The sequence below is a fragment of the Phytopseudomonas seleniipraecipitans genome (assembly GCF_900102335.1).
Taxonomy (GTDB): Bacteria; Pseudomonadota; Gammaproteobacteria; order Pseudomonadales; family Pseudomonadaceae; genus Aquipseudomonas; species Aquipseudomonas seleniipraecipitans.
Map to the genome: position 1 here is coordinate 143,161 of NZ_FNBM01000008.1, position 57,671 is coordinate 200,831.

Annotated in this window: 45 protein-coding genes and 1 pseudogene (1 of these 46 running past the window's edge); 24 read left to right on the plus strand and 22 right to left on the minus strand. The window is 60.8% G+C overall.

The features are described from left to right. The 8 genes from BLS60_RS21490 to BLS60_RS16775 form a co-directional block, all read right to left on the minus strand. Window positions 1-890 (minus strand): sulfotransferase family protein (locus tag BLS60_RS21490; RefSeq protein ID WP_208597311.1); only part of this gene is annotated, 890 nt, incomplete at its 3' end. A 1-nt stretch (window position 891) separates the two neighbouring features. After that, complete coding sequence (locus tag BLS60_RS16745; protein WP_092370243.1) at window positions 892-2,250, minus strand: ABC transporter ATP-binding protein; 1,359 nt, start codon at window positions 2,248-2,250, stop codon at window positions 892-894. After that, window positions 2,250-3,062, minus strand: a complete 813-nt coding sequence (locus BLS60_RS16750; RefSeq protein ID WP_208597312.1) for an ABC transporter permease — start codon at window positions 3,060-3,062, stop codon at window positions 2,250-2,252. The genes BLS60_RS16745 and BLS60_RS16750 overlap by 1 nt, the downstream gene beginning before the upstream one ends. Window positions 3,063-3,083: 21 nt before the next feature. After that, on the minus strand, window positions 3,084-3,629 hold the full coding sequence (rfbC, locus tag BLS60_RS16755; RefSeq protein ID WP_092370246.1) for a dTDP-4-dehydrorhamnose 3,5-epimerase: 546 nt from the start codon (window positions 3,627-3,629) through the stop codon (window positions 3,084-3,086). Then, complete coding sequence (gene rfbA, locus BLS60_RS16760) at window positions 3,629-4,513, minus strand: glucose-1-phosphate thymidylyltransferase RfbA (RefSeq protein ID WP_092370249.1); 885 nt, start codon at window positions 4,511-4,513, stop codon at window positions 3,629-3,631. The genes rfbC and rfbA overlap by 1 nt, the downstream gene beginning before the upstream one ends. A gap of 2 nt (window positions 4,514-4,515) precedes the next feature. Continuing rightward, on the minus strand, window positions 4,516-5,412 hold the full coding sequence (gene rfbD / locus BLS60_RS16765; RefSeq protein ID WP_092370252.1) for a dTDP-4-dehydrorhamnose reductase: 897 nt from the start codon (window positions 5,410-5,412) through the stop codon (window positions 4,516-4,518). Next, entirely contained in the window at window positions 5,409-6,479 is a 1,071-nt protein-coding gene (gene rfbB, locus BLS60_RS16770; RefSeq protein WP_092370255.1) for a dTDP-glucose 4,6-dehydratase, read from the minus strand. The genes rfbD and rfbB overlap by 4 nt, the downstream gene beginning before the upstream one ends. A 3-nt stretch (window positions 6,480-6,482) precedes the next feature. Next, on the minus strand, window positions 6,483-7,535 hold the full coding sequence (locus BLS60_RS16775) for a glycosyltransferase family 2 protein (RefSeq protein WP_244153428.1): 1,053 nt from the start codon (window positions 7,533-7,535) through the stop codon (window positions 6,483-6,485). 608 nt (window positions 7,536-8,143) lie between these two features. Here BLS60_RS16775 and nhaA point away from each other — a divergent pair. From nhaA to BLS60_RS16800, 5 genes are all read left to right on the plus strand, one after another. Continuing rightward, window positions 8,144-9,415, plus strand: coding sequence for a Na+/H+ antiporter NhaA (nhaA, locus tag BLS60_RS16780; protein WP_070880517.1), 1,272 nt, complete (start codon window positions 8,144-8,146; stop codon window positions 9,413-9,415). Between the two features lie 794 nt (window positions 9,416-10,209). Next, the gene (locus tag BLS60_RS16785; RefSeq protein WP_092370258.1) at window positions 10,210-10,950 is read left to right on the plus strand and encodes a gluconate 2-dehydrogenase subunit 3 family protein; all 741 of its coding nucleotides are present in this window, start codon (window positions 10,210-10,212) and stop codon (window positions 10,948-10,950) included. 5 nt (window positions 10,951-10,955) lie between these two features. Beyond that, window positions 10,956-12,719 (plus strand): GMC family oxidoreductase, encoded by a 1,764-nt coding sequence (locus BLS60_RS16790; protein ID WP_092370261.1) that lies wholly within the window; start codon window positions 10,956-10,958, stop codon window positions 12,717-12,719. Further along, the gene (locus BLS60_RS16795; RefSeq protein WP_092370264.1) at window positions 12,716-13,942 is read left to right on the plus strand and encodes a c-type cytochrome; all 1,227 of its coding nucleotides are present in this window, start codon (window positions 12,716-12,718) and stop codon (window positions 13,940-13,942) included. Before BLS60_RS16790 ends, BLS60_RS16795 begins: the two co-directional genes overlap by 4 nt. 270 nt (window positions 13,943-14,212) lie before the next feature. Then, complete coding sequence (locus BLS60_RS16800) at window positions 14,213-14,698, plus strand: hypothetical protein (protein ID WP_092370266.1); 486 nt, start codon at window positions 14,213-14,215, stop codon at window positions 14,696-14,698. Between the two features lie 52 nt (window positions 14,699-14,750). On the opposite strand, the gene BLS60_RS16805 is transcribed toward BLS60_RS16800, so the two are convergent. Continuing rightward, entirely contained in the window at window positions 14,751-15,389 is a 639-nt protein-coding gene (locus BLS60_RS16805) for a DUF2238 domain-containing protein (RefSeq protein WP_476742263.1), read from the minus strand. A gap of 322 nt (window positions 15,390-15,711) precedes the next feature. Here BLS60_RS16805 and BLS60_RS16810 point away from each other — a divergent pair, with 322 nt between their 5' ends. The 3 genes from BLS60_RS16810 to BLS60_RS16820 are packed head-to-tail and all read left to right on the plus strand — an operon-like array spanning window position 15,712 to window position 17,863. Continuing rightward, complete coding sequence (locus BLS60_RS16810) at window positions 15,712-16,059, plus strand: metalloregulator ArsR/SmtB family transcription factor (protein ID WP_092370272.1); 348 nt, start codon at window positions 15,712-15,714, stop codon at window positions 16,057-16,059. 21 nt (window positions 16,060-16,080) lie between these two features. Continuing rightward, on the plus strand, window positions 16,081-17,364 hold the full coding sequence (locus tag BLS60_RS16815) for an arsenic transporter (protein WP_092370275.1): 1,284 nt from the start codon (window positions 16,081-16,083) through the stop codon (window positions 17,362-17,364). A gap of 28 nt (window positions 17,365-17,392) precedes the next feature. Beyond that, complete coding sequence (locus BLS60_RS16820) at window positions 17,393-17,863, plus strand: arsenate reductase ArsC (protein ID WP_092370278.1); 471 nt, start codon at window positions 17,393-17,395, stop codon at window positions 17,861-17,863. Between the two features lie 13 nt (window positions 17,864-17,876). Here the strand turns inward: BLS60_RS16820 and BLS60_RS21495 are convergent, their stop codons facing one another. Beyond that, on the minus strand, window positions 17,877-18,092 hold the full coding sequence (locus BLS60_RS21495; RefSeq protein ID WP_167357678.1) for a hypothetical protein: 216 nt from the start codon (window positions 18,090-18,092) through the stop codon (window positions 17,877-17,879). Between BLS60_RS21495 and BLS60_RS16825 the strand changes: the two genes are divergently transcribed. Beyond that, window positions 18,091-20,199, plus strand: a complete 2,109-nt coding sequence (locus BLS60_RS16825; protein ID WP_420848481.1) for a TonB-dependent siderophore receptor — start codon at window positions 18,091-18,093, stop codon at window positions 20,197-20,199. The two genes, BLS60_RS21495 and BLS60_RS16825, sit on opposite strands and share 2 nt — an antisense overlap. A gap of 72 nt (window positions 20,200-20,271) precedes the next feature. Here BLS60_RS16825 and BLS60_RS16830 read toward each other — a convergent pair whose 3' ends face one another. The 8 genes from BLS60_RS16830 to BLS60_RS16865 all read right to left on the minus strand — a co-directional run bounded on the left by BLS60_RS16830 (window position 20,272) and on the right by BLS60_RS16865 (window position 32,505). Next, on the minus strand, window positions 20,272-21,030 hold the full coding sequence (locus BLS60_RS16830; protein ID WP_241077606.1) for a type IV pili methyl-accepting chemotaxis transducer N-terminal domain-containing protein: 759 nt from the start codon (window positions 21,028-21,030) through the stop codon (window positions 20,272-20,274). Window positions 21,031-21,303: 273 nt separating this feature from the next. After that, window positions 21,304-23,778, minus strand: a complete 2,475-nt coding sequence (locus BLS60_RS16835; protein WP_244153429.1) for a sensor domain-containing protein — start codon at window positions 23,776-23,778, stop codon at window positions 21,304-21,306. 384 nt (window positions 23,779-24,162) lie between these two features. Further along, window positions 24,163-24,921 (minus strand): TerC family protein, encoded by a 759-nt coding sequence (locus BLS60_RS16840; protein WP_070880785.1) that lies wholly within the window; start codon window positions 24,919-24,921, stop codon window positions 24,163-24,165. A gap of 180 nt (window positions 24,922-25,101) precedes the next feature. After that, on the minus strand, window positions 25,102-26,853 hold the full coding sequence (locus BLS60_RS16845) for a bifunctional protein-serine/threonine kinase/phosphatase (protein ID WP_092370284.1): 1,752 nt from the start codon (window positions 26,851-26,853) through the stop codon (window positions 25,102-25,104). A 9-nt stretch (window positions 26,854-26,862) separates the two neighbouring features. Beyond that, on the minus strand, window positions 26,863-27,675 hold the full coding sequence (locus tag BLS60_RS16850; RefSeq protein WP_092370287.1) for a formate/nitrite transporter family protein: 813 nt from the start codon (window positions 27,673-27,675) through the stop codon (window positions 26,863-26,865). A gap of 103 nt (window positions 27,676-27,778) precedes the next feature. Beyond that, window positions 27,779-28,159: a nitrite reductase small subunit NirD gene (nirD, locus tag BLS60_RS16855; protein ID WP_070880504.1), complete on the minus strand. Its 381-nt coding sequence runs from the start codon at window positions 28,157-28,159 to the stop codon at window positions 27,779-27,781. Further along, entirely contained in the window at window positions 28,159-30,717 is a 2,559-nt protein-coding gene (gene nirB, locus BLS60_RS16860) for a nitrite reductase large subunit NirB (protein ID WP_092370290.1), read from the minus strand. Before nirB ends, nirD begins: the two co-directional genes overlap by 1 nt. Before the next feature lie 900 nt (window positions 30,718-31,617). Then, window positions 31,618-32,505: a PA4780 family RIO1-like protein kinase gene (locus tag BLS60_RS16865; RefSeq protein WP_070880502.1), complete on the minus strand. Its 888-nt coding sequence runs from the start codon at window positions 32,503-32,505 to the stop codon at window positions 31,618-31,620. Between the two features lie 172 nt (window positions 32,506-32,677). Between BLS60_RS16865 and ada the strand changes: the two genes are divergently transcribed. Continuing rightward, the gene (gene ada / locus BLS60_RS16870) at window positions 32,678-33,739 is read left to right on the plus strand and encodes a bifunctional DNA-binding transcriptional regulator/O6-methylguanine-DNA methyltransferase Ada (protein WP_092370293.1); all 1,062 of its coding nucleotides are present in this window, start codon (window positions 32,678-32,680) and stop codon (window positions 33,737-33,739) included. A gap of 192 nt (window positions 33,740-33,931) precedes the next feature. Here the strand turns inward: ada and BLS60_RS16875 are convergent, their stop codons facing one another. Beyond that, window positions 33,932-35,209: an acetyl-CoA C-acetyltransferase gene (locus BLS60_RS16875; RefSeq protein WP_092370296.1), complete on the minus strand. Its 1,278-nt coding sequence runs from the start codon at window positions 35,207-35,209 to the stop codon at window positions 33,932-33,934. Window positions 35,210-35,357: 148 nt separating this feature from the next. Between BLS60_RS16875 and BLS60_RS16880 the strand changes: the two genes are divergently transcribed. Further along, window positions 35,358-36,713, plus strand: coding sequence for a 3-oxoacyl-ACP reductase (locus BLS60_RS16880; RefSeq protein WP_092370300.1), 1,356 nt, complete (start codon window positions 35,358-35,360; stop codon window positions 36,711-36,713). Between the two features lies 1 nt (window position 36,714). Here BLS60_RS16880 and BLS60_RS16885 read toward each other — a convergent pair. After that, window positions 36,715-37,116 (minus strand): annotated as a pseudogene (locus BLS60_RS16885) (helix-turn-helix transcriptional regulator); the annotation flags it as partial. A gap of 213 nt (window positions 37,117-37,329) precedes the next feature. On the opposite strand from BLS60_RS16885, the gene BLS60_RS16890 reads away from it, so the two are divergent. The 5 genes from BLS60_RS16890 (at window position 37,330) to BLS60_RS16910 (ending at window position 40,668) form a co-directional block, all read left to right on the plus strand. Beyond that, window positions 37,330-38,181, plus strand: coding sequence for a MaoC family dehydratase (locus tag BLS60_RS16890; RefSeq protein WP_092370306.1), 852 nt, complete (start codon window positions 37,330-37,332; stop codon window positions 38,179-38,181). Between the two features lie 198 nt (window positions 38,182-38,379). Continuing rightward, the gene (locus BLS60_RS16895; RefSeq protein ID WP_070880497.1) at window positions 38,380-38,682 is read left to right on the plus strand and encodes a MazG-like family protein; all 303 of its coding nucleotides are present in this window, start codon (window positions 38,380-38,382) and stop codon (window positions 38,680-38,682) included. Beyond that, complete coding sequence (locus BLS60_RS16900; protein WP_092370309.1) at window positions 38,682-39,431, plus strand: methyltransferase domain-containing protein; 750 nt, start codon at window positions 38,682-38,684, stop codon at window positions 39,429-39,431. The genes BLS60_RS16895 and BLS60_RS16900 overlap by 1 nt, the downstream gene beginning before the upstream one ends. A 26-nt stretch (window positions 39,432-39,457) precedes the next feature. After that, window positions 39,458-40,075, plus strand: a complete 618-nt coding sequence (locus tag BLS60_RS16905) for a DUF4136 domain-containing protein (protein WP_092370312.1) — start codon at window positions 39,458-39,460, stop codon at window positions 40,073-40,075. A 29-nt stretch (window positions 40,076-40,104) separates the two neighbouring features. Further along, window positions 40,105-40,668, plus strand: coding sequence for a DUF4136 domain-containing protein (locus tag BLS60_RS16910; protein WP_092370315.1), 564 nt, complete (start codon window positions 40,105-40,107; stop codon window positions 40,666-40,668). Between the two features lie 149 nt (window positions 40,669-40,817). Here BLS60_RS16910 and BLS60_RS16915 read toward each other — a convergent pair whose 3' ends face one another. Next, on the minus strand, window positions 40,818-41,753 hold the full coding sequence (locus BLS60_RS16915) for an SdiA-regulated domain-containing protein (RefSeq protein WP_092370318.1): 936 nt from the start codon (window positions 41,751-41,753) through the stop codon (window positions 40,818-40,820). A gap of 287 nt (window positions 41,754-42,040) precedes the next feature. On the opposite strand from BLS60_RS16915, the gene BLS60_RS16920 reads away from it, so the two are divergent. From BLS60_RS16920 to trmA, 8 genes are all read left to right on the plus strand, one after another. Further along, on the plus strand, window positions 42,041-44,350 hold the full coding sequence (locus tag BLS60_RS16920) for an ATP-binding protein (RefSeq protein ID WP_092370321.1): 2,310 nt from the start codon (window positions 42,041-42,043) through the stop codon (window positions 44,348-44,350). Then, window positions 44,351-44,842, plus strand: coding sequence for a response regulator (locus BLS60_RS16925; RefSeq protein ID WP_070880492.1), 492 nt, complete (start codon window positions 44,351-44,353; stop codon window positions 44,840-44,842). A 54-nt stretch (window positions 44,843-44,896) separates the two neighbouring features. Continuing rightward, window positions 44,897-47,287 (plus strand): hybrid sensor histidine kinase/response regulator, encoded by a 2,391-nt coding sequence (locus BLS60_RS16930; protein WP_092370324.1) that lies wholly within the window; start codon window positions 44,897-44,899, stop codon window positions 47,285-47,287. 112 nt (window positions 47,288-47,399) lie between these two features. Then, a complete protein-coding gene (locus BLS60_RS16935; RefSeq protein ID WP_092370327.1) occupies window positions 47,400-49,514 on the plus strand; it encodes a hybrid sensor histidine kinase/response regulator in 2,115 nt (704 codons plus the stop codon). 105 nt (window positions 49,515-49,619) lie between these two features. After that, window positions 49,620-49,913 (plus strand): hypothetical protein, encoded by a 294-nt coding sequence (locus tag BLS60_RS16940; protein ID WP_092370330.1) that lies wholly within the window; start codon window positions 49,620-49,622, stop codon window positions 49,911-49,913. A 119-nt stretch (window positions 49,914-50,032) separates the two neighbouring features. Continuing rightward, entirely contained in the window at window positions 50,033-51,271 is a 1,239-nt protein-coding gene (locus BLS60_RS16945) for an MFS transporter (RefSeq protein WP_092370333.1), read from the plus strand. 222 nt (window positions 51,272-51,493) lie between these two features. After that, entirely contained in the window at window positions 51,494-52,783 is a 1,290-nt protein-coding gene (locus BLS60_RS16950) for an NCS2 family permease (protein WP_092370336.1), read from the plus strand. Window positions 52,784-54,003: 1,220 nt separating this feature from the next. After that, window positions 54,004-55,101 carry a tRNA (uridine(54)-C5)-methyltransferase TrmA gene (trmA, locus tag BLS60_RS16955; RefSeq protein WP_070880487.1) on the plus strand — a complete coding sequence of 366 codons (1,098 nt, stop codon included), beginning with the start codon at window positions 54,004-54,006 and terminating at the stop codon, window positions 55,099-55,101. Between the two features lie 199 nt (window positions 55,102-55,300). On the opposite strand, the gene BLS60_RS16960 is transcribed toward trmA, so the two are convergent. Further along, window positions 55,301-57,671, minus strand: the 3' portion of a protein-coding gene (locus BLS60_RS16960; RefSeq protein WP_092370339.1) for a hypothetical protein. 1,019 nt of this gene lie beyond the right edge of the window; only the last 2,371 of its 3,390 coding nucleotides appear in the window; its start codon lies beyond the right edge, outside the window — the gene reads right to left on this strand; its stop codon occupies window positions 55,301-55,303.

Consider the following 57,671-nt stretch of genomic DNA (forward strand, 5'->3'; position numbering starts at 1 on the left):
GCAAGGCTCAATTCAGCGTCTTTATCCTGCAAGAGCTTCTTTGTGTGCTCCAAGTCATCTAAATGCACAGTAATGTTTTTATTATAAAAAAGCCTCTGATAATTAAAAAGCTCACTCCTCAAACGATCAAAATCTTCTGACAAATCAGAGGTATTGAACTTGTTCTCCAAGCACAAAATATCACTAATTATTTTCGGTAGCTTAGATGAAAAATTGTCCATCGATATATTGTGGTGCTTGAGATTTGGCTCCAAAAAATCTGCAATTTTCTTGGAGTTTGCTGCATATTTTTTTTCAATATCCAAGGTTAATTTTTTAGAAATATCACTCACAACATTTGAAGTGTTTTTTACAAGCTCGTCAAAGCTTACAAATATCCTTTCGCGGCCTCTACTGAATTTTTCCGCAAGCAAGAAATGGTATGCCCAAAGCAACATACCCTTCTCAAGGGATATTTGATCTCTAGCATGCAGTGAGCAGGCAACTTCTAACGGATTTCTGTATGGTATTATCACCTTGATATCAATATCTAACTCATTTAATGACTTTTCATAAAACGGATATAATAAGCAGGCGCGCGGATCTTTAATCGCAAACAATCTAGAGTATTTAAACTCTGACACGATTATATTTTTTAATTCGGCACTGCTATTTTCTAACGCCTCAAGTTTTTCTAAATTAAAAAATGCATCATCCCAAGAGCTATCAATGGAGGTAAGAAGCTTGTCGCTTAGCTGCTGTATCTTCCAGTTTTCGAAATATCCTTTTTCGTTATTTTTGTCCCCGCCTATTATACTTGCCAAATAAATATCGAGAAAACTGAGTACACCAGTCAAAGCAGATGTACCGCTCCGATGCATTCCAAGGACCAGAACACAAGTTTGCTTCATGTTAGTTAATCGCCTCAATATTAATATTATCGATAAAATTTACACTTGAGGTTATTTGACCATTTGCCTCTATGACCTTCACCATATAAGCATCAACTATTCTATGCGCATAATCTTTTTTGGAACCAAAATCTGCTAGCACGCCACAGTTAAGGAAGTACTCCCCTGCATTCAGTTCGCATCTGAAATAGATGTTTACTTTATGGGTTCCTGATAGCCAGGGTAAAAACTCATGCTTCCCAGGAAAGGCCCCGCCACCTAAGGGCGCCCCGTTTTTTTGCTTGATTAGAAAACCAACCTGAACATTTTGAAGCGAGGCCTTTATCTCTACTTGGTAGCTATAGATATATACATTACCTTGCTTCAATATATTGACTTTTCTGCCATCAGTCGTGGTCACTTTTACATCAAAAATTCTTGCGCCTTTCTCAGCATAAGTAATGATCGAACGAGATCTAATCGCCGGATTAAAAAACTCTTCTATGGCAGTTTTATGCTTTGCTGACGGCAGATTTACCAGCCCACCGCTCCCGCTTTCTGATTGCGTTGAGTTGGCGCAGGATTCTGGTCCAGCAGATACCAGCGCTCGGAATTCGCTTTGCACTCCTGCTATATCAACCATATTTTCGTTGACATACTTCATATACAGCCCAGTTATCAATTTCGGGGCGCCTTGTATCACTTGCTCGCCGCGACTTATCCATATTGCCCGACTGCAAAGATTTACTATGCTCGCTTCACTGTGGCTAACAAAAAGAATAGTTGCCCCTTTGGCACGAATCTGTTCCATTTTGGCAAAACATTTACGGCCAAATGACGCATCACCTACACTCAAGGCCTCATCGACGATGAGGATATCCGGCTCTACATTAATAGACACTGCAAAGGCTAGCCTTGCCTTCATTCCGCTACTGTAGGTTTTGATGGGTTGGTGGATGAAATCCCCAAGATCGGCAAACTCTATTATTTCCTTGATCTTTTTATCGGTCTGAACCTTGTTCATACCATTCAAGGCGTTATTCAAATAGATATTCTCAACCCCTGTCATTTCGGGGTTGAAGCCAGCACCCAGCTCCAGTATTGCAGACACCTTACCCTGTACAGTCACACTGCCGCTGGTGGGGGTGAGCACACCGGTGATGACTTTAAGCAGTGTGGACTTACCGCTGCCGTTTTTGCCAATGATGCCAACACACTCACCTTTCTTGATTTCCAGGCTCAGATTTTGTAGTGCGTGGAAGTCTCGATGGTACTTTTTCTTGAACGGATGCAGGGCTTCCTTGAACCGGCTCATAGGGCTCTCGTAAAGCTTGTAGACTTTAGTAAGGCCCTGAATTCTTATAGCGACGTCGTTACTCATCAGAGCACATCCCCAAAGTGAGGCCTGAGCCGCTTAAAGACCAATGCCCCCAACGCCATGAAAAACAATGTCATACCAAAATAATAAAGGGTCAGATTCTGTCTTTCCCAGAACCAGACGCCGGTGATAAAGGTATCTCTATAGCCACTCACGATATAAAAGGCAGGGTTTGCCTGGATAACCGTCTGCAGACGTGGCGAGAGCATCTCTACTGACCAGAAGATGGGGGTAGCCCAAAACCCGATCTGCATCAATACCGCGACAAAATTGCTAATATCCTTAATGAACACGCGTATTGCTGAGGTTAGCCAAGTTATCCCCAATAAAAATGAAATAGAACATGCCATATAAAATGGCAACTGCAACCAATACAGCGTTGGCCTGTAGCCATAAAACAGCAATGCCAGTACCAAAAAGGCTACCAGCACAATATGAATGAGCAAGGCCGAGCCTATCTCCACCAACGGCAAGACACTGACCCGAAAAGCCACCTTCTTGACCATAAAGGTATTATTAATTATCGCACCAGTGCCGCTGATAATTGCATTTGATATGAACAGCCAAGGCACCATCCCACAAATCAGCCATAAAAAAAACGGCGTACCATCCGTGGTTGGGCCCGCCCTGAACCCCATTTCAAAAACAAACCAGATCACCAACATAAAGGTCAGCGGCTGGACGAATGCCCATACAAGCCCCAGATAAGAACCAAGATATTGTTTACGAAAGTCATTTTTTACAAGCGTGAGCAATAACTCTTTACTGCTGTATACGTGCCGTAAAAAAATTACAAATTCTTTGATAATTTTCAATTTTTACTCTTTCTTACCAAGTCAGCCAAACGCGTCCACCTCATAAAGAGAAAGGCCTTTGCTGTCTTTTTCTGATAACTGAGGTTTTATACCTGCGGGCCAGTTAATCTGAAGTGCTGCATCATCCCAACGAATGCAGCGCTCGTGCTCTGGCGCGTAGTAATCGGTCGTCTTGTAGAGAAACTCAGCCGTCTCGCTCAGCACCACAAAACCATGCGCAAAGCCTTCAGGCACCCAGAGTTGATGCTTGTTTTCAGCACTCAAGTGAGCTCCCACCCACTGGCCGAAAGTTGCGCTGCTCTTGCGCAGATCCACGGCGACATCGAATACTTCGCCTTGCACCACCCGCACCAGCTTTCCCTGCGGTTGCTGGATTTGGTAATGCAACCCGCGTAGGACATTTTTTATCGAGCGTGAATGATTGTCTTGCACGAAGACTACCGGTTTGCCAACAGCTTCTTCGAACTGGCGCTGGTTGAAACTCTCATAAAAGAAACCGCGCTTGTCACCGAACACCTTGGGCTCGAAGAGGATCACCTCTGGAATGGCTAATGGTGTAGCTTTCATCAGTAAATGGTCTCTTGCAGCAGTCGCTTTAGATACTGGCCATAGCCGTTCTTTAAGAGTGGTGTGGCAAGCTTGTCGAGCTGCTCGGCATCGATCCATTTCTGCCGAAACGCCACTTCTTCAGGACAAGCGACTTTAAGACCTTGGCGATGCTCAAGCGTGGCGATGAAGTGGCTTGCTTCAAGTAGAGAGTCATGGGTGCCTGTGTCGAGCCAGGCGTAGCCTCGACCCATGATTTCAACCGACAGGCTGCCCTGCTCCAGATAAATCCGATTCAGATCGGTGATTTCCAGCTCACCGCGCGGCGAAGGCTTGATGCTCTTAGCAATCTCAACCACTTGCTGGTCATAGAAATACAAACCCGTTACAGCGTAATTTGACTTTGGCTTGAGCGGTTTCTCTTCCAGACTAATGGCCTTGCCTTTGGCATCGAACTCGACCACGCCATAACGCTCAGGGTCATTAACGTGATAAGCAAACACACTGGCGCCATTGCGACGCAGCATGGCGCTTTGGAGCAGATCATTGAAGTGGTGGCCGTGGTAGATGTTGTCGCCTAATACCAATGCTGATGGATCATTACCGATGAATTCTTCGCCAATGATGAACGCTTGCGCCAAACCATCTGGAGAGGCCTGTACGGCATAGGAGATGCTCAGTCCCCAGTTGCTACCATCGCCCAGCAGCTGTTCGAAACGCGGAGTGTCCTGGGGGGTAGAGATGATGAGGATGTCGCGAATGCCCGCCAGCATCAGAGTGGTCAGCGGGTAATAGATCATCGGTTTATCGTAAACCGGCAAAAGTTGCTTGGAGATAGCCAGGGTCGCAGGGTGCAAACGAGTGCCTGAGCCGCCGGCAAGAATGATGCCTTTACGTTTGAACATATTCATTTCTCTAGTATTTCTGTGAGCATCCGTGCCACACCGACCTGCCATGCAGGCAGGCTCAGCGCAAACGTCTCTTGCAGTTTCTGAGTATCGAGTCGTGAGTTATTGGGCCGTTTGGCCGGGGTCGGATAAGCGCTGCTGGCGATAGCGGCAACCATGTTGCTTGAAACCCTGAGGTTGGCACCCGCTGCTTCTGCATGTTCCAGTACGAAACAAGCGTAAGCATGCCAATTGGTCTCGCCCGACGCAGCCAAGTGATACAGCCCCGCAAGCTGAGGTTGCTGCAGAGTGGCGCGAATAACATGGGCGCTGACATCCGCCAACAGTTCAGCCCCGGTCGGCGCACCGAACTGGTCAGCAATCACGCTGAGGCTATCGCGCTCACGGGCCAGACGCAGCATGGTCTTGGCGAAGTTGTTGCCACGCGCGGCGTATACCCAACTGGTGCGCAGGATCAAATGCAGGCAGCCACTTGCCTGGATTGCGCGCTCGCCAGCCAGCTTGCTGGCACCGTATTGATTGAGGGGCGCAACAGCATCCGTTTCGCACCAGGAGCGTTCACCATCACCGGCAAACACGTAGTCGGTTGAGTAATGAACCAGCAAACAACCCAACTGTTTGGCACCGCGAGCCAACACAGAAACGGCTTCAGCATTCACCCGGAAGGCCAGGTCAGTATCGATCTCGGCCTTGTCAACGGCAGTGTAAGCGGCGGCATTAACGATTACATCCGGCGCAAAACGCTGCACGGTCTCTGCCAGGCCGTCGAGATCACACAGGTCTCCGCAGTAGTAGCTGCTTCTGGAGTCAAGCGCCAGCACGCTGCCCAATGGGGCCAGGCTGCGTTGCAACTCCCAGCCAATCTGGCCGTTTTTACCTAGCAGCAATAGTTTCATTCACTGCGCCCGGAATAGTTCGTTTCCATCCATTGGCGGTAATTGCCGGAAAGGATATTGCTCACCCAGTCCTGATTATCCAGGTACCACCGCACTGTCTTGCGGATACCTGTTTCGAAGGTTTCTGCAGGCTTCCAACCTAGTTCACTGGCAAGTTTCGTCGCGTCAATGGCATAGCGTCGGTCATGTCCCGGGCGATCGGTAACATAAGCAATCTGCTGTTGATATGGCTGGCCGTCGATGCGCGGACGCAATTCGTCCAATAGCGCACAGACGGTATGCACGATTTCCAGGTTAGGTTTCTCGTTCCAGCCACCAACGTTGTAGGTTTCGCCCACCACGCCAGACTCAACTACGCAGCGGATTGCACTGCAGTGATCTTTGACGAACAGCCAATCACGGATCTGCTGGCCATCGCCATAAACCGGCAGCGGCTTACCGGCCAAGGCGTTGACAATTATTAATGGAATGAGCTTTTCCGGAAAATGGTAAGGCCCGTAGTTGTTCGAGCAATTGGTGGTGAGCACCGGCAGCCCGTAGGTGTGATGATAGGCACGTACCAGATGGTCACTTGCAGCCTTGCTGGCCGAATATGGACTGTTTGGCTCGTATTGATGTTGTTCGCTGAACGCGGGTTCATCTCTACCCAACGAGCCGTATACCTCGTCAGTCGATACATGCAGGAAACGAAACACCTGCTGTGCGTCAGACCCCAGCCCCTTCCAATAAGCACGCACAGCTTCCAGTAGACGGAACGTGCCGACGATATTGGTCTCGATAAAGTCTTCGGGCCCATGAATAGAGCGATCGACATGAGACTCGGCTGCGAAATTGAAAATGGCCCGAGGCTGATGCTCAGCCAACAAGCTCGCAACCAAGGTGCTATCGCCAATATCACCCTGAATAAACAGGTGCCGAGCATCACCATCTAGACTGGATAGATTTTCGAGATTGCCGGCATAGGTCAGCTTGTCCAGATTGATCACCGGCTCATCGGACTGAGTCAGCCAGTCGAGCACAAAGTTGCTGCCTATGAAACCGGCTCCGCCGGTCACAAGAATAGTCATGCGTCAGATTTTTCCGAGAATGGCTGCAGCGACCAAGCCAATATTGCCAAGCAATGTTTGGCGATAGATGCCACTGCGCTTGAGATGGATAAGGCGAGGTATGAGGGCCATATTCCGGGCTTTAGCAAAACGCTGCAGTATTTCCCGATTTTCTGGTGTGAGCCTGTGCTCTAGCGTCAGTAGCGCAGAGATGTTGCAGTCATTCCAGTGCTTGAAGCGCCCCTGAAACAGCATACGGATACGTTTTGAACGAGCTGCCCAGTTGGAGTTGGTGCCCACCAAATTACCGCCGTGCTGGCGATAGCGCAGTGTGGGTTTGCTGTCGTAGAAAACTCGACCACCGCAGCCTGTCACCACCATGTAGGCCCACCAATCGTGGGTGATCACAGACTTATTTTCCCCTGCCTCGCGCAGGAGCTTTCGCGCAGCCTTGTTGAACACCATGGTGTTGCCACCACCGATGTTCTGCATCAAGGCATTGGCGAAACCGGGGGCTTTGGTAAAGAGTGGCGACGCGCCGATTGCATTGTTATCAGCATCAACTAATAGGGTGCGAGAGCAATATAACGCTGGAACATCAGCAGGTAGGCTCTCGAGCCACTGCACGGCTCTCGCGAGCTTATCCGCCTCCCAGACATCGTCTTGGTCCGAGTAAGCATAGAAATCTGCATTGATGCTCGCGTTGCAGGTCAGCGAAAGAAAATTAGCTGCAAAGCCCTCGGCTGGCCCGTAATGCGTGGACAGGCGGCCAACATCCCATTTCTTCCTGTAACCCTCTAAGATTGAATGCGTATCGTCTTGCGAACCATCGTCAGAAGCCCACACTTCCCAGTTGGCATGTGATTGGGCCGCAAAAGAATCCAGCTGCTCGGCGAGGAAATGCTGGCCGTGATAAGTACACAACAGAATGGCTACCCGAGGAATGCCGGCGGGCTCAGCGAGTCTTGATACAGACACAGATACTTTACAAGCTTTGGTGCTACTGCAGGATTTAGCTGTCCTGGCATCACGAAAGGTAGGGGATAGCACTTCCTGTTGCTCCGTCAACATATCCATTCAGAGGCGTTAGCCTCACTCATTCCTTGAACCTGACAATAGAGTGCCAAGCTGATCACGCTTCCTAACTTTACCAACATCCGGGAGGGAGGGGGGTGAAATAATTAAGTCATGGCTTGGTTATGGGCAGTGCGGTGGTGGAATAGCCCGCCTCCCAAGCCTCGCAACCCCGGCCTCTACACGAGCACCCGCTTGCCACGCCATGCTTCCGACATCCTGCCCTGATAGACGAGCCGACTTTCGGAACCCATTGAAAGTATATGGAATATTGTTTTCCATAAGGGAAGCAAACGCTGGTTGAACGGTTCTTCTGCAACGAGGTAGTATCAGTCGATGGCGTGTGCTGCGTGCGCCGGGGCTAGCCCCTATACGGAGAACGATTAGTCGTTTTCCGTGAGGCTCCAATGGTTACGCAGCGCTCCCATTCCGTTGATATATCGCCACGCTCGTTCGATACGCATCGAGTACGTGCACTCATTTCCCTCTGCACATCGCCTCGCTCTGTCCCTCTGCGACAGCGGCTTTGTTGCGCCCGAATTTTGTCTTCGAGCCCCATGGACGGCTTTCGAAAACAATCCAGTGTTCCACCTGCTCAAGGAAATAACTGAATGACTCAATCGTCATCAACGCTGGCTGTCAGGCAGTCTGCGCTGAAGCGGTTCCTCGCCAGCGAAGCAGCTGGCGGTGTATTGCTGATGATCGCCGCGGCAGCGGCCATAGTAGTTGCTAACAGCCCCCTCGCTGAGGACTATTACCACTTCCTGCACGCAAACGCCGGCCCGGCGCTCAGCGAAAAGCTGGGGCCGATGACGCTCCATTTATGGATCAACGACGGTCTCATGGCGATCTTCTTTCTACTGGTTGGGCTGGAGATAAAGCGCGAACTGGTAGATGGGCGATTGTCGTCGTGGGAGCAACGCCGCCTGCCAGCACTGCCGGCATTGATCGGTATGGCCTTGCCGGCGTTGATTTATCTGCTGGTGACCAATGGCGACCCGCTGCTCACCAAAGGCTGGGCGATCCCGGCGGCAACCGATATCGCCTTTGCCGTCGGTGCGCTGGCCCTGCTGGGCCGTCATGCACCGCTGTCACTGAAGTTGATTCTGGTGTCGGTTGCCATCATCGATGACATGGGCGCGGTGGCGATCATTGCGATTTTCTATACCTCGTCTATCAACCTGCTTGCCCTCCTCGCTGCGGCGGGCATCATCGCCGCCTTGTTCGCGCTGAACCGCATGCGCGTGATGACGCTCTGGCCGTACCTGCTGGGCTTGGTTCTGCTCTGGTACGTCACGCTCCTGTCTGGCGTGCATGCCACCATCGCCGGCGTGGTCGGCGCGTTCCTGATTCCCTACATCCCCTCGCCTGGCAAGCCGGACGACGCAGAGTCGCCGCTGCACCGGCTCGAGCACGGCATTGCACCCTGGGTAGGCTTCCTGATCGTGCCGGCATTCGGCTTTGCCAATGCCGGGGTGTCCTTTGCCGGGGTTTCCATCGCCGACGTGTTTGCGCCACTGCCTCTCGGCATTGCCGCCGGATTGTTCCTAGGTAAGCAGCTGGGCGTGTTTGGGGGCGTGCTCCTGGCAGTCAAGACCGGTCTCGCAGCCAAGCCGCGAGGTTGCACCTGGCTGCAGATCTATGCGGTGTCGATGCTGTGCGGCATCGGCTTCACGATGAGCCTGTTCATCAGTGGCCTGGCCTTTCCAGGCTACGAGGCGCTCATGGAGGAAGCGAAGATCGGCATCCTCATGGGTTCGCTGCTGTCAGCGGCGCTGGCCTGCCTGATCCTGCGCTTCGCACCGAAGGCAGCGGATCAACAGCAGGAAGAGAAGCTGCAGGAAGCAGAGATTCTTCAGGACGGCGACGTGCAACGCGTCTGAGACCGGGGCTGAGGGAGATAAACACCTCTCTCAGCCTGCTGCAAGACCGTTCGAGGCGGACGGCGCCACTCCCTAGAAAACCCCTTCAAAGGGCACGACGCTGAGCGCCTTATGCGGACCTCAGCTCGTGCTGCTGATCGATGGCTACTACCACGCATTCGACCAGACGCGTTATTTGCAACGCTTCGAGCAGCGTCGACGCTTGTCACCCTGCCGCATCGGCCACCTCTTTACTGCCGGTCCGTTCTTGCTCGCGCGACGTAGATGGAAGCGCAGCGCCCCATCTAGCAATCAGTCCACCAATGACACAGGGCGTGATCGTTTAAACGATCGGATACCAGACGAGTTGGGTCTTTCTCAGCATCCCTCGACGACACCCCCTTAGGTTACCCATCACCCCAAACTCAATGAAATGGCCTATTCACGCGCCTACCCGGACGTGTTGCATGACGTTTCCACGGCCTCTTCGACAAGCCAAGCTGAGTGTCTGGATAAGCAATTATTGGTCTGAAATCGACTTGAACATCCTTGCAGGCTTCGCTGTCGGACGGTTTGTAAGGAGTTCCGTAAGGCAGGCGAAACTTTGTTGCTGTATGTTGCAGCCATAAGTCGCGTCAAATCCATGCTGCTTATGGCGGAGCCGTCGGCGAGCCGAATCAAATAGACCTATTACATCGGCCGCATCAATCGACGCTCCTCCTGGATGTCCGTGCATCCGCATCCCGCCCCCCGGGCGGATTCGTTTTAGACAGTCTGAGCCGTGCAGCGATTGCGCGGGTTATCGAGGAGTCGATATGTCCAAACAACCCCCTCAAGGATTGAGCAGGCGCACTCTGCTGAAAGCCTCCGCAGCGACCGTTGCTGCCGGTGTTGCGGCAAGCGCCCAGGCCGTTACCGTCAACGGTGTACCGCACTGGTTACCCTTCGACCACAACGGGCCGCTCCACTACGACGCCAAGGGCTGGCAGTTCTTTACCGCCGAAGAGGCGCGTGAAGTCGAGGCCATCGTCGAGCGCCTGATCCCCGCCGATGACCTATCGGTAAGCGGCAAGGAGGCGGGCTGCGCGGTGTTCATCGACCGTCAGCTCACCGGCCATTACGGTCGCTACGAGCGCCTTTACCAACACGGGCCATTCGTACCCGGGGTAGAACCTGCCTCTGACCTGGTGCCCGCCGATCGCTATCGGGTCGGCCTGGAGCAGTTGGGCAAGCACTGCCAAGCCACTTTCGGCAAGCGTTTCAGCGAGCTGGACGACGCGCAGCGCGACGACGTGCTCAAGGCGATGGAGAGCGGTGACATTAAATTCGAGGGGATCGAGTCGAAAATCTTCTTCGAGCAGATTCTGCAAAACGCCATGGAGGGGTTCTTCGCCGACCCGATCTACGGCGGCAACCGGGACATGGTGAGCTGGAAGATGCTCGGCTTCCCCGGCGCACGTTACGACTATCGCCCCTACATCGACCGGCACAACGAGAAGCTGGATCTGGTACCGCTGTCGATCATCGGCAGCTCCTCGTGGAATCGCAAAGGATGAGCGGCATGGCCAAGAAATTACCCGCAACCAACGTTGTGGTGGTGGGGCTCGGCTGGGCCGGCTCGATCATCGCCAAAGAGCTTGCCGACGAAGGTTTGAGCGTCATGGGCTTCGAGCGCGGCGCCTGGCGCGATACCGCCTCGGATTTCAACATCGCCTCGGTAACCGACGAGCTGCGCTACGTCATTCGTCAGGAGCTGATGCTGCGCACCCGGCAGAACACCTGCACGATGCGCAACAAGCCGAGCGAAACCGCCTTGCCGATGCGCACCTGGGGCTCTTTTCACCCCGGCAACGGCACCGGCGGTGCCGGTAATCACTGGGCCGGCATTACCTTTCGCTTCCAGCCCGAGGAATTTCACCTCAAGAGTCACCTGACCGAGCGCTACGGCAAAGAATCCATCGAGGGCCTCACCCTGCAGGACTGGGGCACCACCTGGGAAGAAATGGAACCGCACTACGATGCCTTTGACCAGGTAGCGGGCATCTCCGGCAAGGCCGGCAATATCAACGGCACGCTCATCGAAGGCGGCAACCCGTTCGAGGGCGCGCGCTCCAAGGAATACCCCAACCCGCCGACCAAGCAGACCTACGCGCCGACGCTGTTCGCCGAGGCCGCCCGCAATATGGGCTACAAGCCGTTTCCGGTGCCGTCGGCGCTCGCCTCTCAGGGCTATACCAACCAGTACGGCGTAACGATGGGGCCCTGCACCTTCTGCGGCTTCTGCACCAACTACGGCTGCGCCAACTATTCCAAAGCCAGCGCCATCGTCAACGTGTTGCCGGCGCTGGTACGCATGCCCAACTTCACCGCCAAGACGCACTGCGAAGTGCTCGAAGTGACCAAGGACAGCACCGGTAAACGCGCCACCGGCATCATCTATGTCGACGCCAATGGCGAGAAGTGGGAGCAGCCGGCCGATATCGTCGTGGTCGCCGCCTTCACCTTCGAGAACGTGCGCTTGATGCTGCTCTCCGGCATCGGCCAGCCCTACGACCCGCTCAGCAACACCGGCACCACCGGGCGCAACTACGCGTACCAGACCGCCAACAGCGTGCGGATGTTTTTCGACGACAAGAACTTCAACCCGTTCATTGGTGGCGGCGCCATCGGCATGGGCATCGACGAATTCAACAACGATAACTTCGACCATTCCGGCCTGGGTTTCGTTGGCGGCGGCAGCACGCGGGTAACGCCCATCGGCGCTGCGCCCATCAATTCGCGGCCGGTGCCGCCGGGCACGCCGAAATGGGGCGCGGAGTGGAAGAAAGCCACCGTGCAGTACTACGCCAACAGCATGTCCATCGGCTGCGAGGCGAGCAACTACAGCGCGCGCGGCAACTACCTCTCGCTGGACCCGAACTACACCGACCCACACGGCCGACCGCTGCTGCGCATCACCTTCGACTTCACCGACAACGACCTGCGCATGGCCCAATACGTGACCGACAAAACGGCGGAGATCGCCAAGGCGATGAACCCGAAAATGATGTTCGCCAGCCCGCGCAAAGGCCCTTGGTCGAACACCTCGTATCAGTCCTCGCATGTGGTCGGTGGCTTCATCATGGGTGCTGATCCGGCCACCAGCTCGGTCAACAAGCACCTGCAGGTCTGGGACGTGCCCAACCTGTTCGTGGTCGGCGCTTCGGCGTTCCCGCAGAACCCCGGCTACAACCCGACGGGCACCGTTGGCGCACTGGCCTTCAAGGCGGCGCACGCGATTCGTACCTACTACCTCAAGCGCCCGGGGGAGATGATCAGCGTATGAAAACTCTCCTTAACCTTGGCATCGGCCTGCTGGCCGCGACAAGCATCAGCGCCTATGCAGTGACCGGCCCGGACTCCTACGAGCTGGTGCAGAAGGGCAAATACATCGCCACCCTCGGCGACTGCACGGCGTGCCATACGGTGCCTGGCAAGCCGCTGTTCTCCGGCGGCGTGGCGATTGAAACGCCCTTCGGCGAGCTGCTCGGCGCCAACATCACCCCTGACCCGGCGACCGGCATCGGTCGCTGGAATTTCGAGGAGTTCCAGAACACCATGGCGCGTGGCCACGCGCGCAACGGTAAGCAGCTCTACCCGGCCATGCCGTACGCCGCGTATACCAAGGTTACGAGCGAAGACAATATGGCGTTGTGGGCGTACCTGCGCACGATCGAGCCGGTGCACAACGAGGTGGAAACCAACCAGTTGCCGTTTCCCTTCAACATCCGCATGAGCATGCGTGTGTGGAACTGGCTCAACTTCACCGAGGGCGAATTCGAGCCTGACGCGCAGAAGAGCGAGCAATGGAACCGCGGTGCGTATCTGGTGCAAGGGCTCGGCCATTGCGGCAGCTGCCACACGCCGAAGAACCTCATCGGGGGTGACAAGAGCAGCGAAACCCTGAAGGGCGGCGAGCTGCAGGGCTGGATGGCGCCGAACATCACTGGCGTCGCGCATGTCGGCCTGGGGGACTGGAGCGAGGATGACATCGTGCAGTACCTCAAGACCGGCGCCAACCGCTACGACATTGCCTCCGGGCCGATGGCCGAAGCGGTGGAAAACTCCACGCAGCACTGGCGCGACGAGGACCTGATGGCCGTGGCCGTCTACCTCAAGGATCTCGACCACGAGCACGACAAGCCCCAGCCATTGGCTGCCGATGAGCCGGCCATGACGGCTGGGCGTGGCATCTATGAAGACCGCTGCTCCGGTTGCCATACGCCAAACGGCGAAGGCATCCCAACGCTGTTCCCCAAGCTGGCAAACGCCCCGTTGGTGAATTCGCGTGAGGCAGTATCAATGATCCGCGTGGTACTGGCCGGCAACCGCGCCGGCACCACTGACGCCGCGCCGACCGGGCCTGCCATGCCGTCGTTTGCCTGGAACCTGTCGGATGAAAACGTCGCCGACGTGCTCACCTACATTCGCAACAGCTGGGGCAACGCCGCACCGGCGGTCAGCGCCAGTGAGGTGCGCAAGCAGCGCGAAACCCTGCAAGACGAGTAATCCGCGCCACAGCCTGGGCCGTGCTGCCGCCGGTCCAGGTTTTCCTTTCCAGCTCCGCTCTGCGAGCGCGCCGCAATCCTTGGTCGTCAAAACACACGCATCAGCCAGCTGATGGGTAACAACTCCGTGCGCCCTCCGAGTTGACCGGCGCCCGGCCGCGATCAGTCGGCTTACAGGAATCAGCCCCGCAAAAGAGGATATTATTCGCCCCTCAGTTTTCACGATGCGCCGCCGTGGCTCATACCGGCAGTCGCCTTTCAGGACCTTACGATGAATAACTCACAGCGCGGATCCGGCCACCTGTTCAGCCTGATGGTCATCGCGCTCATCGGGTGGGGCGCTTACGTCACCCTCTATGTGCCCTACGAGCACCGCAAGTCGATGGAAACCTTCCGCAGCCAACCGCCAGCGGTGAGCCCGGCCAAGGTGGCGATCGTCGACGCCTACAAGGCGAAGCCGACTCCGGCCCAGCTGCCACGAGGCCTGTATAGCGGCACGGTGGAGCAGGATGGTTACCCGATGAGTATCAGCTTCGATTTTGCGGACGACCAGGTAATCACAAAAAAAGCCCTCATCAAGAACTACCAGTTCGCTGGCTCGGCTGCTTACCAATTCGACGGCTCGGTGCTGACCTTCAACAACGTCAAGGGCGACGCCGTGCTGTTTCCCGGAACGGGCGAACCAATCGAAGTAATCAGCGCCAGCGAGATTCATGTGCCGGGGCCCGGTACGACGCTGGTCTTGAAGCAGCAGTAAGGCCAGCCCTTCGCAGCTCTGTATGGCTTTTGGGTCGCCAGGCTCAGCGGTGTTACGGGCGAACACCAAGCCTGGCCCACAGCGAATGGCCGCGGCACACCAAGACCAGAAGAGCCCCGCCAGCGGCAGCAGCCATATCTTTCTGCGCATCCCAGATGTCGCCCTGAGCACCGACGAATACGGAATGGGCGCCGCCCACGTACTGCGCGCCAATCCATTCCATCAACTCGTAGAGCATCGACGTGGACAGCACGAAGGACCATGCGATCAGCGAGGCCCACGCGCCCTTCAACTGGCATTCGCGGGTAATGATCTCGCGGATCGGCAGCACCACCAGCACGCCGTAACCCAGGTGAACGAAACGGTCGTAGTGATTGCGCTGCCAGCCGAACAGCTGCTCGATGTTCAGCCCGGTCAGGTTCTCGATCGCGGCGACGTAGGGCACGCCCGGGTAGGTGTAATGGGTGCCAACCTGATGCAGGCAGAGGAACAAAACGACCAGCGCCCACGACCTGGGCGTCCAGTAAAACCGATGCCGGGTAAACCACACTGCCAGCGCGCCGACGACAACCAGACTGTTCTCGATCATCCAGGTCTTTCGGTCGACGGGGTCCCAGCCCAGCCACAGAAAAACGCCCAGAAATACGCACTGCAGCCACGTGGTTATCGACGACCTTTGGTTACTCGGCACCCATCCTTCCTCACGCCGCAATTCGATGGCGGACCAGCGTCAGCCTTGTTGAGGATTAGTCTGGGTATAGACGCGAGGATTCCATGAAAATAAGCGCCCAGTGTGAAGGCGTATTCCACCTCTCAATGGCGCGAGGTGAATCTTGCCAGCAGGAAAAACGCTCGAATGTGTGGCGGAAATCCCTTGTGCTAGCAATGCGCGCGCCCCGGTCTTATCCACATATTCCAGAGGCTTCAGGCTTTCATCGATCCCACACGTACTGGCAGCGTGTCGTTAAATATGTGAATATCCGAATATTCGGTTTTCCACATATAGACACGCCATGCTAACGCCTCCCGAAGCCTTCAAGTGCCTTGCTGAAGAAACCCGCGCTCGTGCCATCCTGCTCATTGCCGAGCAGGGTGAGCTCTGTGTCTGCGAACTCATGTGCGCCCTGGAAAACAACCAGTCCAAAGTCAGCCGGCACCTCGCGCAGCTTCGCAGTGCAGGTCTGCTGCTGGATCGCCGACAAGGACAGTGGGTGTACTACCGCCTCAACCCTGACCTGCCGCAATGGCTGCACGACGTGCTTCGCGTTACCGCGGCGAGCAATGCCTCCTGGCTGAAAGACAGCACCACCCGACTCGATACGATGGTTGGCCGCCCTGAGCGCGCTGCCAGTTGCTGCTGACCCAGGCCAGGAGAATTTACGATGCTCGTTGCAATTGCCGTGTTCGTTTTCACCCTCATTCTGGTCATCTGGCAACCGCGTGGCCTGGGCGTAGGCTGGAGCGCGAGCATCGGCGCAGCCCTGGCACTGGCCGTCGGTGCAGTGTCCCTTCAGGACATCCCGACTGTCTGGGCGGTGGTGTGGAACGCAACCGCGACATTCATCGCGATCATCATTATCAGCCTGCTGCTGGACGAAGCCGGTTTCTTCGAGTGGGCAGCGTTGCACGTCGCTCGCTGGGCGAATGGCAACGGGCGGCGCCTGTTTGCCTTCACGGTGCTGCTGGGGGCCTCAGTATCAGCGTTGTTCGCCAATGACGGCGCGGCACTGATCCTCACTCCCATCGTCATTTCGCTGTTGGTCGCGCTGCGTTTCTCGGCCGGCGCCACGCTGGCTTTCGTCATGGCAGCGGGGTTCATCGCCGACACCGCCAGCCTGCCGCTGGTGGTGTCGAACCTGGTCAATATCGTCTCTGCCGACTTCTTTGGCCTGGGCTTTGCCGACTATGCATCGGTCATGGTGCCGGTAACCGTGGCCAGCGTGGCGGCGACACTGCTGGTGCTGTTCGTGTACTTCCGCTGCGATATACCCGCAATTTATTCCGTGGCCGACCTGAAGACGCCAGACTCGGCGATCCGCGATCGCACCACGTTCGTATGCGGCTGGTGGGTGCTGCTGTTGCTGTTGATCGGCCTGTTCGTACTGGAACCGATAGGCGTGCCTGTGAGCGCTGTCGCCGCCGCATGCGCCGCGATCCTCTTTGCAGTCGCCGCCAGAGGCCAGGTGATTTCGACTCGTCGCGTGCTGCGTGAGGCGCCCTGGCAGATCGTGGTGTTCTCGCTGGGCATGTACCTGGTCGTCTACGGCCTGAACAATGCGGGCCTCACCAGCCACCTAACACGGGTGCTTAATCAACTGGCCGAGCATGGCGTCTGGGCAGCCGCGCTGGGTACCGGGCTGCTCTCGGCGCTGCTGTCGTCAGCCATGAACAACATGCCCAGCGTACTGATCGGCGCGCTGTCCATCGACGCCAGCCACAGCACCGGCCTGGTGCGCGAAGCGATGATCTACGCCAACGTCATCGGCTGCGACCTCGGCCCCAAAATCACCCCTATCGGCAGCCTGGCGACCTTGCTGTGGCTCCACGTGCTTCAGCGTAAAGGCATCCGCATCACCTGGGGTTACTACTTCAAGGTTGGCGCCCTGCTGACCTTTCCGGTGCTGTTCATCACCCTGTCGGCACTGGCGTTGCGCCTCAGCCTATGACCCTCGCCCATGGCGAAAAGGAGCATGCATGCGAATCCTGTTCATGTGCACGGCCAATAGCTGCCGGAGCATTCTGTCCGAAGCGATGTTCAATCACCTTGCGCCAGAGGGTTTCAAGGCAGTCAGTGCGGGCAGCTTCCCGAAAGGCCAGGTACTGCCGCGCAGCCTGCACACGTTGGAGCAGGCTGGAATCTCCATTACGGGCTTGAGCAGCAAGGGCAACGACGCCTTCGAAGCGAACCCTCCAGACATCGTCATCACGGTGTGTGACAAGGCGGCCGGTGAAGCCTGCCCGGTCTATTTCGGGCCTGCGCTGAAAAGCCACTGGGGCCTGGCAGACCCATCCGATGTACAAGGTGACGAGCGGGAAGTCGACGCCGCATTCAACGCGACGCTGAAACGTATCGAACAGCGCTGCCGGGCTTTCCTTGCCCTGCCGTATGCAGACTTGAGCCGCGACGCGCTGAAGCGCGAGCTGGACCGTATCGGCAACCTCTGAGGCCTGGGCAGGTTTACCTGCCTAGCTGCACCACCTCAGGAATAAATCGCTCCTTTGCCCTTTTTATCGCACCGGTTGCCACGGTTTCCGAAAGCTTATTTTGCAATATATAATCATTCTCATAAGCATTAAGTATATCTATTGGCTTAAAGAGAATCGTTATGTCCTGCACCTCCTCACTCCTCAGCTTCAATTTCCCACGCAGCCTGCTGGCAATGGCTGTCTGCATGAGCACAATCAACCCAGCGCTCGCCGATGAAGTGAAAGATACCGATCCCGCAGTATTCGAGCTCGGCGCTACCCAGATCACTAACACGCAACTAGGCAGCACAACCGAAGGGACCAGCTCCTATACCACCGGCGCAATGTCGACCGCGACCAAGTTGCCGATGACCATGCGTGAAACACCGCAAGCTACTACTGTGATCACACGTCAGCGCATGGACGACCAGGCGATGACGAGCATCAATGATGTGGTCAACGCGACCCCTGGGTTGTTTCTCAGTTATGCCAATGGCCCGGGCCGACAGTCATACAAAGCACGCGGTTTCGATATCGACAACCTGATGTATGACGGTATCCCGAGCGGTTATAACGGCGTGGCTGTCGGCGCCCAGCCAAACCTGGCGATGTTCGACCGCGTTGAGGTGGTGCGCGGCGCGACCGGCCTGGTAACTGGCGCGGGGAACCCGTCGGCGGCGATCAATATGGTGCGTAAACGCCCGCTGGCCGAGCAGAAAGTCACCCTGACCGGCGCTGCCGGTAGCTGGGATGACTACCGTGGCGAACTCGATGCTTCGAGCCCGCTCAACGACAGCGGCACACTGCGCGGTCGGGTGGTCACCTCTTACCGCGACGCCAACAGCTTCATTGACGGTGCCGAGGAAGACCACGGCCTGTTCTATGTCATTACCGAAGCAGACCTGAGCGACGACACCACACTGACCCTCGGCTTCTCGCACCAGAAAGACCAGACCAATTACTTCTGGGGCGCATCGATGGTAGGCCTCGACGGCCGTCACCTGGATCTGCCGCGCTCCTATAACCCAGGCACCTCATGGGAGGACAAGGATCAGGAAATCAACACCGTGTTCGCCGAGCTCCGCCACCACCTGGCCAACGACTGGAAACTCCAGATCAATGCCAACTATGCCGAGCAGAATGCGCTCTTTTCCGGTTCTTATCAGTCGCGCTGGGCTGCTGATCGACGCCTGGAGCGCACCGTGTGGCAGGCCAAATACGATGAGAACCAGGCCGGGGTCGATGCTTTTTTCAGCGGGCCTTTCGAGGCGCTGGGACGCAGCCACGAGTTGGTGCTGGGCGCCAGCAAACGCATCTACGACATGACCACCCACAGCTACGACCCCTACGACATGAACTGGCCGCTCGATGCTGGCAAACCGAACTTCGTCGGTACCGGCGACGGCCGTGCGGTCACCACCCAGGACGGCGTTTACCTGACCACCCGCCTGAGCCTGGCAGACCCGCTGAAACTGATACTCGGTGGGCGCCTGGACTGGTATGACTACGACAACAAGGACAGCTCCACCGCAGACTATAAGGTCACCCGCAACGTGACCCGCTACGCTGGCCTGGTCTACGACCTGGACGACCGTCATTCGGTCTATGTCAGCTACAGCGATATTTTCACCCCGCAGAGCGAGAAGGACAGTACCGGCACGCCAGTGAAGCCAATCGTTGGCAAGAACTATGAGATCGGTCTGAAAGGCGAATACCTCGATGGCGCACTCAACGCCAGCGTCGCGGTTTTCCGTATCGACCAGGAAAACCGCGCCGTCGCACTGACCGACCTGAGGGGATGCGCCGACGCCAATAACTGCAACGAGCCCTCAGGCGAAATCCGCAGCCAGGGCATAGACCTCGAACTGCAGGGCGCAGTCACCGAAAACTGGCAGGTTGGCGGCGGCTATACCTACGCAAGGACGCACACCATCAAGGACGCGGCCAACCCGCAGAACGTGAACCAGCAGTTCGACACCGACACCCCCGAGCATCTGTTCAAACTGACCACCAGCTATCAGTTCCAGGGCCCGCTGGAAAAATTGCGCGTGGGTGGCAACGTCTCCTGGCAGAGCCGCATGTACAACGATGTTGCGCTGCTTGATGGTGGTAGCTACCGGCTGAAGCAGGGCGCCTACGCCGTCACCGACCTGATGGCCGGCTACCGGGTCAACAAGGACCTGGATGTGCAGCTCAACGCCAACAACATCTTTGATCGCAAATACTATTCGACGATCGCCAACTCGGTGAGCTACGGCGGAGATGTATACGGCACGCCACGCAACCTGATGCTGACCGCCAAGTACAGCTTCTAAAGGGGGTCATCGGCTCGTTTCAGTGGCGTATGCCGCAACGGTGCGCATCTCACGCGATGCGCACCTGGCTGATCAGAGCTGATCGCCCTTGAGGCCAGCATACAGGCGGGTCATTTCGTTGAGCTGACGGAACATCGATTCGGCGTTCACCGCGACGATGGTCGGCACGAAATCCTTGGAGGCGAAGGCCTTGGTCGCGAACTGCCAGCGCGCATCGGTCTTGCGCAGCGCAGCGGCAATCTCATCGTTTGGCGCTTTTTCCGCTTTGAGCTCCTGCATGATGGCGTCGAACTCCTTCACCGAGGCGTCGAAATTGGCGTCCAGGTTGGGTGCTTGCACACCCCACGCGCGGGCCATGTAGAACATCGCGGTGCGCTGGGTGAGCACGCGGTTCCAGCCGCTGCGGTTGATCGAATGGGAAGCCGCATCGCCGTTATGCTTCTCGAACAAATCGGTGACGTGCTGGGTCTGCTTGACCAGCTCCTCGGCCTTGGCGAGTACGGCTGGCGCCTGGGCCTTGTCCGGGGTTGCGCTGAGCAGCGGGCGATAAGCTGACCAGATGACCTCGACCTGACCGAGTGCTGCACGAATCTCGTCGTTGGTAGGGTGCGCCTTGAGCTGGGCGTGGTGGTCTTCGAACAACGCGATGCTGGTGTTGAGCTGCTTGGTGGCGTCGTCGACTTTCACGTCCGAGCCAATCATCAGGTAGTCCTTGGCCATGATCTGGCCCAGGCTGCGCTGCAGGCCGGCCATGTTCATCGCCTCCAGCGGCTTCATTTCGGCCCAGCTGACGAAGCTGGTCAGGCTGAGCCCCAGCAGCAGCGTTTGCATGCAACGTTTAATCAACTCGATATCCTCGTGCGCTCTAACGGCCACTCCACCCCGCGAGCACCCCTGAAAAACGGTGCGCGCGGCGACGGTCGACCTGAGTGGATGCTGGCGAGTCAAGGCAGCGGAAGCTGCCGGCATTGCGACGCCAGCGATTGGCTGAATTCTAATCCATACGCCCGTCGTTGACGTGTCGCCGAGCCCCGATAGCCTGCCGACCGGCGCGCGAACATAGAGATTGGTGACGGCCGTCACACTGCTCGGCGTACGGCCGCTCTACTCCAGCACTTCGATGCGCTCGCTGGCCGGCTGCGGGCGGCCGAACAGGTAGCCCTGGAAGTGCGAACAGCCTTCCGCCTTGAGCTGCTCAAGTTGCGCGTCGGTTTCCACGCCTTCGGCGGTGGTCTTGATCAGTAGGCTGCCACTCATGCCGGTGATGGCGCGCACGATCGACAACGCCTCGCGGCTCTCGCCCATGTCCTGGACGAAGGACTTGTCGATCTTGATGCGGTCGAAGGAAAACGAGCGCAGGTAACCGAGGGATGAATAGCCGGTGCCGAAGTCATCGAGCGCAATGCTCACCCCCAGCGCCTTGAGTTCCTTGAGGGTGTCGATATTGCTCTCGCTGTTTTCCAGCAGTACCGATTCGGTGATCTCCAGCTCCAGCCGCTCGGGTTCCAGCCCCGAGTCGGCCAGTGCCAGGCCGACAATCTTCACCAGGTCGCTGTTCTTGAACTGCACCGGCGACAGGTTCACTGCGACAGTCTGCTTGCCAGGCCAGCTCGCTGCTTCCTGACAGGCAAGATTGAGGGCGCGTGCGCCCACCTCGTGGATCAGCCCGGTTTCCTCGGCGATGGGGATGAAGTCGAGCGGCATCACCAGGCCGTTGCCCGGGTGCTGCCAGCGCATCAGTGCCTCGTACCCGGAAATCTGGTTGCTGCCATTGTCGACGATCGGCTGGTAGTACAGCTGCAGCTGACCCAAGTGCAACGCCGTGCGCAAATCCATTTCCATGCTGCGCCGCCGGCGCGCCGCTGCATCCAGTTCGGGGTGAAAGTATTCGTAACGGTTGCGGCCGTTGCGCTTGGCTTCGTACAGCGCCATGTCGGCGTAGCGCATCAGCTGATCGGCCTGCTGATGATCGTCCGGCGAGATGGCGATGCCGATGCTGACGCCCACCGAGAAGCTGTGGCCATCGATCAGGAATATCGGCGCCACGGCGGCGATCAGTCGCTGGGCGGTGCGCTGCGCATCCTGAGCGCTCTCCAGCCCGTTGAGCACCACGGCAAACTCGTCGCCACCAAGCCGCGCGAGGGTGTCGCGCTCGCGCAGCACCGCCTTGAGGCGCTGCCCGAGCGAACGCAGCAAGCGGTCGCCGAAAGCGTGCCCCAAGGCATCGTTGATGTTCTTGAAGTTGTCCAGGTCCAGGCACAGCACGGCAGTCAACCGCGCCGTTTGCGCGCCGTCGTGCAGCGCTTCGTCGAGCCGTTCGCTGAACAGCGTACGGTTGGGTAATCCCGTCAGGGCATCGTGGTGAGCCATGTGATGAATCTGCGCATGGGCGGCAAGCTCGTCGGTAACGTCCTCGGCGATGAGCAGCACGTAGCTGGTCTGGTACTCGATACTACTGCTGAGCAACACGCGGGTGCGCAGCATGCGCGGGCCCATTTGCGTATCCAGGCAATCCTCGGAGAGGTGCAGGGTCTGGTCGCGCAGACACTGCTCGGTCTGCTGATCAATGTATTCGACGATGGCCGGTGCCAGGCACTCGTCGGCGCGCCGCCCGATCATGTCCTGGGTGCGGCAGCCGAACAGCTTCTCGGCCTGCGGGTTGGCCAGGAGAATGCGCCGGGTGCGGGTGTCCTGGACGATGACGCTGGCCGGGATGTTGGAAATCACCGAGTCGAGAAAGCGCGACAGCGACGCCATTTCTTCGCTGTAGCTTTCCGCCAGCTCCTTGGCCTTGAGCAGTTCGAGTTCGTTCTGCCGGCGCTCGGTGATGTCGCGGGTGATCTTGGCGAAGCCGATCAGTTGGCCGTCCTCATCGTGGATGGCGTCGATCACCACGCTGGTCCAGAACGGCGAACCATCCTTGCGCAGACGCACGCCTTCGGCCTCGAAGCGGCCTTCGCTGCGTGCCGTTTCCAGCCCCAGACCAGGTAAGCCGGCCTCGCGATCTGCCTGCGTGTAGAACACCGAAAAATGCTGGCCGACGATTTCTTCCGCCTTGTAGCCCTTGGCGCGTTCGGCGCCAGCGTTCCAGTTCTCCACGTGGCCCTGGGGGTCGAGCATGTAGATGGCGTAATCGGTGACGCCCTGCACCAGCAGACGAAAGCGCCGCTCCTGCTCGCGCTGCTGCATCTGCACGTGCCGCTGCTCGGTGCAGTCGCGGGTGATCTTGGCGAAGCCGATCAGTTGGCCGTGGTCATCGCGCACGGCATCGATCACCACATGAGCCCAGAACGCAGTGCCGTCCTTGCGCAGGCGCCAGCCTTCAGCCTCGAAACGGCCGGTATCGAAAGCCTGCTGCAGTCCGCGCTCGGGCACACCGTCGGCACGCTCCTGCTCGCTATAGAACACCGAAAAATGCCTGCCGACGATCTCCGCCGCCAGGTAACCCTTGGCGCGCTGGGCGCCGGCGTTCCAGTTGGTCACCACACCCTCGGGGCTGAGCATGTAGATGGCGTAATCCACCACGCTCTGCACGAGCAGGCGGTACATAACATCGGCATTGGGATGGGTGGCGAGCATAGAGGCAGTCCTGGTCAATCTGTGTAGGGACGATCCGGGGCACGTTTGCCCAGCAGTCGCGCGCAAAGGTGTTACGCGACACTGAAGTCGCCACCGGTGCGTCATCCCTGACTCCGCCGAACCGATTCGGGCCGCCGGCGTCGCTCTGGATAGCGGGCGCAAGGGCATGGTTCGGGAGCGTGCATGAACAGGGAACCCCTCAGCGTGCTGCCAGCTGTATGCCTGGCCGAGCTGAGGGACATCCCATCAGAAAAGGATTTTGCCGCGCACGATGGCACGGTGCCAGCAAAATATGACCGAACGGTCAGAGTTTACCGAGGGAAGGGAAAGCGGAAGCAGAAGGCAGCCATCCCCTCCTGCCGCGGCAGGAGGGGATGGACAAGGTCATGGCGCCTTGTTGGCCTCGGCGGCGGCCTTGCGGCGACCCCGGCGGGACAGCATGTTGAGCCCTTCGATAATTGCCGAGAAGGCCATCGCAGCGTAGATGTAGCCCTTCGGCACATGAGCGCCAAAGCCTTCTGCAATCAGCGTCATGCCGATCATGATCAGGAAGCCCAGCGCCAGCATCACCACGGTGGGGTTGTTGGCGATGAAGCGCGCCAGCGGGTTGGCGGCGACGAGCATCACGGTAACGGCGGCGATCACGGCGATGACCATGATCGGCACGTGTGGGGTCATGCCCACGGCAGTGATGATGCTGTCGACCGAGAACACCAGGTCAAGCAACAGGATCTGCACGATAGCAGCGCCGAACCCCAGGGACGCAGCGCGGCCGACGAACATGTCGCCTTCCGGCTCCGGGTCCATGGAGTGATGGATTTCCTTGGTCGCCTTCCACAGCAGGAACAGACCGCCGGCGATGAGGATGATGTCCTTCCAGGAGAACGCCTGGCCGAACAGCTCGATCACCGGTTCTACCAGCTGGACGATCCACGCGACGGTGCCCAGCAGGCCCAGGCGCAGAACCAGTGCCGCACCGATACCCAGGCGCCGCGCCTTGTCGCGCTGATGCTCGGGCAGTTTGTTGGTGAGGATGGAGATGAAAATCAGGTTGTCGATGCCCAGTACCACTTCCATCACCACCAGAGTGGCAAGGGCGACCCAGGCAGTTGGGTCGCTGGCTAGTTGCAGGAGATAGTCCACGATCACGCACTTTATGGCTGAACAGAAGCCGCATTCTGTCTTGTTGCCGGAATAACAAATATGACAATTTGCGACAACTTATTTCATTAAGTTGCAACAAAGGCCAACGCCCCGAAACCGTGCACTGGCGCGGCCTGCAAGGCTATCAGCGGAAATCACTGGACACTGCCACCGCGCACGCTAGCGTGCCAGCAGCGCCACTACCGTCAGCGCCAGGGCGGCACAACTGATTTGCCAGAACAGCAGCGGGTTGCGCTCCATTAACGGCACCCGCCCGCGCAGCAACGCCTGGCCGGGGTGGCGCAAGGCATGGGCTAATTCGTCCGGGTCGTCATAGCGTTTCAGCGGGTCCGGGTGGCAAGCCTTGCGCAGCACGTCATCGAGCCACAGCGGCAGCTCGCGCTCCGGTTGGCCGAGCGGCGTGTAGCGCAGCCGCGCCTGGGCAGTGCGGGTTCGCGCCCGCGCCATGCCGGCGCCGTACGGCAATCTGCCGCTGAGCATCTGATAGGCGATCACCGCCAGTGAGAACACATCCGAGCGCACCGTGCCCGGCTCGCCGAGCCAGTATTCCGGGGCACTGTATTGCGCGGTGCCGAGTATCGGGTCATCCGCCTGGCGACTGTCGATCTCCTGCAGGCCGGCGACGCGGGTGGCGCCGAAGTCGATGATCTTCACCGTGCCGGTGGCGTCGATCATCAGGTTGGCGGGGCGCAAGTCCTGATGAAGCATTTCCAGACGGTGGAAGGCACGCAAACCGCGGGCGACCTGCTCGACGATGCGCCGCACGGCTTCCAGATCCGGGCGCGGGTGATCGATCATCCACTGCGCCAGCGTCTGGCCTTCGATGAATTCACTGACGCCGTACAGGAAGTTGCGCTTGCGGGTCGGCGCGCAGGCCTTGAGCACGTGAGGGCTGTCGACGCGCCGGGCGATCCACTCCTCCATGAGAAAGCGCTCGAGATAGCCGGCGTCATGCTGCAAGTCCAGCGAGGGCGTCTTGATCACCACGGTGGCGCCGCTGTCTTCATCGGTGGCCAGGTACACGTGGCTGCGGGCGCTAGCGTGCAGCGGACGAACGATGCGGTAACCGTCGAACTGCATCCGTGCTTCGAGGATCGGCGGGCACGGCAGCTCACCGAGCTTGTGCTGCAATTCATCGGCCTCGGCGCGCGGCAAGCTGTCGATGCGTACCAGTTGCAGGGTCAGGTTGTCATCGCTGCCATTGGCCAGGGCCCGGTCGAGGATGTGCTGGGCGGCGTGTTGCAGGTCGCCTGGGTGCTCGGCGATGCAGTCGATCATGAAGCGCGCGTCGACGAATTCGTAGACGCCGTCGGTGGCCAGCAGAAACAGGTCGCCGCGCTCCAGCGCCAGGGCCTGGTAGTCGATTTCCAGCTGCGGCTGGATGCCCAGAGCACGGCTCAGGTAGCTCTTGCCCTCACCGACCCATACGCGGTGGTCGCGGGTCAGCGGTTCCAGGGAGCCGTCGCGCAAGCGGTAGATACGGGTATCGCCGACGTGGAACAGGTGCGCGGTGGTCGACTTCAGCACCAGGGCGCTGAAGGTACACACGTAGCCGCGGTCCATGTCGTAGCGATGCTGGCCGCGCCGCGTCTGGGCGTGCAGCCAGGCATTGGTGGCACTGAGCACGCGGGTCACCGAGGTCTTTACGGACCAGGCTTCGCTGGTGCTGAAGTAGTCGGAGAGAAACGCCGCCACTGCCGTTTCACTGGCGATGTGGCTGACGTCGCTGCTGCTGATGCCATCGGCCAGGGCGATGGCGATGCCCTTGCTGCTCAGTTGCGGCTCAAGGGGCACACAGAGGCCGTGAAAGTCCTGATTGCGCGACTTGCGGCCCTTGTCCGAACACTGGCCGATGCTGACCTGCAGCTGGCTCCGTCTGTCAGTCCACAGGTTTTCAGCGGCAGCGGCCATCGACGACACTCAGTTGTAGGAGCGCTTGGGAGCGGTCTTGATGTGCGTGGTGTAGAGGGTCAGGCCGGTGAAGGCCAGGCCGCCCACCAGGTTACCCAGTGCGGTGGGGATTTCGTTCCAGATCATGTAGTCCATCACCGAAAAATCGCCGCCCATGATCATCCCGAAGGGGAACAGAAACATGTTCACCACCGAGTGTTCGAAGCCCATGTAGAAGAACAGCATGACCGGCATCCACATGGCGATGGTCTTGCCGCTGACGGTGGTGGAGATCATCGCGCCAACCACGCCCATGGACACCATCCAGTTGCACAGCATGCCGCGCAAGAAAATGGTCAGCCAGCCGGCCGTGCCGAACTCGGCGTAGCCCAGCGTGCGCGATTCGCCGATGTGCGAAATCTTCTCGCCGATCTCACCCGCGCTGGTCGAGAAGCCATAGGTGAAGACGAAAGCCATCATCACGGCGACCGTCAGTGCCCCGGCGAAGTTGCCGATGAACACCAGCCCCCAGTTGCGCAGCACGCCACCGATGGTAACCCCCGGACGCTTATCGAGCAGCGCCAGCGGAGCGAGGACGAATACCCCGGTGAGCAGGTCGAAGCCCATCAGGTACAGCATGATGAAACCGACCGGGAAGAACGCTGCGCCAAGCAGCGGCGAACCGGTCTGCACCGTGATGGTGATGGCGAACACCGCCGCCAGGGCCAGAATGGCGCCGGCCATGAAGGCGCGGATCAGGGTATCGCGGGTCGACATGAAGATCTTCGACTCGCCGGCATCCACCATCTTGGTGACGAATTCGGCAGGAACCAGATAGGACATGGAGAGGCTCTCTTTTTTCAGGTGGGGCAAACAGGGAATGAGGTGTCGGGGCAACCGGGGCGCCTGATTGACGCTCTTTTCGGCCACCGGTACGTCGTCGAGATCAGCCCGCCAGGCCGATTTCCACGGTGTCGCCATTGAGGCGCACCGGCCACACGCGCAGGCGCTGCTCCGGATACTCCAGGCAGCTGCCATCGGCCAGGCGGAAATGCTGTTTGTAGAGCGGCGAGGCAATCACCAAGTCGCCCTTGATCTGGCCGATCAGCCCGCGGCCGATGACGTTGGCGCCGGATTTCGGGTCGCGGTTTTCCACCGCGAACAATTGCTCGCCAGCCTCGCTGTGGGGCAGATGGAACAGTGCGATCTGGTCACCCTCTAGCCAGGCCACCACGCCCGAGTTGGCGACCAGATCCTGGCTGCTGCACAGCGGTTGCCACTCGGTGGCGGGAAGCGATTGGGCACGCACGGCGTTGGACTGGCTCATCAGAGCACCTCCTCGGTAACGGGAATCAGGTGTAATTCACTGGCTGTCATCGGCCGGCGCTGGCCGCGTTCCTTGACGAAGTGGATGTCCGGGTCGGCGCGCTTGTCGTTGACGAAGGTGCGGAAGCGCTTGAGCTTTTCCGGGTCCTTGAGGGCGCCGGCCCATTCGCATTCGTAGCGGTCGACCACCAGTTGCATCTGCGCTTCCAGCTCATTGCCGAGGCCCAGGCTGTCGTCGAGGATCACCGCCTTGAGGTAATCCAGGCCGCCTTCCAGCGACTCGCGCCATACCGAGGTGCGCTGCAGCTTGTCGGCGGTGCGCACGTAGAACATCAGCACACGGTCGATGGTGCGGATCAGCGCTTCGTCATCCAGGTCGGTGGCGAACAGTTCGGCGTGCCGCGGGCGCATGCCGCCGTTGCCGCACACGTAGAGGTTCCAGCCCTTGTCGGTGGCGATCACGCCGATGTCCTTGCTCTGCGCTTCGGCGCACTCACGGGTGCAGCCGCTGACCGCGAACTTGATCTTGTGCGGCGAACGCAGGCCCTTGTAACGATCTTCCAGGCGCAGCGCCATGCCGACGCTGTCCTGCACGCCGTAGCGGCACCAGGTGCTGCCCACGCAGGACTTCACGGTACGCAGCGACTTGCCGTAGGCATGCCCGGTCTCGAAGCCGGCAGCGATCAGCTCGCTCCAGATCTCCGGCAGTTCGTGCAACTGCGCGCCGAACAGGTCGATGCGCTGACCACCGGTGATCTTGGTGTAGAGGTCGTATTTCTTCGCCACCGCGCCGATGGCGATCAGCCCGTCCGGGGTGATCTCGCCGCCAGGAATACGCGGCACCACCGAGTAGGTGCCGTTCTTCTGCATGTTGGCCATGAAGGTGTCGTTGGTGTCCTGCAGCGGGATCAGCAGCGGATCGGTGATCGGCTGGTTCCAGCACGACGCCAGGATCGAACCGACTGCCGGTTTGCAGATATCGCAGCCGGTGTGGCCGCGACCATGCTTGGCCAGCAGCTCCTCGAAACTGAGCACGCCTTCCACGCGGACGATGGCGTACAGCTCCTGGCGGGTATGGGCGAAGTGTTCGCAGAGGCTCTTGTCGACGGCCACGCCGCGGGCGCTCAGCTCGTGCTCGAAAACCTGCTTGAGCAAGGCGCTGCAGCCACCGCAACCGCTGCCGGCCTTGGTGATGGCCTTCAATTCGCCAAGGTCGGTGATGCCGGCGTCGACCTGGCAGCACACCGCGCCCTTGCTGACGTTGTGGCAAGAACAGATGGTCGCGGTATCCGGCAGCGCATCGGCACCCAGAGTCGGTGCGCCGTCGGAGAGCGGCAGGATCAGGCTGGACGGATCGGCCGGCAGCTTGATGCCGTTCTGGGCGTACTGCAGCAGGGTGTCGTAATAGCTGTTGTCGCCGACCAGCACGGCGCCGATGACGTGCTGACCATCCGGCGAGACCACCAGACGGCGGTAGCTGGCGTTGGCTTCGTCGATGTAGCGGTAGCTCTTGGCGCCCGGCGTGGCGGCGTGGGCGTCGCCGATGGAGCCGACGTCGACACCCAGCAGCTTGAGCTTGGTCGACATGTCGGCGCCGGTGAACGCTTCATGGGCAGTATTCGCGAGCTGCGCGGCGACGTTACGGGCCATCGAATAGCCCGGAGCGACCAGGCCGAAGACCATGCCATTCCAGGACGCGCACTCGCCGATGGCGAAAATCGCCGGGTCGCTGGTGCGGCAGTCATTGTCGACCACCACGCCACCGCGGGGCGCGACATCCAGGCCAGCAGCACGGCCGAGGGCGTCCTGCGGACGAATCCCGGCGGAAAACACGATCAGGTCGGTTTCCAAGAATTCGCCGTCATTAAATTTCATCCGGTAGGCGTATTCCTCACCGATTACGATCTCCTGGGTAGCACGCGACAGGTGTACGCCAACGCCAAGGGCTTCGATGCGCGCCCGCAGTGCGTCGCCACCGTCCACATCCAGCTGCACCGGCATCAGGCGTGGCGCGAACTCCACCACGTGGGCTTCCAGGCCAAGGGACTTGAGCGCATTGGCGGCCTCCAGCCCGAGCAGGCCGCCGCCGACCACCACGCCACGGCGGGCATTGGCTGCTGCCGAGCGGATACCGTCGAGGTCGTCCAGGGTGCGGTAGACCAGGCGCGAATTGCCCTCGGCGCCCGGAATCGGCGGCACGAAGGGGTAGGAACCGGTGGCCAGCACCAGCCGGTCGTAGCTGCGACGGCCCTTGGTGGTGACCACTTCGCGGTTCTCGCGGTCGATCTCCAGCACCTGCTCGCCAAGGTGCAGCTGCACGCCGTTGCGGGCGTAAAGATCAGGCTCGCCAAGGGCCAGGGCTTCGGCATCCTTGCCGGAGAAGTACTCGGACAGGTGCACACGGTCATAGGCGCGCTGGCGTTCTTCGCCATACACGTGCACCTGATAGCGGTGCAGGGCGCCGCTGGCGATCAACTGCTCCACACAGTGGTGGCCGACCATGCCGTTGCCGATGACGATCAGGTTCTCGCGCTTGATCGATGTGACGATGGAATTCATAGCCTGCCCTCTGTCTGCTGCGGTATCACGGTTTTCTGCAACGCAAAAAAAAGACGCCTGGAGCTGTTGTCAGCTTCAGGCGTCTTTGCCTTGGATTCAGTGATGTCGTTATGGCGTGGATGGCGGGCTACGGTGCCCAGGCTCATCGCGCCTGGCGGCCTAAGCGGCCAGGGCACCTGCACGGTTGGTCAGGTCACGCAAAGGAGATAGCAGGTAGCATGCCAACGCTTCGAGAAACGCTGCAGCTCAGCAATGACGGGACATGCAGACAGGCATGAAGGTGACTGACCGTTATAGCGGCGGCGGGAAAAGCGAACCAAAATGAAGCGCTTCCCACCTGAACTCACCGTTTTAGGGCGCACCGGGTGCGAAGCGATAACGGCTTGACCGTCACCTGGCAGGCGTCAGCCCGCATCAACATCCACGACTCTCGCTCGAAGCGCGCCTGGTGAGCTCCGTAGGATGGGTGAAACCAATCAATGGTCGATCTCGGTGGGTTGCGCCTACGCGGCCGAGCCATCCTGCGACGTCATTCTGCAGGAGGACCGTAGCCTGGTTAACCGAAGGCGTAATCCGGGAGCAGTCGATGGACCTGCACTGATTGGCAGAAACGGCGGATTGCGCTCCGCTAATGGCCCGGCACCCGAGACGCCATGGCATGTTCGTGGTGGCTCAAGCGGATCGCCGCCCGGCTCAGCCTGCGGACAGCAGGGTGAGTGACGTAGGGTGGACAACGCTCTTTTTGTCCACCATTGCGATCGCAGAGCGGTGGACGGGTCGGGCCGCGTAGGTGAATCGTCAGCTACGCGCCCCGGTCCACCCTACGAAAAGCCGCTCCCGCCCTTTTGCGGTGGTACATGAAACATCTGTAGGCGACGCGAGCAGATCGTGAACAGGCTCCTAGCGCTCCCAAGGCGGAGGCGGCTCACTGTCCTTGGGCTCGTCTTCGGCATTGAGGGCTGCCTGGCGACGCGCTTCATCGGCCAGCGCGGCCTTGATCTCGCGCATCACCGCATCAACGTCGGCTTCGTCTTCCGGATCATCGAATTCGCCGGTCAGCACGCTTTCGGGCGTCAGCTTGCCGTCCTCATAGAGCGCCCACATTTCCTTGGCGTACTTGGTGAACTTCAGCTCCGGCGCGAACTGGCCGAAATAGGCCGCCATGTTGCCGACATCCCGTTCGAGCATCTTGAAGGCGTGATTGTTGCCCGCCGCATCCACCGCCTGGGGCAGGTCGATGATCACCGGGCCTTCCGGACCAAGCAGCACGTTGAACTCCGAGAGGTCGCCATGCACCAGGCCGGCGCAGAGCATCTTGACGATCTCTTCGATCATGAAGGCGTGAAATTCGCGGGCATCTTCAGGGTGCAGGTCGACGTCGTTGAGGCGCGGCGCTACGCCACCCTCGCCGTCGCTGACCAGTTCCATGAGCAGCACACCTTCGAGGAAGTCGTAGGGTTTGGGCACCCGAACGCCGGCGCTGGCCAGGCGGAACAAGGCCGCGACCTCGGCGTTCTGCCAGGCATCCTCCTGCCCCTTGCGGCCGTGCTTGGAACCCTTCGCCATGGCGCGGGCGTCCCGGCTATTGCGAACTTTACGGCCTTCCTGATATTCGGCGGCCTGACGGAAACTGCGCTTGTTGGCCTCCTTGTAGACCTTCGCGCAGCGCAGCTCGGTACCGCAACGCACCACATAAACCGCTGCTTCCTTGCCGCTCATCAACGGGCGAATCACCTCGTCCACCAGGCCGTCTTCGACCAGGGGCTCAATGCGTTTTGGCGTCTTCATCAGCTTTTATCAGGGTCCTCGGTGGTCTATGCGGCCCTTTTATACGGCAATCCTGGGGCAGCGCCCAGCCTCTGCCGAAAATGCATCCGCTCATCCGCTTTGAAAGCGCGATTGGCACTGGCGTGGAATCGCCTGGATACCGACAATCGACGGACTGTTACAGGAGATGAACATGTCGGAACAACGCCACTGGCAGGCGGTGTGCGAACGCGACGCCACGCAGGACGGTCACTTCGTCTTTGCCGTCCGTTCGACAGGCATCTACTGTCGCCCCAGCTGCCCGGCGCGTCGTCCGCTGCGCGAAAACGTCAGCTTCTACAGCGCCCCCGCGCAAGCCGAAGCAGCGGGTTATCGGCCCTGTAAACGCTGCAGCCCGCAAGGCAACAGCCTGGCCGAGCAGCTCGATGCGCTGGTTACGGCGGCGTGTCGCCTGCTCGACGAGGCGCAAAAGCCGCTGACCTTGAGTGCGCTCGCGGCACGAATCGGTTTGTCCCCATCGCACCTGGCCCGGGCCTTCAAGGCACGCGCCGGGATGACGCCCAAGGCCTGGGCCACCGCCCGCCAGCGCGAGCGTCTGGAGCGAACGCTGCCGCTGGCGAACTCGGTGCTCGACGCGGCACTGGCCAGCGGCTACTCAAGCACCCGAGCGCTCTATGAAACCGCCGACGGCGTGAGCCCGGCTCGCCGTCGCCTGGGTGCTGCGGGAGAAGTGCTGCGCATCAGCGTGGCGCCCTGCCCGCTCGGCTACCTGCTGCTGGCCGCCACCGACAAAGGCCTGTGCGCCTTGCTGTTCGGCGAATCCGAAACAGCAGTTGAAACGGAGCTGCGCCAGCGTTTTCCAGCCGCGACGCTGCAGCGCGATGATGGCGCCCTGCAGGGTTGGCTGCAGGAGGTGCTTCGGCAGATCGAAGAGCCCGCTCGCGCGTCCCGATTGCCACTGGATCTGCGCGGCAGCGCTTTTCAGCAACGGGTCTGGCAGGTCCTGCGCGCCATACCAGCCGGGCAGACCCGCACCTACGGCCAACTCGCCGCCCACCTCGACAGTCACCCACGCGCCGTGGCTCGCGCCTGCGCCAGCAATCCATTGGGCCTGCTGGTGCCCTGCCACCGCGTCACCGCCGCCGACGGCGGCCTCGGCGGTTACCGCTGGGGCGTGGCGCGCAAAGCGGCCCTGCTCAAGGCCGAAGCCGAGGCGAGCAGCGTCGAAACGGAACAGACTGAAGCCCGGCCTTAACCTGGCGAGGGTAGTCGCCATTTCCCGGGTATCGCTCCGCTCAACCCAGGCTGCGACGCTGCATGCCCACAACTCTCGGCCCGGGCTCGCCCTCACGAAGGCCAATCCGTAGCCTGACGTTGAGCGAAGCGATACCCAGGACAGCGATTCCCGGGCGTCGATGTGCTCGACCTGGGCTACGTTCTGACTGGCTCAGCGCTCCAGAATGGCCGTTACGCCCTGGCCGCCCGCGGCGCAGATGGAGATCAGGCCACGGCCTTCGCCTGCCACCGACAGCAGCTTGGCCAAGTTGGCGACGATGCGCCCGCCGGTCGCGGCGAATGGGTGGCCGGCAGCCAACGAGCTGCCCTTGACGTTGAGCTTGGCCCGGTCAATGGCGCCCAGCGGCTGCTCCAGGCCAAGCTTCGTACGGCAATAGTCGGGATCTTCCCAGGCGTTGAGCGTACACAGCACCTGAGCCGCGAATGCCTCGTGGATCTCGTAATAGTCGAAGTCCTGCAGGGTCAGGCCGTTGCGCGCCAGCAAGCGCGGCACGGCGTAGACCGGTGCCATCAGCAGCCCCTCGTCGCCTTTGACGAAATCCACCGCCGCCGCCTCGCCGTCACGCCAGTAGGCGAGAATCGGCAGGCCACGGGCCTTGGCCCACTCTTCGCTGGCAAGCAGTACCAGGGACGCACCATCGGTGAGCGGCGTCGAATTAGCCGCGGTCAGGGTGCCACGCTGGCCCTTCTCGAATACCGGCTTGAGCGTGGCAAGCTTGGCCAGGTCGATATCGGCACGCAGATTCTGGTCGCGGGTAAGGCCCAAAAATGGCGTCATCAGGTCGTCCTGCCAACCTTCGGCGTAGGCCGCGGCGAGCTTGCGATGACTCTCAACGGCTAACAGATCCTGCTCGTCGCGAGGGATGGCCCAGTGTTGCGCCATCAGCTCGCAGTGCTGTCCCATAGACAAACCGGTACGCGGCTCTCCGTTACGTGGCAGCGACGGCGCCAGATGGCGCGGACGGATCTGCAACAGCGTCTTGAGTTTGTCACCGGTGCTCTTGGCCCGATTGGCTTGTAACAGGATCTTGCGCAAGCCCTCGTTCACGCCAATCGGCGCATCCGAGGTGGTGTCGACGCCACCGGCGATGCCGCTTTCAATCTGCCCCAGAGCGATCTTGTTGGCGACCACGAGCGCCGCCTCAAGCCCCGTGCCGCAGGCCTGCTGAAGATCATAGGCCGGCGTTTGCGGCGATAAGCGCGAGCCGAGCACACACTCACGGGTCAGGTTGAAATCACGCGAGTGCTTGAGCACCGCGCCGGCGACTACCTCACCGAGGCGCTCGCCGTGCAGGTTGTAGCGTTCGATCAGGCCATCCAGGGCGCTGGTGAGCATCGCCTGGTTGCTGGCCGTGGCGTAGGCGCTATTGGAGCGGGCATAGGGAATGCGGTTGCCACCAACGATGGCGACCCGGCGCGGCAGGCTCATGTAAAGCTCCTTGCGGGTAATATTCTGCGGCACTTTAAGTGCCTATTTATCGACGCGCAGGCCGGTCATTGGGCTGCTGTCGATGCATGAAACGAGTGATGGCGTACAGTGGTCAACCTCTTTGAGTTTCAGCCCTGGAGTCTGTTCCATGTCCGATCGCTACCTCAACTTCGCCAACACGCCCGCTGGCCGTCGCCTGGTCGGTGCACTCGGCCTACCATCGCCGCTGCCTCTGGAGCGCTGGGTGGCAGGCCGCAACCGGCCGCTGGAGGGCGCGTTGCTGATTGGCGGCGACGGTGACCTGGGCGCATCCGTGGCGGCGTTCGCGAACCGCCTGACCGACGAGTATTTCGCCGAGCGTGACGACCAGTACGGCCTGCCGCGCTGGACCGCCGAGCACGGCCCCAAGCTCAAGGGGCTGGTGTTCGATGCCAGCGGCCTGAGCCGCTTCGAAGAGCTGGACGCGCTGCGCCAGTTCTTCCAACCGGCGCTGAAGAACCTCGGCCGCTGCCCGCACGTTGTGGTGCTCGGCCGCGCGCCGCAGACTCTCGACGATCCCCAGGCCAGCAGCGTACAACGCGCCCTAGAAGGCTTCACCCGCTCGCTGGGCAAGGAAATCCGCCGCGGCGGCACCGTGCAGCTGGTGTATGTCGATCCGGGCGCAGAACCGCAGCTCGAAGGTGCGCTGCGCTTCCTGCTCTCGCCGAAGAGCGCCTATGTATCGGGGCAGGTGCTGCGCCTGCAGCCCTGCGCACAACAGGTCAGCGACTGGACGCGCCCGCTGGCCGGCAAGACGGCGCTGGTAACCGGCGCCAGCCGCGGTATTGGCGCCGCCATTGCAGAGACCCTGGCCCGTGACGGCGCCGAAGTGGTACTGCTGGACGTGCCCCAGGCCAAGGATGCCCTCGATGCGCTGGCCTCGCGGCTCGGCGGGCGCAGCCTGGCCCTGGACATCTGCGCCGAAGAGGCGCCCGGCAAACTTGTCGAAGCCCTCGCCGAGGGCGTGGACATCGTCGTGCACAATGCCGGCATCACACGCGACAAGACCCTGGCGAAAATGAGCGAAGGGCTCTGGGAGTCGGTGATCGACGTCAACCTGCGCGCGCCCCAGCAACTCACCGCTGCCCTGCTGCAGGCCGGCGCCCTGCGCGACAACGGCCGTGTGGTGCTGATCGCCTCGCTGAGCGGCATCGCCGGCAATGTCGGGCAGACTAATTACGCCACCAGCAAGGCCGGGCTGATCGGCCTCGCGCAGAGCTGGGCGCCGACCCTGGCCGAGCGTGGCATCAGCATCAACGCCGTGGCGCCGGGTTTTATCGAAACCGGCATGACCGCCGCCATCCCGTTCACCATCCGTGAAGCCGGTCGGCGCATGAACGCCATGAATCAGGGCGGCTTGCCACAGGATGTCGCCGAAGCCGTGGCATGGTTCGCACAACCAGGCTCCGGCGCGGTCAGTGGCCAAGTACTGCGCGTTTGCGGGCAAAGTCTGCTGGGGGCGTGACTCAGGTGGCGTCGCGCTGGCCATTCGCCTGGCGGGCGCGACGCCGGAACTCCACGGGTGTCTCGCCAAGCCAGCGCTTGAACGCGCGATGAAACGTGCTGAGCTCGGAGAAACCGGTGCGTTCAGCGATCAATTCGATGCGCGTGTCGGTGTCTTGCAACAGCTGCTTGGCAAGACGACAGCGACAATCATTGAGCATATCGTTGAAGCGCACATCTGCCTGCGAGAGCTGCTCGCGCAGACGCCGCACGGGCCTGTGCAGGCGCGCGGCAACCTGCTCCAGGGTCGCCCCGTCGACCAGCAGCTCGTCGATCACCTCGCACACCTCGGCAGCCAACGCGACTCGAGCAGTATTCAGCGACCGCTGCACCTGCGGGTTGAGCAGGTAAAGAAGCTGCGGCGCCTCGGTGATCGGGCGCATTATTGCCTGGCCTCATGGGTAGCTGCATGCATGCTGGCGTCGTCCTTGCCGGTCCGGATAACACCAGCGTAGGCAGCTTTTGCCGATGCTGCCGCGCGCACGCTCAATTGCTGTCGATCGGGCAACAATAGTCGTTGGTCAATGTCTTACATCTCGATGACAGCACACAGAATTTCATTCGCAACGGAGCGCACGATGGCGACAGAATGGCTTGATCTGCACACCCCACCTGCTCTGCCAGGCCTGCTGTTGCGCGCCGCGATGCGCCGCGGCATCACCGGTAAGGTACTGCCGCACAAGGGGCTGCGCTGCCCGGTGACGGTCGATTCGGCCCACCTGGCCCGCTATCGCCAGCTGTGCGGGTTCACCGACGATGCCAGGCTACCGGCGACCTACCCGCACGTACTGGCCTTTGCCTTGCAGATGAAGCTGCTCACCGAGCCGGACTTTCCTTTTCCGCTGCTTGGCCTGGTGCACCTGGAAAATCGTATCCGGGTGATTCGCCAGCTCGCCGGGCTGGGTCCGTTCACGCTCAGCGTTGAAGCCAGCAACCTGGCGCCTCACGACAAGGGTGCAGTGTTCAGTGTGATCACCCGCCTCGAAGACCAGCTCGGCCTGCTGTGGGAAGGCGACAGTCGCCTGCTCTGCCGCGGCATGAAGCTCGACGGCCCGACAGTCGGCCGCAGCCAGCCAGCCAGCCAGCCGATGGACGAGTTGGACCACTGGAAAGCGTCCACGGACATCGGCCGCCGTTATGCGCGGGTGTCTGGCGACTACAACCCTATCCACCTGTCGGCGCTGACCGCCAAGCCTTTCGGCTTCCCGCGCGCCATCGCCCATGGGCTGTGGAACAAGGCACGCGCACTGGCGGCATTGCAGGCTCATCTGCCCGCCTCGGGCTACAGCGTTGAGGTGCGTTTCCAGAAACCGGTGCTGTTGCCGAGCGAGATCCGCATGCGCGCCAGCCTGCCGGCCGCCCAGGGTCAGTTCGATCTGCTGGGCAAAGAAGATGTGCCACACATGGTTGGCTACTGGCAGGTCATCTGAGCCTCTGCCTGACGCCCGCAGCACATCGGCCAGGCGGCGACAAAAACGCGCTTCGCACTGCTCGTTCACACGACGCGAACCCCGTTCGCGTGCGCTCGGTTTTTTTGCCTTGCATCGTACTGTCTCGCTTGCCTTGGACGGGGCCTGGCGCCCGTGAAAGAATGCCCGGCTACCGGACAGAACCGCCACGGAACCCGCATGAACATCGCCGAACTCACCACTCGCCTGCACGCTATTCGTGATCGCAACGACTGGCGCCAATTTCACGCCCCGAAGAACCTGGCCATGGCTGCCAGCGTAGAGATGGCCGAGCTGGTGGAAATCTTTCAATGGCTCAGCGAGGATCAGTCGCGCAGCCTGCCGGCCGACAAGCTCGAACACGCCGGGCAGGAAGTCGGTGACGTGGTGCTTTATCTGCTTCTGCTGTGCAGCGAGTTGGGGCTGGATATGGAACAGGTGGTGCGCGCCAAGCTGGCCGACAGCGAACGGCGATTCAGCTGATGAGCGACCGACACTTCGATGAACTGGCGACCCGTTTCGCCGAAAAGATCTATGGTGGCGCCAAGGGCGCGATCCGCCTCGCCGTGCTGCAGGCCGATCTCGGCGAAGCGCTGCCCGAACGCCCGCTGCGGGTCCTGGATGTCGGCGCCGGGCTCGGTCATATGGCCCTGTGGCTCGCCGAACGCGGCCATCAAGTGACCCTGGCGGAACCGGCCGAACCGATGCTGGCCGGCGCCCGCGAACGTTTCGCCGATGCTGGCCTCGCCGCGACCTTCATTCACGCCCCATGGCAGGAGCTGACGGGGCGCTTCGAGGCGCCGTTCGACCTGGTCATCTGTCACGCCGTGCTCGAATGGCTGGCCGAGCCGGCAGCCATCCTCCCCGCCCTGCATGGCCTTACCGTGGCGGACGGCCTGCTGTCGCTGGCGTTCTACAATAAAGATGCACTGATCTACCGCAACCTGCTCAAGGGTCACCTGCGCAAGTTGCGCAAGGAAGAATTCGCCGGTGAGAAGCAGAGCCTGACACCGCAGCGTCCGCTCGACCCACGCGAATTGGCAGCGCAACTTGCCGCACACTGGCAGGTCGAAACTCAGAGCGGCGTGCGGGTCTTTCACGACTACATGCCACGGGAATTTCAGGCCAAGGCACAGCTTGCCGATCTGTTGGAAATGGAACTGGCTCACCGCCGCCATCCGGCCTTCGCCGGGCTCGGGCGCTACCTGCACTGGATCTGTCGGCCACGCTGAACACCTGCTCTGCCAGGAGAATCGTCATGAAACGCGTCGCGCTGTTGCTGCTCACCACTGCCCTGGCGGCCTGCCAGAGTCAGAACCCGTACACCACGGATTCGGTACCCTTGCCGCCCGCACCACCCGGTGCAGCCAACCACTTCGACCGCAGCGCCTACCCGGCCGCGCCGCGCGACTACGCCGCTTACCGCAGTTGGGCCTGGCAGCAACGCCCGGCTGGTAGCGCCTGGGCCAGCGCGGATCTTGTCCAAGATGCCCTCAACAACGCCCTCGATCAGCGTGGCCTGCGCCCCGCCCAGGGCAGCGCCACTGCGGATATCAAGGTGCGCACCGACACGCGTCTGGAGCGCCGCGTGCGCCAGGTCGCAGACAGCTACGACCCGTACTATGGGGGTGGTTATGGCAGCTATGGCAACCGCGGCTACTACGGTAATGGCGTCGGCGTGGGCACCCGCGTGCCGCTGACTCGCAACTATGAGGAAGAGGTCGTGGTGGTACGCATCGACTTCTATGATGGCCGCAGCGGTGAGCAGGTGTGGAGCGGCCAGGCAGAAATGCGCAGCAGCGGCAGCCAGGCCGAGCGTGCCGAAGCGCTGCGCAAGGCAGTAAGCGATGCATTGGGCGAATACCCGCCGGCATGACCCTTGATGTCTGATTCAGGAGAACTCTTATGCGCCGTCTGCCTTTGCTACTGATCCCCATCCTGTTGCTGCTCGGCGCCTGCCAGAGCCAGCAGATCAACCGCGACTTCGACGCCAGCCGCGACTTCGCCGGTTACCGCAGCTGGAACTGGCAGGAGCCGGCGGTACAGTACAAGCCCGATGACCCGCGCATCCGCAGCGACCTGACCGAGCAGCGTCTGCGCGGCGCGGTGAGCGAACAATTGGATCAGCGCGGCTTGCGCCCTGCCGCAACGGGCGCTGCAGGTAATCTGCGCGTGCAGGTGTGGTTGATCGTCGACCAGCGCCAGCAACAGGTCAGCACCGGCTTTGGCGGTGGGTTCGGCGGTTATTGGGGTAATTACTGGGGCGGCCCGGCCTACAACGAAACGCGCACCGTCGATTACAAGGTCGCGACCGTGCAGATCGACCTCTTCGATGGCAAGGACGGCAAACTGGTCTGGCGAGGCAGCGACGAACGCATCATGCGCAACGACGAGGGCAATCCGACCCAGCGCGAGACGGTCATTCGTGAAGCCGTCGCGCGCGTGCTGAGCCAGTATCCGCCCCGCTAGAGCACCAGGGCGGCGGGAGCGGCAAGGGTGCTTGGTTGTAGTTGCGCAGCCCCCGGGCGGTAAATGGTGCGGGCGGCAGCGATATTGCAGTGAGGCCACCGTCGATTCGCGCCGAGGACAACGCTTCTACAAAAGCTTGGCACGGCAGCTTAGCCGCGGCCGAAGCGATAGAACAGGTTCGGTTCGCTGATGATGTACAGGTTGCCGCGGTCATCGAAGGTCATGCCCTCGCCCTGCGGAACCGATTTGCCGAGGCCGGCGAACTCACTGTCCAGATCACGGTAGGCGATCAGCTCGCCAGTGTCGCCATCCAGTTCCATGATCCGCTTTGACTCGTCGCTGAGCAGCGCCACATGGCCAGTGCGCGCGTCGAAATGTACCGCGGACAGATCCGATGCGAAGACCGAATCGCGAATCCAGTCGTCGTGATCGAGAATTTCCAGGTCAAAGCTGCCGTTCACGCTGCGTTTGAGGCCGCGTATTTCGTAGAGCTTCATCGGCGAATGCTCCTTGACCACGAACAGCCGGTCCCGCGCGCGGTCATAGCCAACGCCCTCGAACCCCTCGTTGCCCCCGCGCTGGATGCCCAGCGTCAGGGAGCGGTAGTCCTCGCGAAACAGCGCCCCGGAGCGCTCTGGCACGGGCACCACCACCAATGCATGATCACGCTCTTCGGCAAGCAGCAACAAGCCGTCGCCCAGGTAGGTCACATCCTCGACATCGCTGAAGCCACTGAGCGGGTAGCGCGCCAGCACCTCGCCGTCCTTGCTCATGGCCAATAATTCCTCGGGGTTGTTGAGCACCGCCCAGAGCTGATCGCGCTGCTCGTCGTAACTCACCCCCGACAGATTATCGCTGACCCCGGCAACCGCCTTGGCATCTACCTGCGTCTTGTATTCACGACCGAGCAGGCTGTCTGGCGCCCATTGCGACACCGCAGGCGTGGTCAGCCAGTAATAAAGACGGTCGTCCAGGTGCACGGCGCGCATCTGGTAAGCGCCGACGGAGAGAATCAGCAACAGCAGCCACGCCCACGGGCGCAGAACGGGCAGACGGGAAAAGGCCCGTTTGGCAACAGAGATCATGGCGATTCTCGTGATTCATTAAATGCGGGCAATGTGCCCGAGAAATGTTGCAATCTGTCGAAGTGACAGGCGGTGTTGAGAGCAGTGCCCTGCGGGCAAAGTTCCTCGGCACCTGTGATTCCGGGCACCGACGGCACCTGGCAATCGTTACGCTGTATGACGGTTTACCCGGCCAGTGAGAGCGTGCAGACTGCCCGCGCGGGAACACATTCACGGAGAAGATCTCGCACGCCGTTGTCTGAGGCTGTAGCGTCCTGCCTCCCCAACGAATCTGCTACGAACCATTCATGCAGACCGGCCTGGAACTGAAGGAGAACCTCTTGGCGTCCAGCGAAACCATCACCTCATTGAGCAGCGCCATCGCCAACTGCGCCAAAGAACCCATTCATATTCCGGGCAGCATTCAGCCCCAGGGATTCCTGATGGCGTTCGACGAACAAGCGCTCACGGTGCTGCAGGTGAGTGAAAACGTCAGCGATTGGCTGGGCCTCGATCCTGATCGGCTGCTGGGCCAACCACTGGATACGCTACTCGAAGACAGCGCATCGCTGGCCGAACGCCTGGCGCAGTTGTCCCACGACGAGACCACGCCCTTTCATATCGGCGACGTGCGTTTCCGCGAGGGCAGTCGCAGCGGCCAACTGATCGCGATGATGGCGCACCGCTACGACGGCGTATTGATTGCCGAGTTCGAGCCGACCTCCAACGTGATTGCGGCGTACAACAACCTCTACCCGGTGGTGCGCACCTTCATCGGTCACCTGCAGGATGCCGTCGACATCGACGAGCTGTGCCGCCTGTCGGTTGAAGAGGTCAAACGCATCACCGGCTTTGGGCGGGTCAAGGCGTACAGCTTCGACGCCGACGGCAATGGGCTGGTGCTTGCCGAAAGCCTGGATGAAGATTATCCCAGCTATCTCGGCTTGAGCTTTCCCGCATCGGATATTCCGCCCCAGGCGCGCGCCCTGTATGTGGCCAACCGCATCCGCGTGATTGAAGACGCTTACTATCAGCCGTCGCCGCTGCGCCCGGCGCTCAATCCGCGCACCGGCCAGCCGCTGGACCTCAGCTATGCCGCGCTGCGTAGCGTATCGCCAGTGCACCTGCAGTACATGCGCAACATGCAGACCATCGCCTCGATGTCGATTTCCATCGTCGTCGAAGGGCAGCTCTGGGGGCTGATCTCCTGCCACCACGCCAATGCACGTTCGGTGGGTTTCCAGACCCGCACCGCCTGCGAACTGCTCGGCCGCATGCTGTCGCTGCAGATCGAGGCGAAGATCGCCCAGGCCCGCACCCAGCATCTGCTGCAATTACGCCAGCAGATCGTGCAGATGCTTTCATCCATGGCTGACCGCGACAGCGTCAGCGAGGGCTTGCTGGCACTGCCCGACACCTTCCTGAACTTCGCTCGCGCCAGCGGCGCGGCAATCATTTCCGCTTCGCGGTGTGAACTGATTGGCCAGACGCCACCACGCGATCAGGTCAATGCCCTGGTGCAGTGGCTGAGCACGCGCTCCGGCGAAGATCTGTTCCAGACCGACAATGTCAGCCGTGATATTCCTCAGCTGCCAGGGCTCGCCAAGCATGTGGCGGGCGTTCTGGCAGTGGCGATTTCCGAACTGCATTCGCATTACCTGATCTGGTTCAAGCCGGAGCAGACGCGCATCGTCAACTGGGCTGGCAAGCCGGAAAAATCCATCAGCGCCAGTGGCGTGCTCAATCCGCGCAACAGCTTTGCGCGCTGGCAGGAGAACATCAGCGGCTTTTCCACGCCCTGGCACGCTCAGGAGCCCGAGAGTGCGCTGGAATTGCGCAATGCGGTGCTCGGCATCGTGCTGCGCAAGGCCGAGGAAATGGCGCAGCTGGCCAGCGACCTGAAAAAATCCAACAAGGAACTGGAAGCCTTTTCCTACAGCGTGTCCCACGATCTGCGTGCGCCGCTGCGGCACATTGCCGGTTACGCCGAGCTGCTCAGCGACTTCGAAGGCGCCAAGCTGTCGGAGCGCGGCCTGCGTTTTCTCGAACACATCGGCGAGTCGGCACGTTTCGCCGGCACGCTGGTGGACAACCTGCTGAGCTTCTCGCAGATGGGCCGCTCGGCATTGCGTTTCTCGGACGTCAACCTGCAGGCACTGGTCGACTCGATCCGCGAAGAGATGAAGCCCGACTACCAGGGGCGCAGCCTGGAATGGCACGTGCAGCCGCTGCCGACGGTGGTTGCCGATGCGGTGTTCCTGCACCTGGCGCTGCGCAACCTGCTGGCCAATGCCATCAAGTACAGCCGCGAGCGCAACCCGGCGATCATCGTCATCGGCGCTCAGGAAAATGACGACGAGGTGGTGGTCTTTATCCGCGACAACGGCGTCGGCTTCAATATGGAATATGTCGACAAGCTGTTCGGCGTGTTTCAACGCCTGCATCGCATGGAGGAATTCGAAGGTACTGGCATAGGCTTGGCCAGCGTACGGCGTATAATCGAGCGTCACGATGGCCGAGTCTGGGCCGAAGGCGCAATCGATCAAGGCGCCACCTTTTATTTTGCGTTGCCCAAACGCCAGCACCCCGCTGCATCCCTTGATGGGACGAGGATCTGAATGCTCAAACCGATTTTGTTGGTCGAAGACAATCCCCACGACCTGGAACTGACCTTGATCGCCCTGGAACGCAGCCAGCTGGCCAATGACGTGATTGTCATGCGCGATGGTGCCGAGGCGCTGGATTACCTGTTTCGCCGTGGCGAACATGCCGACCGCCTGCCCGGCAACCCGGCGATCATGATGCTCGACCTCAAGCTGCCCAAGGTGGACGGCCTGCAAGTGTTGAAGATCGTGCGTGACACCCCTGAGCTGCGCAGCATTCCCATCGTCATGCTGACCTCCTCACGCGAAGGCCCGGACCTGCAACGCGCCTATGAATTGAACGTGAACGCTTACGTGGTGAAACCAGTCGAATTCAAGGCGTTTGTCTCGGCCATCTCTGATCTTGGGGTATTTTGGGCGGTACTCAATGAGCCGCCTCCTGGTTCGTTACGCCTGCATCGACGTGGCTCGGAGAACGAGCCGGAAGCCGACAACACTGGTAACTGAACGGTTTCGCTTGAAACGCCGGCCTACAACAGACAGTAATCGACGAACTTTCCCATGCCGCCCGAACCCCTGAAACTGCTGTTTATCGAAGACAGCCCGCGTGACGCGGAGCTTGCCCTGTTCGCGCTGGAGCGCGCTGGACTGTCTGTCGACAGCACACTGGTCTATGACCATCAGGCGGCCGAGCGAGCCTTGCAAGAGCAAAGTTTCGATCTGATTCTGTCCGATTACCTGCTGCCAGGTTCCTCCGGGGCCGAGGCGCTGGAAGTCGCGCGACGGCTGGCGCCGCAGACGCCCTTCATCTTCCTGTCCGGCATGTTCGGCGAAGAGCATGCGGTAGAGATGATGCGCCTGGGTGCGGTCGACTATGTTCTCAAGCAGAACCTGCCCTTCCTGCCCAAGGCCATCGATCGCGCCATCGCCGAGGTCAGCGAACGCCAGAAGCGCCGCCATGTCGAGGATACCCTGCAGGCCGTGGAAGCCCGCGCGCGGCTGGCCATCGGCGCGGCGCGCATGGGCATGTGGGATTACGTTCCTGCCACCGACACGCTGATCTGGGACGAGCGTTGCCGGGCGCTCTATGAGCTCCAGCCGGATGAAGACATCAACATGGAGTTGTTCTATGAGCGCTGCCATGTCGATGACCGCAACCAGTTGCGCAAGCAGGTCGCCGAGGCGCTCTCGAACAACACCGGTAACGAATTCCAGGCCGAATTCCGCCTGCCCCTGAACAATGGCAGCGAGCGCTGGATTTCTGCCCGTGGCCAGGCCTTTTTCGAAGACGAGCAATGCTCGCGCTTTCTCGGCGTGCTGCATGACATCACCGAGCAAAAGCAGACCAACGAAGCCCTGCTACGCCTCAATGACATGCTCGGCGAGCGCGTCGAGAAGCGTACTCGCGAGCGTGACCGCAACTGGGAGCTGTCCCGCGACCTGCTCGCCGTGCTGCGCTTCGATATGCACCCCAGCGCGCTCAACCCGGCGTGGGAACAGACCCTCGGCTGGTCGCGCCAGCAACTGACCCAGGGGCCACTTTGGGAGCTGGTTCATAACGACGACCTCACCGACACCCTGGCACAGATCGAGCGCGTCACCTCGGCCAACGTCTCGGTGCGTTTCGTCAACCGCATGCGCCACGCCAATGGCGACTACCATTGGCTGTCATGGATTCTGGTACGCGACGACGACCTGCTCTACGCCGCAGTACGCGACATCACCCACGAACGCGCGGTTATCGAGGAGCTGGCGACTACCAACCAGCGTCTGCGCGAGCAGATCGACGAGCGTGAACGTGTCGAGGCAACGCTGCAGCAGATGCAACGCCTCGAAGCGGTCGGCCAGCTTACTGCTGGCGTAGCCCACGACTTCAACAACCTGCTGACGGTGGTACTGACCAGCACCAGTTTCCTGATCCGTGACCTGGAAAAGGGCAACCTCGACAAGGCCCGCAGCCGCCTGCAGAACATCACCGATGCCGGTGAGCGCGGGGCCAAACTGACCGGCCAGCTGCTGGCCTTCTCGCGACGCCAGCGCCTGGTGCCGGAAGCGGTCAACCTTGGCGAAACCGTGTACGGCATGCTGGAACTGCTCAAGAGCACCCTCGGCGGCAGCGTATTGATCGAAACCTCCACCGAGCCGGGCCTGTGGCATGCACGGGTCGACCCGACGCAGATCGAACTGATCATCCTCAACCTGGCGATCAACGCCCGCGATGCCATGTCGGTAGGCGGAACGCTGCGCCTGAGCACCTGCAACGAAGTCATCACCCAGGCGCCGCGGCGTCCCGAAGATCCTGAGCCCGGCGACTATGTGGTGCTTTCGGTACAGGACTCCGGCAGCGGCATGAGCGAGGCGGTACTGGCCAAGGCATTCGAGCCGTTCTTCACCACCAAGGAGATTGGCAAAGGCTCTGGCCTGGGCCTGGCGCAGGTGTTCGGTTTCGCCAAACAGTCCGGCGGTGGTGCACGCATCCTCACCGAGATCGGCGTTGGCACCACGGTCAAGGTTTACCTGCCGGGGCTGCGCGACGTCATCAAGCCGCTCGACGAGATATCCAGCCAACCTCAACGCAACGCCGAGCATGGCGCGCAGCGCACCATTCTGCTGGTCGACGATGACCCGCATGTGCGCGAGGTCACCGCGCTTACCCTGGACGCCCTGGGTTACCAGGTGCGCGAGGCTGACAGCGGCGCGCAGGCATTGACCAAGCTCGACGACCAGGTCGACCTGCTCCTGGCCGACTTCGCCATGCCCGGCATGAACGGCGCCGAACTGGCGCAGGTCGCTCGCAGCCGTTACCCGGAGCTGCCGGTGGTGTTCGTCACTGGCTATGCCGAGCTCGGCGGGCTGGATGCCGACGAAACATTCATCGTGCAGAAACCCTACCGCCGTGAAGAGCTGGCGGAGAAACTGCAGCACGCCCTCGCGGGCTGTAAAGCCGGCTGAAACGCGACACCTCGAGCCGGCAGATCAGCGCATGGCGGCCACACGGCGTCATCATCGAATGCATGCCGCTGGCCGTTACGGTAGGCTTCCACGACACTTGTTGGCGATGTAGATGATGGTCACAGAAACCTGCCTGTTTGCCGGCCAGTCCGGCGATATCGTCGAGCTGATTCGGCGCTTCGATTGGGCCGGCACCCCGCTGGGCCCTATCAGTGATTGGCCGGATGTGCTGATCAGCTCCACACGCCTGATCCTCTCCTCCCCGACTCCGATCGTGCTGCTGTGCGGTGCGCGTGGCGTGCTGATCTACAACGACGCCTATGCCACCTTCGCCGGCCTGCGCCACCCGCAGATCTTCGGTTTGCCGGCAGAAGATGCCTGGCCGGAGATCGCCGACTGGAACCGTCACGTGATCGACATGGGCATGGCGGGCAAATCGATTTCCCAGGAAAACCTCTACCTGCCCCTGCGCCGCCCGGGTCTGCAGGACGACGCCTGGATGAACCTCTACTACAACCCACTGCTCGATGCCGCCGGCCAGTCTCACGGAATGATGTGCATCGTGGTGGAAACCACCAGCCAGATGATCGTCACCCAGCAACGCGCCAAGGCCGAAGCCGAGCTGCGCAGCGCCAATGAACGCATCGAACTGGCGCTGGACGCCGGCGCAGTACTCGGCACCTGGGTGTGGGACATTCCCAACGACAAGGTCACGGGCGATGAACGCTTCGCGCGGGCCTTTTCGGCAGACCCGCAGGAAGCCGGCCACGGCATACGGTTCGACGTCGTCACTTCGGCGATTCATCCGCAAGACCTCCCGCGGGTGCGCACGCTGATCGAGCAGACCATGCAAACCGGCGGTGCTTACCGCACCGAATACCGGATTCGCAAACCCGATGGCAGTTACCGCTGGATCGAAGCCAACGGCCGCTGTGAGCTGGCGGCAGACGGTACGCCGTTGCGCTTTCCGGGTGTGCTGATCGATATCGACGCGCACAAGGCAACCGAGCTGGCGTTGCGCCAATTGACCCAGACGCTCGAAGAACGGGTCGGCGAAGCGGTGCTGCAGCGCGTGCAGGCCGAAGAGCAATTGCGCCAGGCGCAGAAGATGGAAGCCATCGGCCAGCTTACCGGCGGCATCGCCCACGACTTCAATAACCTGCTGGCCGGCATACTCGGCAGCCTGGAACTGATCAAGCGCAAGTTGCCGGCAGAGAATCCAGTGCTGAGCAAGTTCATCGATGCCGCCATCGTATCCGCCAACCGCGGTGCCTCCCTGACCCACCGGCTGCTCGCCTTCGCCAGACGCCAGTCGCTGGACATGCGCCCTGTGGAGGTCAATAAGCTGGTGCGTGCCACCGAGGAACTGCTGGCGCGTACGCTCGGCGAGCATATTCGCCTGATCACCGGGCTGGCCGACGACCTGTGGCTGACCCGCAGCGACGGCCATCAGCTGGAAAATGCCTTGCTCAACCTGGCCATCAACGCCCGCGACGCGATGCCCCACGGCGGCGAGCTGCGCATCGAAACGAGTAATACCCACCTTGGCGAAAGCCTCGCCCGCGGTTACCAGGTGGTCGCCGGCGACTACCTGCTGATCACCGTAAGCGATACCGGCAGCGGCATGTCCCAGGAGATCATGCGTCATGCCTTCGAGCCGTTCTTCACCACCAAACCTATCGGCCAGGGCACCGGCCTGGGCCTGTCTATGGTCTACGGCTTCGTGAAACAGACCGGTGGCTACCTGCACATGGACAGTCAGGTCGGCCGCGGCACCACGCTCTACCTGTATCTGCCGCGCCTGCACATGGAGCCCGATACCGCCGCGCAGGTCGACCCGGTACAGGCGCCGCGAGGCACGGGTGAGCGAATTCTGGTGGTCGAGGATGACCGGGTCGTGCGTATGCTGATCGTCGAGGTGCTCGAGGAACTGGGCTATCAACTGATGCAGGCCGGCGATGCGCAAAGCGCCCTGGGGCTGCTTGAGCAGAGCCCGCCGCTGGATCTCCTGCTCACCGATGTGGGCCTACCCGGAATGAGCGGTCGCCAGCTGGCCGACGCAGTCCGCCAGCGCCAGCCAGGCCTCAAGGTACTGTTCGCCACCGGCTACGCGGAAAGCGCGGAAGTGCGCGATGGCTACCTCGACAACGGCATGGAGATGATCGCCAAACCGTTCTCGTTCGATGCCCTGGCGGCCAAGATCAAAAGCATGCTTGGCGATGAGTGAGCCCCGCGCCGCTGCGCAAACTCGTGGAACTCCGTCTGCTCCTGACAGCCCAATAGGCCAGCACCCCGATTTTGCCCGTCTCTTCTGTATCTCAGGAATGTCTTCATGCGCGTAGAAGGTTTTTTCGAATCCCTCGGTGAGGCGTTCGGCTCGTTCATCCGCTTTATCGTCGACGCCTTGAGCGGCGTCATCAGCATGCTGGGCGGCGCGGTAGCCAGCTTTATCGACGGCATGTCCGGCGCATTGGGCGTCACGCCTTCGTTGCTCAGCATCGCCGTGCTGCTGCTTGGCCTGACCCTGCTGTACAGCGCGGTGCGCTCCTTCATGCGCGGTTCGATTATCGGCGGGTTGATCTGGCTCTTTCTCGGCTTGTGGTTGCTCAGCGGCCTGATCCACTAAACAAACCGTGCAACCGTGACGGGCCAAGGGCGGCCTGTCGCGTTTACGGTCGCTTGCATCCAAATGTTACAGGGGACGTGCTAGTCTGATCGGCCGTCGGTAGTCGCCTAAGTATTCCAATGTCCGTTCATGGTCAGTTGCTGCTGCGTCATCACACGCCCTTCATTCGCTTCTGGCTGGCCCGGGTATTCACCGCCAGCGGCTTCCAGATGCTCACCGTGGCCATTGGCTGGCAGATGTACAGCCTTACTGGCAACGTGCTCGACCTGGGCCTCGTCGGCCTGGTGGAGTTTCTGCCCAAAATCCTCTTCATCCTGCTGACCGGCCACGTCGCCGACCGCTTCGACCGTCGCAAGGTTGCGGCGCTGTGCCAGTGCGGCCAGGCTATGGTCGCGCTGACGCTGCTGGTCAGCACCAGCACCGGCAACCTGACCCGCGAGATGATCTTCGTCATCGCCTTTTTAATGGGCACCGCGCGCGCCTTCGAAATGCCCACCACCCAGGCGCTGCTACCGAACATCGTGCCGCCGGGCCTGTTTCCTGCTGCGGTGGCTGCCTCCAGTTCAGCGATGCAGACCGCCACCATCGTTTCCCCCGCGCTTGGCGGCGTGCTCTTCGCCGTTGCGCCAGGCTGGGTTTACGGCCCGGCACTGGTGTTGTACCTGATCGCCATGGGCATGATGCTCAGCCTGCCGTCCCAACAGAAACCGCTGAAGCAGAAGATCTCGGTGGAGTCGCTGCTCGCCGGCTTCCGCTTTATCCGCAGTCGCCCGGAAGTCCTCGGCGCCATCTCCATGGACATGTTCGCCGTATTGCTCGGCGGCGCCACCGCGCTGTTGCCGGTATTCGCCAAGGACATTCTGCTCACCGGACCCTGGGGCCTGGGCCTGCTGCGCTCGGCGCCGGCTGTTGGTGCGCTGCTGATGTCGATCTACCTGGCACGCCACCCCATCGAACGGCGCGTCGGTCCGGTGATTCTCGGCTCGGTGGCGATCTTTGGCGTGGCGACCATCGGCTTCGGGCTATCGACGTCGTTGTGGTTCAGCCTGGCGACGCTGGTGCTACTCGGCGCGGCGGATATGGTCAGCATGGTGATCCGCGGCGCCTTCGTGCAATTGCAGACGCCAGACGAGATGCGCGGCCGCGTTGGCGCGGTGAACGGCCTGTTCATCGGCGCCTCCAATCAGCTCGGCGACTTCCGCGCCGGGGTCAGTGCTGCCTGGTTCGGCACGGTGCCGGCGGTACTGATGGGCGGCGTGGGCGCCATCGCCATCAGCGTGCTGTGGATCAAGCTGTTCCCGGCGCTGTCGACCCGCGACCATATGCACACGCCGCTGGTGGGCGACGACAAGCCCTGACGGCTGCGCCGTGCCTGTGCAGATGCCATCTGGCACCTGCAGAAACGTGCTGCATTCGACCCCGCGGCGAAATGCTGCGGAGCTGCTATGATGCCGCGCTTTCGCGGATCAGCAGCATGCCAGGGTCGCCGTAGTAACAGGCGCCGGCCCTACTGGCACGTGATGTGCTTTGCTTGCCTTCTGCCTCTGTCAACGCGTGTTCGCCGCCCCGGGAGCCCCCGCATGCTGGAAAGACTGTTCCAACTCAAAGCGCACAACACTAACGTGCGCACCGAAATACTCGCCGGGGTCACCACCTTCCTGACCATGGCCTACATCCTGTTCGTCAACCCGAGCATCCTCGGCGAGACCGGCATGGACAAGGGCGCAGTGTTCGTCGCCACCTGCCTGGCAGCCGCCTTCGGCTCCGCCGTGATGGGCCTGATCGCCAACTACCCGATCGCCCTGGCGCCGGGCATGGGCCTCAATGCCTTCTTTACCTACACCGTGGTGATGGGCATGGGCCACACCTGGCAGGTCGCGCTGGGTGCGGTATTCCTGTCGGCGTGCCTGTTCTTTCTGCTGTCGATCTTCAAGATCCGCGAGTGGATCATCAACAGCATTCCGCTGGAACTGCGCTCGGCCATCGCCGCCGGCATCGGCCTGTTCCTGGCGCTGATCGCGCTGCAGAACGCCGGTATCGTCGCGGCCAACCCGGCGACCATGGTTGGCCTCGGTGATCTCGGCTCGCCCGCCGCCCTGCTGGCGATTCTCGGCTTTTTCCTGATCATCGGCCTGGAAGCGCTGCGCATCACCGGCGCGGTGCTGATCAGCATTCTGGTGGTCACCGGGCTGAGCATCCTGCTCGGGGTCAGCGAGTTCGGCGGTCTAGTGTCGATGCCGCCGTCGCTGGCACCGACCTTCATGCAGCTGGATATCGCCGGCGCGCTGGACGTCGGCCTGATCAGCGTGATCTTCGCCTTCCTGTTCGTCGACCTGTTCGATAACTCCGGCACGCTGATCGCCGTGGCCAAGAAAGCCGGGCTGATGCGCAAGGACGGCCACCTGCCGAAGATGGGCCGTGCGCTGATCGCCGACAGCACCGCTGCCCTGGGCGGCTCGCTGCTGGGCACTTCGACCACCACCAGCTATATCGAATCCGCAGCTGGCGTGAGTGCGGGCGGGCGTACCGGGCTGACTGCCATCGTGGTCGCCGTACTGTTCCTGTTTGCACTGTTCTTCGCGCCGCTGGCCGGTAGCGTGCCGGCGTTTGCCACTGCGCCGGCGTTGCTGTTCGTCGCCGTACTAATGGCGTCGGGCATGGCCGAGATCGAGTGGAGCGACATCACCGTTGCCGCGCCCGTGGTGGTGACCGCCCTGGCGATGCCGCTGACCTATTCGATTGCCACCGGCATCGCTTTTGGCTTCATCACCTGGGTAGCGGCCAAAACCTTGGCTGGCCGCTACCGCGAGCTGAACGGCATGTTGGTGGCGCTGGCGGTGTTCTGCGTAATCAAGCTGGCGCTCTTCTAAGAGCTTCTGCGTGGGAACGCGTTCCCGGACGCGCCCTTCGCCATCGATGATCAATGGTGACGGCACTTCGGCAGCACGTAGGGCGGACTCAGGAGCGAAGCGAACAGTCCGCCAAACCCACGCCGATCTGACACAACGGCAACGGCACTTCGGCAGCACGTAGGGCGGACTCAGGAGCGAAGTGAACAGTCCGCCAAACCACGTCGATCTGACACAACAGCAACGGCGTACTGCTTCGCGAGTACGCCCTACCGCTCTGCGTGGCAACGCCTCCCCAGACGCTACGCGTCCCGCGCCATCGATGATCAACGGTGACGGCACTTCGGCAGCACGTAGGGCGGACTCAGGAGCGAAGCGAACAGTCCGCCAAACCACGTCGATCTGACACAACGGCAACGGCGTACGGCTACGCGAGTACGCCCTACCGCTCCGCGTGGCAACGTCCCCCCGGACGCTACGCGTCCCGCGCCATCGATGATCAACGGTCACGGCACTTCGGCAGCACGTAGGGCGGACTCAGGAGCGAAGCGAGCAGTCCGCCAAACCACGTCAATCTGACACAACGGCAACGGCGTACTGTTTCGCGAGTACGTCCTACCGCTCTGCGTGGGAACGCGTTCCCGCGCCATCGATGATCAATGGTGACGGCACTTCGGCAGCACGTAGGGCGGACTCAGGAGCGAAGCGAACAGTCCGCCAAACCACGTCGATCTGACACAACTGCAACGGCGTACGGCTACGCGAGTACGCCCTACCGCTCTGCGTGGGAACGCCTCCCCGGACGCTACGCGTCCCGCGCCATCGATGATCAACGGTCACGGCACTTCGGCAGCACGTAGGGCGGACTCAGGAGCGAAGCGAACAGTCCGCCAAACCACGTCGATCTGACACAACCGCAACGGCGTACTGCTTCGCGAGGACGCCCTACCGCTCTGCGTGGCAACGCGTTCCCGGACGCGTCCCGCGCCGTCGATGATCAACGGTCACGGCACTTCGGCAGCACGTAGGGCGGACTCAGGAGCGAAGCGAACAGTCCGCCAAACCACGTCGATCTGACACAAGGGCAACGGCGTACTGCTTCGCGAGTAGGCCCTACCGCTCTGCGTGGCAACGCCTCCCCGGACGCTACGCGTCCCGCCCCACCAATAATCGACGACACCGGCACGTCGGCAGCGGAATCGCTACAATGGCGCCCCGTTTTCCTGCCGCCTGAGTGACCGATGAGCCGTCCCGCATTCGACCCCGCCACTTACGACGCCCAACTCGCTGCGAAGAAGGCCCGCCTGGTCGAGCTGCTCGCGCCGTTTGCTGCGCCAGAGCCCGAGGTATTCGAGTCGCCGCGCGAGTATTACCGCCTGCGTACCGAATTCCGCCTGTGGCGTGAAGCCGGTAGCGAGAACCGTCACTACGCGATGTTCGAGGCTGGCGACAAGCACAGCCCGATCTTCTTCGAAGACTTCCCAATCGCCAGCCTGCGTATCAACGAATTGATGCCGCGCCTCAAGGCCGCCTGGCAGTCTAGCCAGGCGCTGGGTTTCAAGCTGTTCCAGGTGGAGTTCCTCACCACCTTGGCCGGTGATGGGCTGATCACCCTGTGCTATCACCGCCCACTGGATGACGCCTGGGAAGCGGCCGCCAAGGTGCTGGCCGATGAGTTGGGCGTCAGCATCGTTGGCCGCTCGCGGGGCAAACGCATCGTGGTCGGCCGGCCTTATGTTGAAGAGACGCTGCAGGTCGCCGGTCGCACTTTCCGTTACCGCCAGCCGGAAGGCGCCTTCACCCAGCCCAATGGCGAGGTGTGCCAGAAGATGCTCGGCTGGGCCTACGAGGTACTCGGCGAGCGCGACGACGACCTGCTGGAGCTGTATTGCGGTAACGGCAACTTTACCTTGCCGCTGGCCACCCGCGTGCGCAAGGTGCTGGCCACCGAAATCAGCAAGACTTCGGTCAATGCGGCCTTGGCGAATCTGGCCGATAACGAGATCGATAACGTCACGCTGGTCAGGCTGTCTGCCGAAGAGCTGACTGAGGCGCTGAATGACGTCCGTCCGTTCCGCCGCCTAGCCGACATCGACCTGAAGAGCTACGACTTCGGCAGTGTGTTCGTAGACCCGCCGCGCGCCGGTATGGACGCTGATACCTGCGAGCTGACCCGCCGCTTCGAGCGCATCCTGTATATCTCCTGTAACCCGGAAACCCTGGCGCAGAACATCGCCCAGTTGCACGACACCCACCGCATCGAACGTTGCGCGTTGTTCGACCAGTTCCCCTATACCCATCATATGGAGTCGGGCGTATTGCTGGTTCGCCGGGGTTAAGGCGAAAGCAGCCTCAAGCTCTGCGTAAAGATGGCACCCACGCTCCAGCGTGGGTGCTCAGGCTAGGGCGCTCTGCGCCCGTTTGCGCTAGGCAGCGTTCAAAGCGGACGCAGAGCGTCCCAGGAGGCATTCCCACGCGGCGCGTGAGGAACGATCAGGTGAACGTCCGCATGTGCCTTGAGGAAGCCACAACGCCTCGTCAACTCACCTGTTCCAGCCATTTATCGACGTCCTTGCGGCTGATCTTGCCGTCGGACTTGGTGTTGTTCGGGTGGAAGCGGATGGTGTCGAGGAATTCGAAGAACTCCTTGTTATCCATCAGGAACTGCACGGCGTCGATATCTTCCTGGGAGTTGTCGAAGCGGTCGTCGCCCTTGAGCAACTTGTTGAAATCTTTGTCGCTGATGATGTCGTCGCTGCCCTGCCACTGCTCCCAGTTATCGACGATACGGTCGATCTTGTCCTTGTTCTCGCGATAGAACTCGGCGTCGAACTTATCGTTGTAGGTCACCAGATCCTTCATGTTGTCAGTGAACCAGTCATCACCAATTTTTCCGTCCTTCTCGACCTTCTCGGTAAATTCCTTGTAGTGCTCGGGCTGCGCCTCCCAAACGGGAATATCCTCGGGGTACCAGGCGTCGAAACGGTCTTCGTATTTGCCTTCGTAGTAGTTGTACTCGTAGCTCATGTGCACGAGGTAGTTGAGCTTGTCGCCCCACTCCTTTTCCAGCACGCCGTCCTTGTCCAGCTCGCGGAAGTAGTCGCGCACCTTCTCGACGGTTTCCTCGCTTTTCTTCAGGGCCACCACGCCACCGATGATGGCACCGATGAAACCGAGCACCGCACCGACACCACCGGCCGCGGCGGCAACTACCCCGGCCACGGCCGCAGAGCCAACGCCAATCGCAGCCGCCAGACCGGCGCCGCCCATTACCAGCCCGGCGGTGCCGCCAACCAGCTGCAAGCTCTTGGCCGCGAACTGCTCGGGCGTGCCGCCTTCCTTGCGCAGTTTGTCGATGCCCATGCCGCCGAGCACCAGATCGAGTACCCCGCCCGCCACGTCAGCGACGCCGCCGATGGTCGACAGCGCACCGCCAATCCAGCGCAGCTTCTCTGACTCGGGAACATTCTTCAGCTCCGGGTTCTTATCGGCGATCGTGGTAAGGCTGCTGCGCACTGCGTCCTGCTGATCCGCCGGCAATTGTTCGATCAGGTCCTCGACCGCGGGACGGGACGTGCGGGTGTTGTCGTCGAAGTCCTTCCAGAAGTTGTCGGCGGTGAACGCCTTGCCCATGTCGAGCTCGGGCAATTCCTTCAGGTTATCCAGCTTCTTCTGGATTTCCTTCATCTCGATCGATTCGGTTTCCGACACGTCCTTTGGCTTGAAATGCTTGTCCCAGACGGTTTCCTTGAGGCTCTTGCCAAGGCCCAGCGAATCCGCGGCGCCCGGTTTGCGGAACAGCTCTTCGTAGGCGCCGGTAACCATGGTAGCCATCGGCGAGATCATACTGATGGTGGTAACGAAGTTCTTCGCCGCCTCGATGCGCTCCGCCGGCGTGTCACCGAAATTCAGCCCGCCATCGGCCAGCTTGTAGATACCGGCGACCATCGAAATCAGCCCGGCGCTGGAACTCAATACACCCGTCTTGCCGAGCTTGCCGAGCACGCCGGCCACACCGTCGCGTTCGGCCAGCGGGACTTTCGCCACAGCTTTGTCGATTTTCTCGGCGGTGATCACGCCGGACTGTCCCGACGGGTCGTTGATACTCGCCTTGGCGCTGTCCTTGAGGAGCTGGGTCAGCGGCTCTCGTGAGCTTTCCACCGAGGTGACGAGTTTTTGCTCCTCTGCGCTCAGCTCGGGCTTGGCCTGGCCTTTCTCTTTGCCGCCGCCGAAGAAGTAGTTGTAGATGTCGGTGCCGCGCTTGGTGCCCAGCACCGAGGTCATCATGGTGGTCAGCAGCGTGGAGACCATGTCAGTGGTGGCCTTGTCGACGTTCTCTTCGCCGACGCCCTCCATGCCATCTTGGTAAAGCTCGTTAAGCTGATCGATAGGAATGCCGAACTTGAATTCGGTATCGATCTGCGCCGCCAGCTCGGCATCGAGCAGGCTAAGCGACTGCATATCGGCCGCATAGCGCGCCGCCGCGCCTTCGGGGTTGTCCTGCTCTAAATCCGCCAACGCTTTTTTGTACTCGGGGTCGCGCAGGGTCTCGGCCAGCTTATCCTTGAAGCCGTCCTTGTCCTCGACCTTGTCGATCGCCTCCTTGAGGAAGCGGTCATTGTCGGCGGCGATGTCCTCGTCGGTCATCAGCGCCAGCAATTCTTCGCCCAGCTTGCCCTCGTCAACCAGCCCACGCATTTCCGCCGGGCTCATCTCCTTGGGATCTTTGCCGTAACTGGTATTGGTGGTGCCGCTGAACGCACCGTTTGTGGTGGTGTATGGCAGGAACTGGAAACCGCCGTTGAGCATCGCCCGCGCTTCAAGCAGGCGCAGGTACTTGGCCTCCTTGGAGTCGTCAGGCTTGTCCTTGTATGCCTCCTTGAGGTTGTCGTAATACAGCTCGCCAACG

Excerpts from the sequence above, each read along its gene's own strand:
- BLS60_RS16865 (WP_070880502.1), bottom strand. The coding sequence starts at position 32,505 with ATGAAGACGCCAAAACGCATTGAGCCCCTGGTCGAAGACGGCCTGGTG.
- BLS60_RS16945 (WP_092370333.1), top strand. The coding sequence starts at position 50,033 with ATGTCCGTTCATGGTCAGTTGCTGCTGCGTCATCACACGCCCTTCATT.
- BLS60_RS16800 (WP_092370266.1), top strand. The coding sequence starts at position 14,213 with ATGAATAACTCACAGCGCGGATCCGGCCACCTGTTCAGCCTGATGGTC.
- BLS60_RS16815 (WP_092370275.1), top strand. The coding sequence starts at position 16,081 with ATGCTCGTTGCAATTGCCGTGTTCGTTTTCACCCTCATTCTGGTCATC.
- BLS60_RS16935 (WP_092370327.1), top strand. The coding sequence starts at position 47,400 with ATGATGGTCACAGAAACCTGCCTGTTTGCCGGCCAGTCCGGCGATATC.
- BLS60_RS16785 (WP_092370258.1), top strand. The coding sequence starts at position 10,210 with ATGTCCAAACAACCCCCTCAAGGATTGAGCAGGCGCACTCTGCTGAAA.
- BLS60_RS16910 (WP_092370315.1), top strand. The coding sequence starts at position 40,105 with ATGCGCCGTCTGCCTTTGCTACTGATCCCCATCCTGTTGCTGCTCGGC.
- nirB (WP_092370290.1), bottom strand. The coding sequence starts at position 30,717 with ATGAATTCCATCGTCACATCGATCAAGCGCGAGAACCTGATCGTCATC.
- BLS60_RS16895 (WP_070880497.1), top strand. The coding sequence starts at position 38,380 with ATGAACATCGCCGAACTCACCACTCGCCTGCACGCTATTCGTGATCGC.
- BLS60_RS21495 (WP_167357678.1), bottom strand. The coding sequence starts at position 18,092 with ATGCAGACAGCCATTGCCAGCAGGCTGCGTGGGAAATTGAAGCTGAGG.
- BLS60_RS16905 (WP_092370312.1), top strand. The coding sequence starts at position 39,458 with ATGAAACGCGTCGCGCTGTTGCTGCTCACCACTGCCCTGGCGGCCTGC.
- BLS60_RS16890 (WP_092370306.1), top strand. The coding sequence starts at position 37,330 with ATGGCGACAGAATGGCTTGATCTGCACACCCCACCTGCTCTGCCAGGC.
- BLS60_RS16820 (WP_092370278.1), top strand. The coding sequence starts at position 17,393 with ATGCGAATCCTGTTCATGTGCACGGCCAATAGCTGCCGGAGCATTCTG.
- BLS60_RS16925 (WP_070880492.1), top strand. The coding sequence starts at position 44,351 with ATGCTCAAACCGATTTTGTTGGTCGAAGACAATCCCCACGACCTGGAA.
- BLS60_RS16790 (WP_092370261.1), top strand. The coding sequence starts at position 10,956 with ATGGCCAAGAAATTACCCGCAACCAACGTTGTGGTGGTGGGGCTCGGC.
- BLS60_RS16940 (WP_092370330.1), top strand. The coding sequence starts at position 49,620 with ATGCGCGTAGAAGGTTTTTTCGAATCCCTCGGTGAGGCGTTCGGCTCG.
- rfbD (WP_092370252.1), bottom strand. The coding sequence starts at position 5,412 with ATGAAACTATTGCTGCTAGGTAAAAACGGCCAGATTGGCTGGGAGTTG.
- rfbB (WP_092370255.1), bottom strand. The coding sequence starts at position 6,479 with ATGACTATTCTTGTGACCGGCGGAGCCGGTTTCATAGGCAGCAACTTT.
- BLS60_RS16915 (WP_092370318.1), bottom strand. The coding sequence starts at position 41,753 with ATGATCTCTGTTGCCAAACGGGCCTTTTCCCGTCTGCCCGTTCTGCGC.
- nirD (WP_070880504.1), bottom strand. The coding sequence starts at position 28,159 with ATGAGCCAGTCCAACGCCGTGCGTGCCCAATCGCTTCCCGCCACCGAG.
- trmA (WP_070880487.1), top strand. The coding sequence starts at position 54,004 with ATGAGCCGTCCCGCATTCGACCCCGCCACTTACGACGCCCAACTCGCT.
- nhaA (WP_070880517.1), top strand. The coding sequence starts at position 8,144 with ATGACTCAATCGTCATCAACGCTGGCTGTCAGGCAGTCTGCGCTGAAG.
- BLS60_RS16835 (WP_244153429.1), bottom strand. The coding sequence starts at position 23,778 with ATGCTCGCCACCCATCCCAATGCCGATGTTATGTACCGCCTGCTCGTG.
- BLS60_RS16850 (WP_092370287.1), bottom strand. The coding sequence starts at position 27,675 with ATGTCCTATCTGGTTCCTGCCGAATTCGTCACCAAGATGGTGGATGCC.
- BLS60_RS16930 (WP_092370324.1), top strand. The coding sequence starts at position 44,897 with ATGCCGCCCGAACCCCTGAAACTGCTGTTTATCGAAGACAGCCCGCGT.
- BLS60_RS16950 (WP_092370336.1), top strand. The coding sequence starts at position 51,494 with ATGCTGGAAAGACTGTTCCAACTCAAAGCGCACAACACTAACGTGCGC.
- BLS60_RS16845 (WP_092370284.1), bottom strand. The coding sequence starts at position 26,853 with ATGGCCGCTGCCGCTGAAAACCTGTGGACTGACAGACGGAGCCAGCTG.
- BLS60_RS16900 (WP_092370309.1), top strand. The coding sequence starts at position 38,682 with ATGAGCGACCGACACTTCGATGAACTGGCGACCCGTTTCGCCGAAAAG.
- BLS60_RS16810 (WP_092370272.1), top strand. The coding sequence starts at position 15,712 with ATGCTAACGCCTCCCGAAGCCTTCAAGTGCCTTGCTGAAGAAACCCGC.
- BLS60_RS16830 (WP_241077606.1), bottom strand. The coding sequence starts at position 21,030 with ATGCAAACGCTGCTGCTGGGGCTCAGCCTGACCAGCTTCGTCAGCTGG.
- rfbA (WP_092370249.1), bottom strand. The coding sequence starts at position 4,513 with ATGTTCAAACGTAAAGGCATCATTCTTGCCGGCGGCTCAGGCACTCGT.
- ada (WP_092370293.1), top strand. The coding sequence starts at position 32,678 with ATGTCGGAACAACGCCACTGGCAGGCGGTGTGCGAACGCGACGCCACG.
- BLS60_RS16880 (WP_092370300.1), top strand. The coding sequence starts at position 35,358 with ATGTCCGATCGCTACCTCAACTTCGCCAACACGCCCGCTGGCCGTCGC.
- BLS60_RS16775 (WP_244153428.1), bottom strand. The coding sequence starts at position 7,535 with ATGGATATGTTGACGGAGCAACAGGAAGTGCTATCCCCTACCTTTCGT.
- BLS60_RS16745 (WP_092370243.1), bottom strand. The coding sequence starts at position 2,250 with ATGAGTAACGACGTCGCTATAAGAATTCAGGGCCTTACTAAAGTCTAC.
- BLS60_RS16825 (WP_420848481.1), top strand. The coding sequence starts at position 18,091 with ATGAGCACAATCAACCCAGCGCTCGCCGATGAAGTGAAAGATACCGAT.
- BLS60_RS16875 (WP_092370296.1), bottom strand. The coding sequence starts at position 35,209 with ATGAGCCTGCCGCGCCGGGTCGCCATCGTTGGTGGCAACCGCATTCCC.
- BLS60_RS16795 (WP_092370264.1), top strand. The coding sequence starts at position 12,716 with ATGAAAACTCTCCTTAACCTTGGCATCGGCCTGCTGGCCGCGACAAGC.
- rfbC (WP_092370246.1), bottom strand. The coding sequence starts at position 3,629 with ATGAAAGCTACACCATTAGCCATTCCAGAGGTGATCCTCTTCGAGCCC.
- BLS60_RS16920 (WP_092370321.1), top strand. The coding sequence starts at position 42,041 with ATGCAGACCGGCCTGGAACTGAAGGAGAACCTCTTGGCGTCCAGCGAA.